At 70.1% G+C, this 54832-nt stretch carries 54 protein-coding genes and 1 pseudogene (2 of these 55 running past the window's edge); 34 read left to right on the plus strand and 21 right to left on the minus strand.

Going from position 1 to position 54832, the window contains the following annotated elements:
* The 4 genes from AC2D80_RS11860 to AC2D80_RS11875 form a co-directional block, all read left to right on the plus strand.
* Positions 1–7: the 3' end of an MFS transporter gene (locus AC2D80_RS11860; protein WP_484633220.1), read on the plus strand. The gene continues 1169 nt to the left of window position 1, outside the view; 7 of the gene's 1176 nt are visible here — the last part of the coding sequence; its start codon lies off the left edge, out of view; its stop codon occupies positions 5–7.
* A gap of 100 nt (positions 8–107) precedes the next feature.
* Entirely contained in the window at positions 108–605 is a 498-nt protein-coding gene (gene ssb / locus AC2D80_RS11865) for a single-stranded DNA-binding protein (protein ID WP_484633221.1), read from the plus strand.
* A gap of 121 nt (positions 606–726) precedes the next feature.
* A complete protein-coding gene (locus AC2D80_RS11870; RefSeq protein WP_484633222.1) occupies positions 727–1389 on the plus strand; it encodes a response regulator in 663 nt (220 codons plus the stop codon).
* A 154-nt stretch (positions 1390–1543) separates the two neighbouring features.
* Positions 1544–1957 (plus strand): hypothetical protein, encoded by a 414-nt coding sequence (locus AC2D80_RS11875; protein WP_484633223.1) that lies wholly within the window; start codon positions 1544–1546, stop codon positions 1955–1957.
* A 311-nt stretch (positions 1958–2268) separates the two neighbouring features.
* Here AC2D80_RS11875 and AC2D80_RS11880 read toward each other — a convergent pair whose 3' ends face one another.
* A complete protein-coding gene (locus AC2D80_RS11880; RefSeq protein WP_484633224.1) occupies positions 2269–3021 on the minus strand; it encodes a hypothetical protein in 753 nt (250 codons plus the stop codon).
* A 145-nt stretch (positions 3022–3166) separates the two neighbouring features.
* Between AC2D80_RS11880 and AC2D80_RS11885 the strand changes: the two genes are divergently transcribed.
* Genes AC2D80_RS11885 through AC2D80_RS11895 form a run of 3 tightly spaced genes read left to right on the plus strand, consistent with a single transcriptional unit; the run spans position 3167 to position 8283 of the window.
* Positions 3167–5413: a hybrid sensor histidine kinase/response regulator gene (locus AC2D80_RS11885; RefSeq protein ID WP_484633225.1), complete on the plus strand. Its 2247-nt coding sequence runs from the start codon at positions 3167–3169 to the stop codon at positions 5411–5413.
* Positions 5410–7623: a hybrid sensor histidine kinase/response regulator gene (locus tag AC2D80_RS11890; RefSeq protein WP_484633226.1), complete on the plus strand. Its 2214-nt coding sequence runs from the start codon at positions 5410–5412 to the stop codon at positions 7621–7623. Before AC2D80_RS11885 ends, AC2D80_RS11890 begins: the two co-directional genes overlap by 4 nt.
* 39 nt (positions 7624–7662) lie before the next feature.
* A complete protein-coding gene (locus AC2D80_RS11895; protein ID WP_484633227.1) occupies positions 7663–8283 on the plus strand; it encodes a ProQ/FinO family protein in 621 nt (206 codons plus the stop codon).
* Positions 8284–8299: 16 nt separating this feature from the next.
* Here the strand turns inward: AC2D80_RS11895 and AC2D80_RS11900 are convergent, their stop codons facing one another.
* The 3 genes from AC2D80_RS11900 to AC2D80_RS11910 are packed head-to-tail and all read right to left on the minus strand — an operon-like array spanning position 8300 to position 11214.
* A complete protein-coding gene (locus AC2D80_RS11900) occupies positions 8300–9589 on the minus strand; it encodes an FIST signal transduction protein (RefSeq protein ID WP_484633228.1) in 1290 nt (429 codons plus the stop codon).
* Positions 9586–10341 (minus strand): PhaM family polyhydroxyalkanoate granule multifunctional regulatory protein, encoded by a 756-nt coding sequence (locus tag AC2D80_RS11905; RefSeq protein WP_484633229.1) that lies wholly within the window; start codon positions 10339–10341, stop codon positions 9586–9588. Before AC2D80_RS11905 ends, AC2D80_RS11900 begins: the two co-directional genes overlap by 4 nt.
* Positions 10342–10371: 30 nt before the next feature.
* Positions 10372–11214, minus strand: a complete 843-nt coding sequence (locus AC2D80_RS11910) for an enoyl-CoA hydratase/isomerase family protein (protein ID WP_484633230.1) — start codon at positions 11212–11214, stop codon at positions 10372–10374.
* Positions 11215–11344: 130 nt separating this feature from the next.
* On the opposite strand from AC2D80_RS11910, the gene AC2D80_RS11915 reads away from it, so the two are divergent.
* Together AC2D80_RS11915 and AC2D80_RS11920 are read left to right on the plus strand one after the other, a co-directional pair.
* Entirely contained in the window at positions 11345–11698 is a 354-nt protein-coding gene (locus AC2D80_RS11915) for a TraR/DksA family transcriptional regulator (protein WP_484633231.1), read from the plus strand.
* A gap of 31 nt (positions 11699–11729) precedes the next feature.
* The gene (locus tag AC2D80_RS11920) at positions 11730–12191 is read left to right on the plus strand and encodes a VOC family protein (RefSeq protein WP_484633232.1); all 462 of its coding nucleotides are present in this window, start codon (positions 11730–11732) and stop codon (positions 12189–12191) included.
* A gap of 21 nt (positions 12192–12212) precedes the next feature.
* Here AC2D80_RS11920 and AC2D80_RS11925 read toward each other — a convergent pair whose 3' ends face one another.
* A complete protein-coding gene (locus AC2D80_RS11925) occupies positions 12213–13223 on the minus strand; it encodes a fumarylacetoacetate hydrolase family protein (protein WP_484633233.1) in 1011 nt (336 codons plus the stop codon).
* A 126-nt stretch (positions 13224–13349) separates the two neighbouring features.
* Between AC2D80_RS11925 and AC2D80_RS11930 the strand changes: the two genes are divergently transcribed.
* The 4 genes from AC2D80_RS11930 (at position 13350) to AC2D80_RS11945 (ending at position 16723) form a co-directional block, all read left to right on the plus strand.
* Positions 13350–14231 carry an IclR family transcriptional regulator gene (locus AC2D80_RS11930; RefSeq protein ID WP_484633234.1) on the plus strand — a complete coding sequence of 294 codons (882 nt, stop codon included), beginning with the start codon at positions 13350–13352 and terminating at the stop codon, positions 14229–14231.
* Positions 14228–15298: a DUF3108 domain-containing protein gene (locus AC2D80_RS11935; RefSeq protein WP_484633235.1), complete on the plus strand. Its 1071-nt coding sequence runs from the start codon at positions 14228–14230 to the stop codon at positions 15296–15298. The genes AC2D80_RS11930 and AC2D80_RS11935 overlap by 4 nt, the downstream gene beginning before the upstream one ends.
* A 138-nt stretch (positions 15299–15436) precedes the next feature.
* Positions 15437–15721, plus strand: coding sequence for a BTH_I0359 family protein (locus AC2D80_RS11940; protein ID WP_484633236.1), 285 nt, complete (start codon positions 15437–15439; stop codon positions 15719–15721).
* A gap of 174 nt (positions 15722–15895) precedes the next feature.
* Positions 15896–16723, plus strand: a complete 828-nt coding sequence (locus AC2D80_RS11945) for a ChaN family lipoprotein (RefSeq protein ID WP_484633237.1) — start codon at positions 15896–15898, stop codon at positions 16721–16723.
* Between the two features lie 24 nt (positions 16724–16747).
* On the opposite strand, the gene aptA is transcribed toward AC2D80_RS11945, so the two are convergent.
* Positions 16748–18091, minus strand: a complete 1344-nt coding sequence (gene aptA / locus AC2D80_RS11950) for an omega-aminotransferase AptA (RefSeq protein WP_484633238.1) — start codon at positions 18089–18091, stop codon at positions 16748–16750.
* A gap of 124 nt (positions 18092–18215) precedes the next feature.
* Between aptA and purU the strand changes: the two genes are divergently transcribed.
* Positions 18216–19064, plus strand: a complete 849-nt coding sequence (purU, locus tag AC2D80_RS11955; RefSeq protein ID WP_484633239.1) for a formyltetrahydrofolate deformylase — start codon at positions 18216–18218, stop codon at positions 19062–19064.
* Positions 19065–19142: 78 nt separating this feature from the next.
* On the plus strand, positions 19143–20012 hold the full coding sequence (locus AC2D80_RS11960) for a LysR substrate-binding domain-containing protein (RefSeq protein ID WP_484633240.1): 870 nt from the start codon (positions 19143–19145) through the stop codon (positions 20010–20012).
* A gap of 15 nt (positions 20013–20027) precedes the next feature.
* On the opposite strand, the gene AC2D80_RS11965 is transcribed toward AC2D80_RS11960, so the two are convergent.
* On the minus strand, positions 20028–20450 hold the full coding sequence (locus tag AC2D80_RS11965) for an Hsp20/alpha crystallin family protein (protein ID WP_484633241.1): 423 nt from the start codon (positions 20448–20450) through the stop codon (positions 20028–20030).
* Between the two features lie 199 nt (positions 20451–20649).
* On the opposite strand from AC2D80_RS11965, the gene AC2D80_RS11970 reads away from it, so the two are divergent.
* Genes AC2D80_RS11970 through AC2D80_RS11980 form a run of 3 tightly spaced genes read left to right on the plus strand, consistent with a single transcriptional unit; the run spans position 20650 to position 26165 of the window.
* Positions 20650–22152, plus strand: a complete 1503-nt coding sequence (locus AC2D80_RS11970; protein WP_484633242.1) for an FAD-linked oxidase C-terminal domain-containing protein — start codon at positions 20650–20652, stop codon at positions 22150–22152.
* 48 nt (positions 22153–22200) lie between these two features.
* Positions 22201–25683: a PAS domain S-box protein gene (locus AC2D80_RS11975; RefSeq protein ID WP_484633243.1), complete on the plus strand. Its 3483-nt coding sequence runs from the start codon at positions 22201–22203 to the stop codon at positions 25681–25683.
* Positions 25680–26165: a response regulator gene (locus tag AC2D80_RS11980; RefSeq protein WP_484633244.1), complete on the plus strand. Its 486-nt coding sequence runs from the start codon at positions 25680–25682 to the stop codon at positions 26163–26165. Before AC2D80_RS11975 ends, AC2D80_RS11980 begins: the two co-directional genes overlap by 4 nt.
* A 33-nt stretch (positions 26166–26198) precedes the next feature.
* Here the strand turns inward: AC2D80_RS11980 and AC2D80_RS11985 are convergent.
* Both AC2D80_RS11985 and AC2D80_RS11990 read right to left on the minus strand, forming a co-directional pair.
* Positions 26199–28076 (minus strand): annotated as a pseudogene (locus AC2D80_RS11985) (carboxyl transferase domain-containing protein); the annotation flags it as partial.
* Positions 28063–28368 (minus strand): RNA recognition motif domain-containing protein, encoded by a 306-nt coding sequence (locus tag AC2D80_RS11990; protein WP_484633245.1) that lies wholly within the window; start codon positions 28366–28368, stop codon positions 28063–28065. The pseudogene AC2D80_RS11985 and the gene AC2D80_RS11990, both read right to left, overlap by 14 nt.
* Positions 28369–28653: 285 nt before the next feature.
* Between AC2D80_RS11990 and AC2D80_RS11995 the strand changes: the two genes are divergently transcribed.
* Positions 28654–31470 (plus strand): sensor domain-containing protein, encoded by a 2817-nt coding sequence (locus AC2D80_RS11995; RefSeq protein WP_484633246.1) that lies wholly within the window; start codon positions 28654–28656, stop codon positions 31468–31470.
* 15 nt (positions 31471–31485) lie between these two features.
* Here the strand turns inward: AC2D80_RS11995 and AC2D80_RS12000 are convergent, their stop codons facing one another.
* Positions 31486–34455 carry an L-glutamate gamma-semialdehyde dehydrogenase gene (locus AC2D80_RS12000; protein WP_484633247.1) on the minus strand — a complete coding sequence of 990 codons (2970 nt, stop codon included), beginning with the start codon at positions 34453–34455 and terminating at the stop codon, positions 31486–31488.
* A gap of 107 nt (positions 34456–34562) precedes the next feature.
* Between AC2D80_RS12000 and AC2D80_RS12005 the strand changes: the two genes are divergently transcribed.
* Positions 34563–35024, plus strand: a complete 462-nt coding sequence (locus tag AC2D80_RS12005) for an Lrp/AsnC ligand binding domain-containing protein (RefSeq protein WP_484633248.1) — start codon at positions 34563–34565, stop codon at positions 35022–35024.
* 142 nt (positions 35025–35166) lie between these two features.
* Here AC2D80_RS12005 and AC2D80_RS12010 read toward each other — a convergent pair whose 3' ends face one another.
* Positions 35167–35904 carry a YggS family pyridoxal phosphate-dependent enzyme gene (locus AC2D80_RS12010; RefSeq protein WP_484633249.1) on the minus strand — a complete coding sequence of 246 codons (738 nt, stop codon included), beginning with the start codon at positions 35902–35904 and terminating at the stop codon, positions 35167–35169.
* Between the two features lie 40 nt (positions 35905–35944).
* Here AC2D80_RS12010 and AC2D80_RS12015 point away from each other — a divergent pair, with 40 nt between their 5' ends.
* The 3 genes from AC2D80_RS12015 to AC2D80_RS12025 all read left to right on the plus strand — a co-directional run bounded on the left by AC2D80_RS12015 (position 35945) and on the right by AC2D80_RS12025 (position 39357).
* Positions 35945–36988, plus strand: a complete 1044-nt coding sequence (locus AC2D80_RS12015; protein ID WP_484633250.1) for a type IV pilus twitching motility protein PilT — start codon at positions 35945–35947, stop codon at positions 36986–36988.
* Positions 36989–37111: 123 nt separating this feature from the next.
* Positions 37112–38248 carry a PilT/PilU family type 4a pilus ATPase gene (locus AC2D80_RS12020; RefSeq protein ID WP_484633251.1) on the plus strand — a complete coding sequence of 379 codons (1137 nt, stop codon included), beginning with the start codon at positions 37112–37114 and terminating at the stop codon, positions 38246–38248.
* A 215-nt stretch (positions 38249–38463) separates the two neighbouring features.
* Positions 38464–39357, plus strand: coding sequence for an NAD(P)-dependent oxidoreductase (locus tag AC2D80_RS12025; protein WP_484633252.1), 894 nt, complete (start codon positions 38464–38466; stop codon positions 39355–39357).
* A gap of 56 nt (positions 39358–39413) precedes the next feature.
* Here the strand turns inward: AC2D80_RS12025 and AC2D80_RS12030 are convergent, their stop codons facing one another.
* Both AC2D80_RS12030 and AC2D80_RS12035 read right to left on the minus strand, forming a co-directional pair.
* A complete protein-coding gene (locus AC2D80_RS12030) occupies positions 39414–40091 on the minus strand; it encodes a BON domain-containing protein (protein WP_484633253.1) in 678 nt (225 codons plus the stop codon).
* Positions 40088–40708, minus strand: a complete 621-nt coding sequence (locus tag AC2D80_RS12035; protein ID WP_484633254.1) for an SIS domain-containing protein — start codon at positions 40706–40708, stop codon at positions 40088–40090. The genes AC2D80_RS12030 and AC2D80_RS12035 overlap by 4 nt, the downstream gene beginning before the upstream one ends.
* 300 nt (positions 40709–41008) lie before the next feature.
* On the opposite strand from AC2D80_RS12035, the gene AC2D80_RS12040 reads away from it, so the two are divergent.
* From AC2D80_RS12040 to AC2D80_RS12070, 7 genes are all read left to right on the plus strand, one after another.
* Positions 41009–41728, plus strand: coding sequence for a Crp/Fnr family transcriptional regulator (locus AC2D80_RS12040; protein WP_484633255.1), 720 nt, complete (start codon positions 41009–41011; stop codon positions 41726–41728).
* Between the two features lie 173 nt (positions 41729–41901).
* Positions 41902–42606, plus strand: coding sequence for a Crp/Fnr family transcriptional regulator (locus tag AC2D80_RS12045; RefSeq protein WP_484633256.1), 705 nt, complete (start codon positions 41902–41904; stop codon positions 42604–42606).
* A 142-nt stretch (positions 42607–42748) separates the two neighbouring features.
* The gene (locus AC2D80_RS12050) at positions 42749–43078 is read left to right on the plus strand and encodes a DUF1840 family protein (protein ID WP_484633257.1); all 330 of its coding nucleotides are present in this window, start codon (positions 42749–42751) and stop codon (positions 43076–43078) included.
* Between the two features lie 165 nt (positions 43079–43243).
* Positions 43244–43567, plus strand: coding sequence for a BON domain-containing protein (locus tag AC2D80_RS12055; protein WP_484633258.1), 324 nt, complete (start codon positions 43244–43246; stop codon positions 43565–43567).
* 48 nt (positions 43568–43615) lie between these two features.
* Positions 43616–43984 (plus strand): hypothetical protein, encoded by a 369-nt coding sequence (locus tag AC2D80_RS12060; protein ID WP_484633259.1) that lies wholly within the window; start codon positions 43616–43618, stop codon positions 43982–43984.
* Positions 43981–44388, plus strand: a complete 408-nt coding sequence (locus AC2D80_RS12065) for a hypothetical protein (protein WP_484633260.1) — start codon at positions 43981–43983, stop codon at positions 44386–44388. Before AC2D80_RS12060 ends, AC2D80_RS12065 begins: the two co-directional genes overlap by 4 nt.
* The gene (locus AC2D80_RS12070; protein ID WP_484633261.1) at positions 44388–44765 is read left to right on the plus strand and encodes a hypothetical protein; all 378 of its coding nucleotides are present in this window, start codon (positions 44388–44390) and stop codon (positions 44763–44765) included. Before AC2D80_RS12065 ends, AC2D80_RS12070 begins: the two co-directional genes overlap by 1 nt.
* Positions 44766–44785: 20 nt before the next feature.
* On the opposite strand, the gene AC2D80_RS12075 is transcribed toward AC2D80_RS12070, so the two are convergent.
* The 3 genes from AC2D80_RS12075 to AC2D80_RS12085 form a co-directional block, all read right to left on the minus strand.
* Positions 44786–45379, minus strand: a complete 594-nt coding sequence (locus AC2D80_RS12075; protein WP_484633262.1) for a PAS domain-containing protein — start codon at positions 45377–45379, stop codon at positions 44786–44788.
* A 30-nt stretch (positions 45380–45409) separates the two neighbouring features.
* Positions 45410–48013 (minus strand): chemotaxis protein CheB, encoded by a 2604-nt coding sequence (locus AC2D80_RS12080; protein ID WP_484633263.1) that lies wholly within the window; start codon positions 48011–48013, stop codon positions 45410–45412.
* Between the two features lie 112 nt (positions 48014–48125).
* The gene (locus AC2D80_RS12085; RefSeq protein WP_484633264.1) at positions 48126–48491 is read right to left on the minus strand and encodes a YraN family protein; all 366 of its coding nucleotides are present in this window, start codon (positions 48489–48491) and stop codon (positions 48126–48128) included.
* Positions 48492–48524: 33 nt separating this feature from the next.
* Between AC2D80_RS12085 and rsmI the strand changes: the two genes are divergently transcribed.
* On the plus strand, positions 48525–49451 hold the full coding sequence (gene rsmI, locus AC2D80_RS12090) for a 16S rRNA (cytidine(1402)-2'-O)-methyltransferase (RefSeq protein ID WP_484633265.1): 927 nt from the start codon (positions 48525–48527) through the stop codon (positions 49449–49451).
* A 4-nt stretch (positions 49452–49455) separates the two neighbouring features.
* Here the strand turns inward: rsmI and AC2D80_RS12095 are convergent, their stop codons facing one another.
* Positions 49456–49779, minus strand: a complete 324-nt coding sequence (locus AC2D80_RS12095) for a hypothetical protein (RefSeq protein ID WP_484633266.1) — start codon at positions 49777–49779, stop codon at positions 49456–49458.
* Between the two features lie 145 nt (positions 49780–49924).
* On the opposite strand from AC2D80_RS12095, the gene AC2D80_RS12100 reads away from it, so the two are divergent.
* The 3 genes from AC2D80_RS12100 to AC2D80_RS12110 all read left to right on the plus strand — a co-directional run bounded on the left by AC2D80_RS12100 (position 49925) and on the right by AC2D80_RS12110 (position 52248).
* Entirely contained in the window at positions 49925–50515 is a 591-nt protein-coding gene (locus AC2D80_RS12100; RefSeq protein ID WP_484633267.1) for a DUF502 domain-containing protein, read from the plus strand.
* Positions 50516–50576: 61 nt separating this feature from the next.
* Positions 50577–51218, plus strand: a complete 642-nt coding sequence (locus AC2D80_RS12105; protein WP_484633268.1) for a dioxygenase family protein — start codon at positions 50577–50579, stop codon at positions 51216–51218.
* A 13-nt stretch (positions 51219–51231) separates the two neighbouring features.
* Positions 51232–52248 (plus strand): metal-dependent hydrolase, encoded by a 1017-nt coding sequence (locus AC2D80_RS12110; RefSeq protein ID WP_484633269.1) that lies wholly within the window; start codon positions 51232–51234, stop codon positions 52246–52248.
* On the opposite strand, the gene gloA is transcribed toward AC2D80_RS12110, so the two are convergent.
* The 4 genes in view from gloA to AC2D80_RS12130 are tightly spaced (at most 36 nt apart) and all read right to left on the minus strand, a layout consistent with a single transcriptional unit that may run on beyond the window.
* Entirely contained in the window at positions 52229–52762 is a 534-nt protein-coding gene (gloA, locus tag AC2D80_RS12115) for a lactoylglutathione lyase (RefSeq protein ID WP_484633270.1), read from the minus strand. The genes AC2D80_RS12110 and gloA overlap by 20 nt on opposite strands.
* A 20-nt stretch (positions 52763–52782) precedes the next feature.
* Positions 52783–53166, minus strand: a complete 384-nt coding sequence (locus tag AC2D80_RS12120) for a ribbon-helix-helix domain-containing protein (protein ID WP_484633271.1) — start codon at positions 53164–53166, stop codon at positions 52783–52785.
* 21 nt (positions 53167–53187) lie between these two features.
* Entirely contained in the window at positions 53188–54756 is a 1569-nt protein-coding gene (locus AC2D80_RS12125; protein WP_484633272.1) for a GMC family oxidoreductase, read from the minus strand.
* A gap of 36 nt (positions 54757–54792) precedes the next feature.
* On the minus strand, positions 54793–54832 hold the 3' end of the coding sequence (locus tag AC2D80_RS12130; protein ID WP_484633273.1) for a twin-arginine translocation signal domain-containing protein. It continues 590 nt past the right edge of the window; the window shows 40 of its 630 coding nt (coding positions 591–630); its start codon lies off the right edge, out of view — the gene reads right to left on this strand; its stop codon occupies positions 54793–54795.

Consider the following 54832-nt stretch of genomic DNA (forward strand, 5'->3'; position numbering starts at 1 on the left):
CCCCTGAGGCGTCGAACGGCGCGGTCCCGACGGTCGGATGCGGCACAATGCCGCACCGCTTTACGGCGCTGCGGCGCCCCGTCTCCGGACCACCAGGATCCCTCACCATGGCCTCCGTCAACAAAGTCATCCTCGTCGGCAACTGCGGCCGCGACCCCGAAATCCGTTACCTGCCCTCCGGTCAGGCGGTGGCCAACGTGAGCGTGGCCACCTCAACCCGCCGCAAGGACAAGAACAGCGGCGAGATGGTGGAAGACACCCAGTGGCACCGCGTCACGTTCTACGACCGCCTGGCCGAGATCGCCGGCGAGTACGTCAAGAAGGGGCGGCCGGTCTACGTGGAAGGCCGCCTGAAGTACGGCAAGTACACCGACCAGGCCGGCGTCGAGCGCAACACGGTGGACATCATCGCCACCGAACTCCAACTGCTCGGCGGCCGTGAGGGCATGGGCGGGCCGTCGGAAGACGGTGGCGGCGGTGGCGGCGGCTACAGCCGTGCCCCGGCCGCCCCCCGCGCAGCCGCCCCCCGGCCGGCCCCGGCCGCGCCGGCACCCTCGCGCGCGCCGAGCGGCTTCGACGACATGGACGACGACATCCCGTTCTGAGCCAGGCGGCTGCACAGCACCCGACCGCGCCCCGGCGCGGTTTTTTTATGCCTTTCGCGGCCCCAGGCGCGCTACACTGGCCCGACTGAACACTTTTCGGTGACAACTGTCTGGGGGTGTCATGGTCCGTGTCATCGTGGCGGAAGACCACGCCCTGGTGCGCCAGGGTTTGAGCCTGTTGCTGGCGAGCGCCGGCGGTTTCAGCGTGGTAGCCGAAACCGGGCTGGGCAGTGAAGCGATTGACCTGGCGCGCACACTTCAACCGGACCTGCTGCTGCTGGACCTCGCCCTGCAAGACCGGTCGGGCATCGAAGTGGCGCAGTCGGTGCGACGCCATTCCCCCGCCACCCACATCATGGTGGTGACGGGCAACGTGTATCCCGGATCGGTGACGCAGGCGTTCGCGGCCGGCGTCAACGGGTTCGTCCTCAAGCACGGCGATGGCGCCGAACTTCTTCACGGGATTCACGCCGTGCTGGCCGGTCGGCGCTTCATGAGCAAGCAAGTGACCGAGGCCATCGCGGGCGCCGGGCAGCGGCAGCCCGACCACGGCACAGGGCTCGCGCCGTTGCTCACGCACCGCGAGCAGCAGATCGTTCGCTTGATCGCGGCCGGACGGACCAACCCCGAGATCGCCGCCGAGTTGCACATCAGTGTGCTGACCGCACGCAAACACCGCCAGAACGTGATGCTCAAGCTCGGCCTGCACAACGCAGCGGACGTGACAAATTACGCCGTCCAGAGCGGTCTGGCCACCGCGCCAAACACGGGCCTGCTGCGCTAAATGGGCCCACGGTGCGCCGTTCGGCGGACGCTACTACGCATGCATTATGGGCGCGCCGCGAGCGGCCATCGAGAATTCCTCGTCAGCCAAGCACCGCGGCCGAAACCGCCTGCTGGCTTGCCCTCTCCGCCAACGACCACGCGCCGGCCTACCCATGAAAATCGACACTCTGAGACAAGGCGTGATCAAGAAACTGGGTCGCAAAGACGACGAAACCATGCCCACCCAGGATCACATCGACTCCGAAATGATCCCGAGCTCGATCTCGGAGGACTACGAGACGCTCATCATGGAGTGCTTCGTGATCATGGGCGTGGCCAACGACCAGATCCGGGTCAGCGTGCGGCCGGTCGGCGTGAACCCGGCCGGGCTGGACGTGTACGCCGGTTTCGTGAAAGTGGTCCGCTGGGATCCCCTGGTCATCGAGATGCTGTCCCGCATGCCGATGATCGAAAAACGGATCGACCGTCGCGTGCGCCAGAGCAACCTGCTGCGATACAGCGGCTTCAGCGGTCTGTGGTTCCGGTCTCCGGCCGGCATCGACGAATTTCAGAACACCGTTCACTGAACGGGGGCTCAGGCAGGCGCGGGCAAGGCGCCCTCGCCACGGCCCGATTCATCATGGCCTGCACGGCCAAACCATGTCGGTCGTTGACCGACGCCCCCGAGCACACCCCCGACCCAAGAACACGGCCGGCCGCGGAACGCAACGGGGCCAAAGCGCACAGGCGCGTGACAAGCGATCACGATCCCAAGGGACAGAAATACGCGCGCACACGGCCACGGCGGTCGGCGTTGCGCGCCCATGGCGCAAAGGTCAACTCACCGGGCGAACCCGCGACGCAGGGTGCGTGGTCTTTGCGCTGGTTTGGGCAGCGCTCAATGCATGCCCGGGTCACCACCGAAGGCGGCCAGCAACCAGGCGCGCTCGGCCTCGATCAACCGGCAGCCGGTCTGGTAAGCATCGAGTCGGGTTTCAGCGCGCGCCTGCAGCGAACGCGGCCGCACCACCGACGCCAGGCCGACGCCCCGGGCAACCTCGAGCGCAGCGCGGTGAATCTCGCGGGCCTGTTGCCATTGCGCATGCAGTCGCCGGCAGGCGGTCGCATCGCTCCCCGGGTGGCTCTGGGGCTGGGGGACGGGCAAGGCCGACGACAACTGGGTGGGCAGCAGCCGAGCGGCGCGCGAAAAGGCCTGCCCGGCCCGGCGCCAGGCCAAGACCGCGGCGTTCACCTCCTGCGCAAAGCCCGCTCGACACGTGTCCAGCGGCGTGATGGCATCGGGTTCGCCGGTGTCGCGCGGCGCCGGCCCCTGGGACCGCCCGATCATCAGGCTGCGGATTTCGTCGATCGCCTGCTGGGTGTCGAGTGCCAGCGCGAGACGGTGGCGGGCGGCATGCACGTCGATCGCTGCGCGCACGGCCGCCTGGCCCAAGTCTTGCGCCCGGTGCTGTGGCTGAGACGCCGCCCAGCGCCCCACATGCGCGCGCACCTCGTCGAGATCAAGGCCCACCATGCGGGGGGCCTCGGCCGTGAGACGGTTCGTTGCCGGCGACAACGGCGCAGGGGCCGTGCTGACGAGCGTCCAACGCCCTTCATGAGGGCTGCGGTCCACGGCCTGCGACGCTTGCATCATTTCGATCCCCGGTGCTGCTTGAAACAGGGTGAAGTGTTGTGGCAGCCCGGTCGGCTCTCAATAATGCAAGCGCATTATTTCGCGAGGTCTGGGTGGTGGGTGGCGCCCAAGCACCGGTCGTTCACCCTCGGGCCGAGACGCCATGAACCCACCAAAGTCTGAGGCCACGACGGACTTGCCGGGGTGGGCGCTGTGTGTCGATGAAGCGCACAGTGGCGGCGTGGCCAGCGAAATGTTGCGCGAGCGCATGGGTTGGACAGGTGGCCGCATGCCAGGGGTGACGCAGCGCCTGCCGGGTTGGTTGCGGGGCCTGCGCGCGGGCGAGGATGCGCAAGGGCGGATCACCTTGACCGATCGCTGGGGAGTCGACGTCCACTGGACCGGGAACGCCTGGTGGAGCGATGTCGAGCGCGGCTGGGTGATTGACCTGGCGGAAATCGACGCGGCAGACACCAGCCCACCCGATGCGGCAACCCTGCTGGCACAGCTGCCGGCGCCGGTGGCCTGGTTCGACGTATCGCCCGAGGGTCGCTGTATCGTCGCCAACCGGGCTTTCGTGGCCTTCGTTGGGGGCGATGTGGCGGGCGGCGCGGCGGTCGTGGGTCGCCCGGTGGAAGAGTTTCTGCCGGCCGCCCTGCTGGCGCTGTGGGAGCGGACACGTCACGGCGGGTCGGCTGTGGTCACGGCGGTGCACGAATCCGCCAACCCCGACGGCCGGCCGCGCAGCTTCGACGCCACCCTGCTGCCCGGTAGGGACGCGGGCGTTGGTGGGCAAGACGTGCGGTTGCTGATGACCGACATCACCGAGCGCCGTCTGGCAGATGCCGCCCTGCGTGCCTCCGAAGAGCGGCTGCTGACGTTTCTGCAGGCCAGCGCGGAGGGGGTGGTGTTTCACCGCGAAGGGGTCATCACCGACGCCAACCCGGCGGCCTGCGCGCTGCTGGGCGTGGAACTCGACGCGCTGCGCGGGTTGTCCGTGCTGGACTTCACCCCGAGCGAACTGCGCGACACCGCCCGCCAGCTCATCGCCTCCCACGCCGACGCCATGCTGCGCGGCACCGTGCTCAACGCCCACGGCCAGCGCATCCCCGTGGAGATCAGCTCGCGCAGCCTGCTGCGCCACGGCCAGCGCCTGCGCATGGCCGTCATCCGCGACGTGCGCGACCGCCAGGCCGCCCAGCAACGCATCGACGAACTCATCGAGAGCCTGCGCCGCCAGAAAGACCGCGCCGAAGCCGCCGACCACGCCAAGTCCGTCTTCCTCGCCGCCGCCAGCCACGACCTGCGCCAACCCATCCACGCCCTGGGCCTGTTCCTCTCCGCCCTGCGCACCATGGCCCAGGGCCCCAGCGTGCCCCGCACCGAACTGGCCGAGATCGTCCTGCGCATGCAGTCCTCCCTGGACGGCCTGGGTCAGCTGCTCAACATGCTGCTGGACGTCTCTCGCCTGGACGCCAACGCCGTGGACATCCACCCCCAGCCCACCGCCGTGGCCCCGCTGCTCGACGACCTCGCCCGCGACTTCGCCGCCCTGGCCCGCGAGAAGGGCCTGCGCCTGCGCATCGCCCCCACCACCCACTGGGTCCACACCGACCCCACCGTGCTGCGCCGCATCCTGGCCAACCTCCTGGCCAACGCCATCCGCTACACCCCCCGCGGCGCCGTCATGATCGCCCCGCGCGTGCGCGGCAACCGGCTGTGCATCCAGGTCCGCGACAGCGGCATCGGCATCGAGCCCGCCCAGCAGCAGGCCATCTTCAACGAGTTCTATCAGGTCGAGTCCCAGCCAGCCCAGCACCACGACACCCACGGCCTGGGCCTGGGCCTGTCCATCGTGCAGCGCTCCGCGCAGCTGCTCGGCGCGCCGCTGCACCTGCGATCGGCTCCCGGGCGCGGTTCGGTCTTTGCCATCAGCGTGCCGCTGCTGCCGCCCCACGAACAACCCCAGCAACCCCCGCCTGCTGCGCCCGTGGCCGCCCCGCCCCCACAGGACACCGCCGACCCGCCGGCCACCACCGCCCCGCGCCGCCTGGGCGTGCTCGTCATCGACGACGAGGACGCCGTGCTCTACGCCATGCAGCGCCTGCTCTCCACCTGGGGCCACCGCGTCTGGTGCGCCGCCAGCGCCGATGAGGCCGTCGTGCACGCCATCGCCCACGCCCACGAGATCGACCTGCTCATCTCCGACTACCGCCTGGGCGCCAACACCACCGCCGTGCAGGCCATCGAGGCCGTGCACGCCTGCCTGCAGCGCCCCGTGCCCACCTACATCCTCACCGGCGACACCTCCCCACAGCGCATCGCACACACCGCCGCCCTCGGCTGGCCCCTCCTGCACAAACCCGTCTCCCCCAACGACATCCTGCGCATCCTCCAGGAGGTGCCTTGAGCGCGCTGGCATGGCCCCGGGTCGATGATCACCCCGGCCGGGTGGCGGTGTGGCACGACGCGCGCTGGGTCGGCGTCAGCCCGCGGCTGGCCCGGGAGATGCCCACACCGTGGACGGACGGGCTCGACGAAGCGTCGAACCGGGCGCTGGACGCGGCCCTGCGCACGCCGCGCGCAGGCCACCTGAGCCTGCGAGGCCGGGACGGCGCGCGCTGGCGCCTCGCGCTGCACTGGCTCGACCACGCGCAGGCGCATTTCTGCCAGTTGGTCGCGCTGGACGGCGCGTCGGCCGAAGGCGAAGCCGCGCGCCTGCTCGACCGGCTGCCGTTGATGGTCGCGCTCTTTGATCAATCGCTGCGCTGCGTGTACGCCAACGGCCCGTACGCGGAACTCTTCGGGCTGACGCCGGCGCGCATGGCGGGGCAGTCTGCCGACGACATCGTCGGTCGGGGCGACCCGCTGCTGACGGCTCTGCGCGAGCACGCCTTGCGCCAGGGTCGCACCACCACGCTGGACCGCAGCCATCCTGGCGCAGAAGGCACGCGATGGATCCGCAGCGTGGTGTTTCCGGTGTTCGATGAACAGGGCAACACGGTGGGTGCGGCCTCGATGAACCAGGACCTCACGGCGCGCTATCGGATCGAACAGGCCCTGGAGGCCTCCGAAGAGCGGCTGCTGACGTTTCTGCAGGCCAGCGCGGAGGGGGTGGTGTTTCACCGCGAAGGGGTCATCACCGACGCCAACCCGGCGGCCTGCGCGCTGCTGGGCGTGGAACTCGACGCGCTGCGCGGGTTGTCCGTGCTGGACTTCACCCCGAGCGAACTGCGCGACACCGCCCGCCAGCTCATCGCCTCCCACGCCGACGCCATGCTGCGCGGCACCGTGCTCAACGCCCACGGCCAGCGCATCCCCGTGGAGATCAGCTCGCGCAGCCTGCTGCGCCACGGCCAGCGCCTGCGCATGGCCGTCATCCGCGACGTGCGCGACCGCCAGGCCGCCCAGCAACGCATCGACGAACTCATCGAGAGCCTGCGCCGCCAGAAAGACCGCGCCGAAGCCGCCGACCACGCCAAGTCCGTCTTCCTCGCCGCCGCCAGCCACGACCTGCGCCAACCCATCCACGCCCTGGGCCTGTTCCTCTCCGCCCTGCGCACCATGGCCCAGGGCCCCAGCGTGCCCCGCACCGAACTGGCCGAGATCGTCCTGCGCATGCAGTCCTCCCTGGACGGCCTGGGTCAGCTGCTCAACATGCTGCTGGACGTCTCTCGCCTGGACGCCAACGCCGTGGACATCCACCCCCAGCCCACCGCCGTGGCCCCGCTGCTCGACGACCTCGCCCGCGACTTCGCCGCCCTGGCCCGCGAGAAGGGCCTGCGCCTGCGCATCGCCCCCACCACCCACTGGGTCCACACCGACCCCACCGTGCTGCGCCGCATCCTGGCCAACCTCCTGGCCAACGCCATCCGCTACACCCCCCGCGGCGCCGTCATGATCGCCCCGCGCGTGCGCGGCAACCGGCTGTGCATCCAGGTCCGCGACAGCGGCATCGGCATCGAGCCCGCCCAGCAGCAGGCCATCTTCAACGAGTTCTATCAGGTCGAGTCCCAGCCAGCCCAGCACCACGACACCCACGGCCTGGGCCTGGGCCTGTCCATCGTGCAGCGCTCCGCGCAGCTGCTCGGCGCGCCGCTGCACCTGCGATCGGCTCCCGGGCGCGGTTCGGTCTTTGCCATCAGCGTGCCGCTGCTGCCGCCCCACGAACAACCCCAGCAACCCCCGCCTGCTGCGCCCGTGGCCGCCCCGCCCCCACAGGACACCGCCGACCCGCCGGCCACCACCGCCCCGCGCCGCCTGGGCGTGCTCGTCATCGACGACGAGGACGCCGTGCTCTACGCCATGCAGCGCCTGCTCTCCACCTGGGGCCACCGCGTCTGGTGCGCCGCCAGCGCCGATGAGGCCGTCGTGCACGCCATCGCCCACGCCCACGAGATCGACCTGCTCATCTCCGACTACCGCCTGGGCGCCAACACCACCGCCGTGCAGGCCATCGAGGCCGTGCACGCCTGCCTGCAGCGCCCCGTGCCCACCTACATCCTCACCGGCGACACCTCCCCACAGCGCATCGCACACACCGCCGCCCTCGGCTGGCCCCTCCTGCACAAACCCGTCTCCCCCAACGACATCCTGCGCATCCTCCAGGAGGTGCCTTGAGCGCGCTGGCATGATGACGGCCCCAATCCCCTGCTCACCATGACCGAACCCGCCACCTCTGCCCCGGCGCGCGCCGCCAAGCCCGCCCGCCACCACCCCTTGCTCGACACGCTGGCGGGCCTGTACCCGGGCCTTTTCGGTGAAACGCCCAAGCCCCTGAAGCGCGGGGTGTTTGAGGATCTCGTGGCCGCCCATCCCGAGGCCCTGCCGCCCGAGGCGCTGAAGGCGGCGATGGCGCTGCACACGCGCTCCAGCCGCTATCTCGCGGCGGTGGCGTCCGGCCAGCCCCGCCACGGCCTGGACGGCACGCCGGTCGAGCCGGTGGCGCCCGAGCAGCGGCACCACGCGCTGGTGGAAGTGCATCGCCGCCGCCAGGGACGCGATCCGCGCCACAGCCCGCAGCGCCTGCGCGAGCGCATCGCACGCGCCTTTGAAGACAGTGGGCTGGGGCCGGAGAGCTACCTCGCGCTGGTCGCTGGTCGGGACGAAGGCATCAACGCGTTGACGCGCGACGCGGTGGAATGGGCGGTGGCACAGCGCGCGCGGGACGCGGCGCTGCGGCGTGCGTTCGAGGCCAGCGGGCTGAGCGTGGCCGCGTTTGCCGACGCCCACGGACTCACGCCCGAACAGGCGCGGCGCCTGCGGCCGGCGGGCGGCTGACGCACCCGCTCCGCGGTCAGGCCGCGGCGGTGAACACCGTCAGCACGCCGGTGTAGCCATACAGCCGGTGGTGGCCGATTTCGCCGGCGGCAAAAAACCCCACCAGCGGCACATCGCCCAGCGCGCGGCGCACGATCTGCAGCTCTGCGCCCGGGTGTCCAAAGTGCGGGCCGCCGCGGCCGGCGCAGCTGACGTAGATGGCGCCCACCGCCCGGCGCGCGCCAAGCCCGTCCTCGGCGGCGTCGGCGTCGGTCGCGCCGCCCACCAGATCAACGCCGGCGGCCTCCAGTTCTTCGCGCAGCTCGGTGCACACACGCACCAGATCGGCCCGCGCGGCATTCACGTGGCGCTCGCAGAACGCCAGCCGCGATCCTTCGGGCGCGAGGTCGGCGATCGCCACGCCCCGGCGCACCGGATCGAGACCGATCAGGTGACGCACGAGCACCTCGTCGCCGAACTGCGCGCGCGGGCGCGGACCGCGCGCGGAGGCGCGCGCGTCGGCGTCGCGGGTGATGCCCACCAGCGTGCTGCGCAGCCGCGGCATGGCCTGCTCCGGCTGGTCCAGCGAGATCACGCGCTCCCGGAGCAAGACATCCAGCGCCGGCTCGCCATCCAGGCTGAGCACGAGGTTGCCGTCGGCGGCGGTCACCGTGCGAAGCGCGCCCACGGGCTGCGCGCCCTGCGTCACGCGCGACAACACCCCCGCGCTCTCGGCAAAGGCCACGCCGCTGAGGCCGCCGTGGAACACACCGGGATGACTGGCCTGGCCGCTCACGCGGACATGGCTGGTGAGAGCGAACTGGACCGACGTGCCGCGGCTGCTGCACAGGCCCCCAAACAGGTAGCCGCTGTGCGTGCGATCGGCCATTTCGGCGATCAGGTCGGCCAGCTCCGGCGTCTGCGGGTCGGCGTGGACCAGGGCGGTGTGGGCAGCAAACCCGTCGCCGCTGTCGGCCCGGCCGCTGGCGGACAACGGCGCCACACCACTGAACACGCGGTACTGGGACGGCGACAGGTCGCACAACATGACCGCCATGGCGGGTTCGTCGATGTACTCGGCGCCGGTGGCCGCAATGCCCACTCCCACGGTACCGGCCCAGTCGGTCACGCCCGGCAGTTCCGCGGCGAGGTGGTCCAGGATGTCGCGCGCCTCGTCGGCGAAATGGTCGGTCAGGTAGAGCAGGCCCAGCGACGGCTGGGTCGCGTGATCGGGCAGGGCCATGTGGGCGCGCAACTGCGCCAGCACCAACGCGGCCGCCATGCGCCACTGCGGGTGGGTGGCGTGGGCGTGGGGGAAGGTTTTCATCGGCGCGGTGAACGGGGGGACTTCGCCGCGGACTTGCGCGGTGCCGAAGCGGTCTTGGTGGCGGACGCGGTCTTGGGCGTCACGGCGCGGCCCACCGCGCGGCCCGCGCCGCGCGCCGTGCGCGCCGCGGCTTTCACGGCCTGATCGGTGAGACCCGCCGCGACCTGCCGCGTGGTCTCCAGCGTGGTTTGCTTGGCGACGTCCTTGACCGCCTGGCTGGCGATCTGCTGGAACTGCTGCGTCAGCGCGCCCCACCACTGCATCGGGTCCACCACGCCAGAGGCCGGCGCCGCGGCTTTCTTCGCCGGCGACGCGCGACGCCGGGGTGCGGGTTCCGGGGCCGCCACGGGCGTGGCCGCAGCGGGTTCGGGCGCCGGCGGCGACGGTGGGGTGAAGGCGGACAGGCTGTCGGCGGCCTTGAGCTTGAGCGCGTTGGCCACATCGCCCATGCTGAAGTTCATGGTCTTGAGCGTGGCCAGGGTCATCTTCTGGACCTCCAGCGCCTGGATCGTGGCGCTCAGGGCCTTGGTGTTCTGGTCGAGCCAGAAATGCACCGCCTTGAGCTCCTCGATGCGTTTCTCGAGCTCCTCCACATTGAAGGTCGGCGCGACCCAGTGGCTCAGGTTGGGCAGCTGCGGGATGTTCTGGCCGAGGCCTTGCGCGATGCCGCCGGCGGCCTGCGTGGCCAGGTTCTGCAGGAAATCAAAGCCCGGCACAAATTTGCCGAAACCGCCCGTGGATGTGTCGCTCATGGCCGCTGTCTCCCGGGCGCACGGCCGGGATCAGCCGTCGACCCCGTAACGCGGCGCGCGCCGCTCGCGCAAGGATGCCACACCTTCGCGCACATCGGGCCCGGCAAAGCCCATGAATTCGAGGGCCAGCGAGGTGTCAAACGCGGGGCCGGCCTGGCGCAGCCAGTTGTTGAGCGAGTACTTCGTCCAGCGGATGGCGGTGGCGCTGCCGCTGGCCAGGCGGTCGGCCACTTCGTAGGCTTTGGACAGGAGCTGCTCATCGTCCACCACCAGTGACACCAGCCCGATGCGCTCGGCTTCCTCGCCGCTGACGGCGTCGCACAGCATCAGGTAGTACTTGGCCTTGGCCATGCCACACAACAAAGGCCAGACGATCGCCGCGTGGTCACCGGCGGCCACGCCCAGCCGGGTGTGCCCGTCCACGATCTTGGCGCTGCGCGCGGCGATCGAGATGTCGGCCAGCAGCCCCGCCACGAGGCCAGCGCCCACCGCCGGGCCGTGCAAGGCGCTGACGATGGGTTTGTCGCAGTTGATCACGTTGTAGACGAGGTCGCGGGCCTCCTTCCACACGCGGGTGCGCACCTCGAAGTCCGTGGCCATGTCCTGCACCAGCGCGAGGTCGCCGCCGCCAGAAAAACCCATGCCGCTGCCACGCAGCACGGCCGCGCGCACGCTGTCGTCGCGGCCGACATCGCGCCAGATCTCGCTGAGTTCCCAGTGCCCCTCGTGGCCGGCGGTGGGCAGCTTGCCGTTGCCGCCCGGGCCATCGGCGCGCATGCGGATGTCCAGCACACTGGGCACACCGCCCACCAGCGGTCCGCGGCGGGTGATCTCCAGGGTCTGATAGCGGCTGTAGTCGACGGGGGCGGTCATGCGGGTCTCCTGGTGGGAATCGAGGTATCCGGGCTGGGGTGTTACCGGTTGTCGCCGAGGATTGTGCTTGACCTGCATCAAGCCGCAGGCCGGGCGTGAGGTCCAGCATCCAGGCATTGCAGGAGACCCCATGAACGCCACCATTTCCGACACCTTCAGCGCCCAGCTCCACACCCAGCGCCGTGAGCTCATCGAGCGGATTCGTCAGCAGCGCGGCGGCACCCGCGGGCGCGCCGAAGCCGCGGCCGACGCCCGCGCGACGGCCAGCGACGACTGGGCCAAAGCCGACGAGGAGTTCGACCTCGGCGTGGCCCTGGAGGAACGGGAAGCCGCCGAGCTCAACGCGATCGGCGCCGCCCTGCAGCGCATCGCGGACGGCAGCTATGGCCTGTGCGTGCAGTGCGGTGCGTCGATACCGACCGCGCGGCTGCACGCCCAGCCCACAGCGCTGCGCTGCGTGACTTGCCAGGCCGCGACCGAGTGAGCTTCGGGCCGCGCGGGGCTATGCTCCGGGGATGACCCCTGCCGCCACGCCCGCTGCGGCTGCCGACGCCCCCCTGCGCGCGCGCAGCCTGTTCCATTTCGCGTTCCACGTCACCGATCTCGACGAGGCCCGCCGCTTTTACGGCGGCGTGCTGGGCTGCGCCGAAGGGCGCAGCACCGAGACCTGGGTGGATTTCGACTTCTTCAGCCACCAGATTTCGCTGCATCTCGGCCAGCCATGGGTGACCACGCGCACCGGCCGGGTGGGGGATCACCTCGTGCCCATGCCGCACTTCGGGCTGGTGCTTCTGCTGCCGGCCTGGCAGGCGCTGGCTGGGCGGCTGCAGTCCGCGGGGGTGGAGTTCATCCTCCCGCCGCAAGTGCGCTTCGCCGGGCAGCCCGGCGAGCAATGGACCATGTTCTTCTGCGACCCCTTCGGCAACCCGATCGAGGTCAAGGGCTTCGCGTCGCTGGACGCGGTCTACGCCTCCTGAGCGCCGGCCCGGCCTGCCCGGTCAGGCCGCCAGCGGCGCGATCTTCTGGTCGATGGCGCCGAAGACGCTCTGGCCGTCGCGGCCCTTCATCTCGATGCGGATGGTGTCGCCGAACTTCATGAAGTCGGTGGACGGCTGACCGTCGAGGATGGTCTCGATCGCCCGCTTTTCGGCGATGCAGCTGTAGCCCTTGGGCCATTCCTTGCGGCCGTTGACCTCCACCGCCTTGTTGCTGACCGTGCCGCTGCCGACGATGGAGCCGGCGCGCACGTTGCGGGTCTTGGCGATGTGGGCGATCAACTGGCCGAAGTGGAAGGTCATTTCGGGCCCGGCATCGCACAGACCCACCTTGCGGCCGTTCCAGGTGCTCTGCAGCGTGAGATGCACGCGGCCGCCCTGCCACGCATCACCGAGCTCGTCGGGCGTGACGGCGACCGGGCTGAACGCGGTGGCGGGCTTGCTCTGGAAAAAGCCGAAACCCTTGGCCAGTTCGGCCGGGATCAGGTGCCGCAGGGACACGTCATTGGCCAGCATCAGCAGGCGGATGCCGTCCAGCGCCTGGTCGGGCGTGGCGCCCATGGGCACGTCGCCGGTGACCACGGCGATTTCGGCCTCGAAGTCGATGCCGAAGGCTTCACTGGGGCAGACCACGTCGTCGCACGGCCCGATGAAGTCGTCGCTGCCCCCCTGGTACATCAGCGGGTCGGTGTAGAAGCTGGCCGGAACCTCGCTCTGGCGCGCCGCGCGCACCAGCTCCACGTGGTTGATGTAGGCCGAGCCGTCGGCCCACTGGTAGGCGCGCGGCAGGGGCGCCATGCACAGCGCGGGGTCGAAGGGAAAAGCGTGGCGCGCCTTGCCGTGGTTCAGGGTCTGGTAGAGGTCCTGCAACTGCGGGGCGATGAAGTTCCAGTCGTCCAGCGCCTGCTGCATCTTGTGGGCGATGCCGGTCGCATAATGGGCCGTGCTCAGGTCGCGCGAGACGACCACCAGCTGGCCGTCGCGCGATCCGTCCTTGTAGGTCGCCAGTTTCATGTCGCTGCTCTCCTGGGGCGGGGAATGGATGCCGGGACGCACCGGCACCGCCGGCGGCGCCCGTGACCGCGAGAAATCACGCGGATAATGACGCGGAAAATTACGGATAGTGAAATCCGTTAACCAATGCGAAAGTCCGAGATTCTAGACCAAGGCCCCGACCTTGCCCAGCCCGGCGACGACGAGGGCGACGGCGCCGGCCCGCAGCGCGCCGGCATCCAGTCGGTGGAAGTGGGTTTCGAACTGCTGGCGGCCCTGTCGCAGGCCAGCGGTGCGCTGATGCTGCGCGACCTCGCGGCCGCCGCCGGCATGAGCGCGGCCAAGGCCCATCGCTATCTCGTGAGCTTCCAGCGGCTGGGCCTGGTGGTGCAGGACCCGGTCAGCACCCGGTACGACCTCGGCCCCGCGGCGCTGCGCCTCGGCCTGGCGAGCCTGTCGCGGCTGGACGCGGTCAGGCTCGCGCGCGAGCGGATCGACGCCCTGTTGCCCACCACCGGCCACACGGTGGCAATCGCGGTGTGGGGCAACCACGGCCCCACCATGGTGCACTGGGCCGAAGCGCCGCAGACCGTGCCGGTCACGCTGCGGCTGGGTGACGTGATGCCGCTGCTGACTTCGGCCACGGGCCGCTGTTTTGCCGCCTTCCTGCACCCGGACAGCCGCGACGGTCAGCGGGTGCCGGCGATGGTGGGCGAGGAACTGGCGCGGCTGCAGGCCTTGCCGCCCAGCGAACTCGCCCGCCCCGACGTGCCCCAGAGCCGCGAAGCGGTCGACGCCGTGATGGCGGAGACCCGCCGGCGCGGTCTGGCCCGCGTGGTGCACAGCTTGCTGCCCGGCGTGGGCGGCTTCTGCGCACCGGTGTTCGACGCGCAGGGCCGGCTGGTGCTCGGGCTGGTGGTGCTGGGCTCGGTGGTCACGCTGGACACGCGCTGGGACAGCCCGGCGGCGAAACACCTGCTCGCCACCGCCCGCCAGCTCAGCGCCGACCTCGGTCACACCGGTCCATGACCCGCCCCGCGCGACCGCCCTGGCGCACCCTGGCCACGGTGGCCGCCGCGGTGGCTGTGGCGCACGCGCTGGCGCTGGGCTGGCTGGACGACCGCCTCGCGCCCGACGCCCCCACGCCGCCCGGGCCGCCCGGCGCCACGCCGGTGGCGGTCCGGTGGCTGGCGCCGCTGGCCCCCAAGGCCACCGAAACGCCCGAACGCCCCGCCAGGTCACCCGCCCCCGCCCCCGCCGCGCGCGCCCCAGCGCCCCCGCCGGCCGCGGCCCTGACAGCGGCCGCGGTGCCGGCCGTCCCCGCGCCAGCCGATTCGAACCCGGCCAGCGACCCGCCCCCCGCGGTGCCGGACCCGCCGGTCACGGCGCTGGCCGCGGCGGGTCCGACGGCCGCCAATGACGAAGCCGACCCGCCGCCCACCCAAGCCCCGGCCCCGGCACTGCCGCCGGCCGACGTGCCCGGCTCCGCGGAGCTGCGCTATGAAATCACCGGCCGCGCGCGCGGGCTGCCCTACCGCGCCGAGGGCGTTTTGCAATGGCAGGTCAACGGCGCGCAGTACGAGGCGCGCATGACGGTGCGCATCCCGCTGCTGGGCAGCCGGGAACAGACCAGCGTGGGCGAGATCGGGCCGGACGGCCTGCGTCCGGCGCGGTTTGGCGACCGCGCCCGCAGCGAGCGCGCGGCGCATTTCGATCGCACGGCGCAGCGCATCCGCTTCAGCAACAACGCGCCCGACGCGCCGCTGCTGCCCGGCGCGCAGGACCGGCTGAGCCTGTTTCTGCAGCTCGGCGCGCTGCTGCGCGCACAACCCCGGGCCGCCGGCGATACCGTGGCCCTGCCGGTGGCCGGCACCAGCGACAGCGAGGTCTGGACGTTTGAGGTCGGAGCGCCGGAAACGCTGACCCTGCCCGACGGACCGATCGCCGCGCAGCGCCTGCTGCGCCAGCCGCGCGGCCCCCACGACAGCACGGTGGAGGTCTGGATCGCGGCCGAGGCGGGGCACCTGCCGGTGCGGCTGCGGGTCACCCAGGCCAGCGGCGACCTCGCCGACCAGTGGCTCCAGCGCCGGCCCTGAGCGGCCGCGCCTGCGGCGCGCGCACCACAGGCCTTGAAAAAGCCCCCGGGATGCACCAGTTCATGCACACTGGGCTGCAGCCCGGCGCCGTTTTGCCGATATAAAGACCAGCAGCCCCACCCAACAAGGACGAAGACCATGAACATGCTCTACGACTCCGACGCGTTTGCCGTGGTGCACATCCAGGCCGACGTGCCCGCCGAGGGCGAAGTCGCCGTGGCCGACGGCCCGCAGATTCCCCGCCACGGGTTCGAGATCGTCGACAAGCGCTCCGGCAAGGAGCTGTACCTCGACGGCTCCTGGGCCGAGCTGTTCCAGCAGCAGATCACCGACTGGCAGCGCCGCACCCCTTCGCAGGAGGAGGTGGAGAGCACGCTGGAGGGCTACGCAGTGCTGGCGCAAATGCCCGTCGTGATGCACTGACACCTGCCCGGCGCAAGAAGAACCCATCCGCGGCGCGGGTGAGCGCCGCGGCAGCATCCCTCCCCCAACCCGGCCGCGCGCCGGGTTTTTTGTGCCCGTCCCATGCCCGTCCGGGGGCCTCGGCTTTCCCGTGGCGGCGCCCCGCGAGTCCGCCGGCGCCGTAGCATCCGCCGCATGCGCTCCGTCCTGCCCCGCCACCCCCGAGCCCTCCTGACCGGCTTTGCGCTGGCCCTCGCCCTCACCGGCCTGCTGGGCGCGTGCGCCGCCCGGCCGACCGGCGTCACAGCGCTGCTGGACCGGCTGGGCCCGACGCCGCTGCTGCTGGTGGGAGAGCAACACGACGCCCCCGCCCACCAGGCGCTGCAGCGCGACCTGGTGCAGGCGCTGGCCGCCGAGGGGCGGCTGGCGGCGGTGGTGATGGAAATGGTGGAGGCCGGTCATCAGACGGACGGGCTGCCGCGCGACGCCGATGAAGCCCGCGTGCGCCAGGCGCTGGGCTGGAGCGGCGACGAGGGCTGGCCCTGGGCGACCTACCGGCCGGTCGTGATGGCCGCGGTGGCCGCCGGCGTGCCGGTGGTGGGCGGCAACCTGCCGCGCCAGGACATGCGCGCGGCGATGGGCGACGCCGGACTCGATGCGACGGTGCCCGCCGCCGCGCTGGCGGCGCAGCGCGAAGCGATCCGCACCGGCCACTGCGACCTGCTGCCCGCCAGCCAGCTCGGGCCGATGGCGCGCATCCAGCTCGCGCGCGACCGCTCGCTGGCGCGGGTGGCCGAGCAGCGGCTGGCCGGCGGGCGCACGGTGCTGCTGATCGCCGGCAACGGGCACGTGCGGGCCGACGTCGGCGTGCCCTTGCACCTGCCAGCGGGCCAGCCGCACCGGGTGATCGTGGCGCGGGCGGGCGAAGCCGGCAGCGGGGTGCCGGCGGATGCGTTCTGGGACACGCCAGCGCTGCCGCCGCAGGACCACTGCACGGCGCTGCGTGAACGGTTCAAGCGCTGACGCCGCGCGCCGGGCGCCGAGACCTCAGGCGGGCAGGCGCTTGATCGCGTCTGCCAGGGTCGAGACCATGGTCTCGATGTGCTCGCGCTCCACGATGTAGGGCGGCGCAAACACCAGGTTGTCGCCCGCGTTGCGCACCAGCACGCCGCGGTGGAAGCAATCCATGAACACATCAAAGGCCCGCTTGCCCGGCATGCCGGGCTGCGGCGCGAGCTCGACCGCGCAGGCCAGGCCCAGGCTGCGGATGCTGACCACGTGGGGCAGGCCCTTGATGGCGTCGAACATCGCATCGCTCAGCACGCGCCCCATCTCGCCCGCGCGGGCGAAGAGGTTCTCGCGCTGGAACAGCTCCAGCGTGGCGATGGCCGCGGCGCAGGCCACCGGGTGGCCGGAGTAGGTGTACCCGTGGAAGAACTCGATGGCGTGGGCCGGCGCGCTGCCGTGGGCGCCCATCATGGCGTCGTAGATGCGCTGGCTGCAGATGACGCCGCCGAGCGGGATCACGCCGTTGGTGACGCACTTGGCGAAATTCAGCATGTCCGGCTGCACGCCGTACCAGTCGGAGGCAAAGCCGGTGCCCAGGCGGCCGAAACCGGTGATGACCTCGTCAAAGATCAGCAGGATGCCGTGCTTGTCGCAGATCTCGCGCAGGCGCTTGAGGTAGCCCTGCGGCGGGATGTACCAGCCCGCGCTGCCGGCCACCGGCTCCACGATCACCGCGGCCACGTTGCTCGGGTCGTGCAGCGGCAGGAGCCGGTTTTCCAGCTCCAGCAGCGGGTCCTCGCTCCACACCGGCTCTTCGTGGCGCACGTACGCGTGGTTGACCGGATCGTGGATGAAGCGCAGGTGGTCCACGCGCGGCAGCAGGGCCGTGCCGTAGACCTTGCGGTTGGCCGGGATGCCGCCGACCGACATGCCGCCGAAACCCACGCCGTGGTACCCGCGCTCGCGGCCGATGAACAGGTTGCGCTGGCCCTCACCGCGGGCGCGGTGGTAGGCCAGGGCGACTTTCATGGAGGTGTCGGCGGCTTCGGAGCCGGAGTTGCAGAACAGCACCTTGTTCAGGTCGCCAGGGGCCATCGCGGCGATCATCTCGGCGGCGCGGAAGGCCTGGTCGTTGGAGGCGTTGAAGGCGGTGCTGTAGTCCAGCGTGTCGAGCTGCTTCTTGATCGCCTCGTTGATGGGCTTGCGGTTGTGGCCGGCGCCCACGCACCACAGGCTGGAGATACCGTCGATGACCTGGCGTCCGTCGTGGGTGGTGAAGTGCATGCCGTCGGCGGCCACGAACACGCGCGGGTCCTGGGCGAAACTGCGGTTGGGGGTGAAGGGCAACCACTGGTTGTCCATGCGGAATTCGTTGTAAGCCATGGGGCGTCTCCTGCGTCGGTGCGGTCCAGCGGGCATTCTGGCACCGGGCGCGGCGCCGCGGGGGTTCCAGGGCGACAGCGCGGCAGCGGTCCACCGCCGTCCGGGCTGCGACAATCGGAGGGCCATGGAAAACACCTATGTCCTGACCCTCTCCTGCCCTGACCGCCCGGGGATCGTGCACGCCGTCTCGGGCTTTCTGCTCGACAACGGCGGCAACATCGAAGAAGCCGCGCAGTACAACGACCACGCCACCGGCCTGTTTTTCATGCGGGTGCAGTTCGCCTGCGCCGACCTCGGCCCGGCGGCCCTGCGCGAGCGGCTCGGCGCGTTCGCGCCGGGGTTCAGCATGCGCTGGAGCCTGCACCCGCTGGCCCAACCCATGCGCACCGTGATCTTCGTGAGCAAAGAGGGCCATTGCCTCAACGACCTGCTGTTCCGCTGGAAGAGCGGCCTGCTGCCGCTGGACATCCGCGCCATCGTCAGCAACCACCGCGACTTCTACCAACTGGCCGCGGGCTACAACGTGCCGTTTCATCACATCCCGGTCAGCGCCGCGACCAAGGCCGCCGCCGAAGCGCGCCAGCTGGAGATCATCCGGGCGGAGGAAGCCGAACTGGTGGTGCTGGCCCGCTACATGCAGATCCTCTCCAACGACCTGTGCCGCGAACTGGCCGGGCGGGCGATCAACATCCACCACAGCTTCCTGCCCAGCTTCAAGGGCGCCCGGCCCTACTACCAGGCGCACGACCGCGGCGTGAAGCTGATCGGCGCCACCGCCCACTACGTGACGGCCGATCTGGACGAGGGCCCGATCATTGAGCAGGACGTGGCCCGCGTCGATCACACCGACACGGTCGAAGACCTCACGGCCCTGGGCCGCGACACCGAAAGCCAGGTGCTGGCGCGCGCGGTGAAGTGGCACAGCGAACACCGCGTGCTGCTCAACGGCCACAAGACCGTGGTCTTCAAGTGAACAGGACGCCCCCCGAGGGAGCCAAGCAGCCGCGCGCTGCGCGCCTCGGTTGATGCACCTCGCCTGGAGCGTATTCACATGACCACACGCATTCCACCGATCCAGTGTCTGTTGACCTTCGAGGCCCTGGCCCGCCTGCGCAGCGTCACCCAGGCCAGCGAGGAGCTGTGCGTCACCCCCAGCGCGGTCAGCCACCGCATCAAGCAGCTCGAACAGATTCTGGGCACCAAGCTGTTCGGCCGCGCCGACTTTTCCCTCACCACCGAAGGCAGCGAATACCTCGCCCACGTGCGCGACGGGCTGGCCTCGCTGCAGAAATTCCCCAGCCAGGGCGGCGCGCCCGGACGGCGCAAATTGCGCCTGGCCGTCACGCCCACCTTCGCCCGCTCGGTGCTTCTGCCGCGCCTCAAGGGCTTCAGCGAGGCCTACCCGGAGATCGACCTGACGCTGCAGGTGAGCATCCCGCTGCTCGACGTGGTGGCCGAAGACGCGGACCTGACGGTGCGCTTCGGCACCGGGCGCTACGCCGACGTGGAACACCTGTGCCTGTCCAAGGACGAGGTCTCGCCGATGGCGTCGCCGGCGTTCCTCGCCGAGCACGGGCCGTTCGTCGCGGTCGACGACCTGCAGCGCGTGCCGCTGCTGCGCAGCCCGCTGGAGCCCTGGCGGACCTGGTTCGCTGCCCACCAGCTCGACTGGCCCGAGCCGCTGGAAGGCTCGCAGTTCAACGACATCGGCCTGTTGTGCGAGGCCGCCGCCGCCGGCATGGGCGTGGGCCTGCTGCGCTACAAACTGGCCGCGCCCTGGCTGGCCAGCGGCACGCTGGTGCCGCTGTTTCCGCGCCGCGTGCCCAGCCCGCACGCGCACTACCTCTGCTGGCGCACGGGCGTCATGGACCGCTGGGAATGCGCGGCCTTCGCCGACTGGATCCGCCACGCGCTCGATTGAGCGCGGCGATCACCCTCACTCGATGTTCAGCCGCTGGCCAGCCTGCGCGAGCTTGCGCGGCAGGGTGAGTTGCAGCACGCCGTTGTCGTAGCGGGCGCGCGCCGCGCCGCTGTCGATCTCATGCGGGAGCTGGAAGGTGCGGGCCACGCTGCCGTGGAACCGCTCGCTGCGCAGCACACGCTCGCCCTCGGCGGTCCGCGCCAGCGGCTTGATCTCGGCCTGCAGCGTCACGACCGGCCCCTCGATGGTGACGTGGATGTCCTCCCGCGCCACGCCGGGGATTTCGGCGTCCACGACATAACCGGCCGGGGTCTCGCGCACGTCGATGCGGATGGGCGCTGGCGCGGCGTCGGTGGCCGCGGGTTTGACGAACAGCGCGGGGCTGACATCGCGGAAAAAGTCGTCGAAGAAGCCGCTGCGGGCGATCAGGCTGGTCATGACACATCCTCCGGGGTTCGGGTGGCGCAAGCCGGCGGACGCCGGCGCTGGTGGTCGGAAACTGATGGCCGCCTGGCCGGATTTCAAGGCCCCGGCCGGCGCTGCCCCGGCACGGCCGCCTTCACAACGGATTGCAAGGAAATTCAATCCGCCGCCGCGGCCTTCTCCTACACTGGCCCGATACCCCGGACTGCCCACCATGAACGCCCCCGCCACCCCCCTGCAGACCACCCAGTTGCAACGCGCTGAACGCCAGGCGGCGGTCGTGCAGGCCCTGAAAAGCGCCGTGCCGGCCCATGCGCTGCTTTGGCAAGCCGAGGACACCACGCCGTACGAATGCGATGGCCTGACGGCCTACCGCGAGCGCCCGCTGGCGGTGGTGCTGCCGGAGACCGAAGCGCAGGTCGCGGCGGTGCTCAAAGCCTGCCACGCGCTGGGTGTGCCGGTGGTGGCGCGCGGCGCCGGCACCGGCCTGTCCGGCGGCGCCATGCCACACGCCATGGGCGTGGTGCTGTCCCTGGCGAAGTTCAACCGCATCCTGGCCATCGACCCGCGCGCGCGCACGGCGGTGGTGCAGGCGGGCGTGCGCAACCTGGCGATCAGCGAGGCGGCCGCGCCCCATGGGCTGTATTACGCGCCCGACCCGTCGAGCCAGATCGCCTGCACCATCGGCGGCAACGTGGCCGAAAACTCCGGCGGGGTGCACTGCCTCAAGTACGGGTTGACGGTGCACAACGTGCTGCAGGTGCGCGGCTTCACCATCGAAGGCGAAGCGGTGACCTTCGGCAGCGCGGCCCTCGACACGCCCGGCCTGGACCTGCTGCCGCTGATCATCGGCAGCGAAGGCATGCTCGCCGTGACGACCGAGGTGACCGTCAAGCTGGTGCCCAAGCCGCAACTGGCGCGCTGCATCATGGCCAGCTTCGACGATGTGCGCAAAGCCGGCGATGCGGTGGCCGCGGTGATCGCCGCCGGCATCATCCCGGCCGGGCTGGAGATGATGGACGGGCCGATGACGGCCGCCGTGGAGGACTTCGTCCACGCCGGCTACGACCTGGGCGCCGCCGCCATCCTGCTGTGCGAGAGCGACGGCACGCCCGAGGAAGTGGAAGAGGAGATCGGTCGCATGAGCGCGGTGCTGCGCGGCTGCGGCGCCACCGCGATCACGGTGAGCGAGTCCGAGGCACAGCGCCTGAAGTTCTGGAGCGGCCGCAAAAACGCCTTCCCGGCCAGCGGCCGCATCAGCCCGGACTACATGTGCATGGACTCGACCATCCCGCGCAAGCGGCTGGCCGACATCCTGCAGGCGATCGCGGGCATGGAGACCACCTATGGCCTGCGCTGCCTCAACGTGTTCCACGCCGGCGACGGCAACCTGCATCCGCTGATCCTGTTCGACGCCAACGACCCCGACCAGCTCGCCCGCTGCGAACGCTTCGGTGCCGATATCCTGGAGACCAGCGTGGCGATGGGCGGCACGGTCACCGGCGAACACGGCGTGGGTGTCGAAAAGCTCAACAGCATGTGTGTGCAGTTCTCGCCGGAGGAGTCGGCGCAGATGTTCGCCATCAAGCGCGCTTTTGATACCAAGGAATTACTCAATCCGGGCAAAGTGATCCCGACGCTGCAACGTTGCGCGGAGTACGGAAAGATGCTGGTGCGCGGCGGGCGGCTGGCGCACCCGGACCTGCCCCGGTTCTGACGGGGCCTTTGGCGCACGGATTCATACACCCTCGGGTACAGTGGGCGCATGAGTGCGCTCTTTCCACCCCCGGACAGCCGCATCGATCCCCACCGACCGGAAGCCAGCACGGCGCGTGAGCGCGCGCAGCAGCTGGAAATCGAGACCCTGCGCGCGGAAAACGAGCACTTGCGGGCCCAGTGTGCCGCGCTGCTCGCGCAGCAACCGGGCCCTGCCGCCGCCGAGCAGCCGGCGAGCGCCGTGTCGTTGCCGCTGGCGATCGAAGACAGCTGGCATGCCGATCCCCACGGGGCGGGATCGGGCCAAAGCGAGTACGAGGCGCTCTTCTCGGCGCTGTCGAGCGTGTTCCCGATCGGCGTGTTCCGCACCGACGCCACCGGCCTGCTCACGCACGTGGACGCACAACTCCAGCAGATCTTCGGCCTGGAGAAAAGCGACTTCCCCAACTTCGGCTGGCTCGACCGGGTACACCCGGACGACCTGGAGCGCGTGCGGGCGGCCTGGGTGCGCGGCATCGGTGAAGCGGCGGGCCTGAGCGTGGAGTTCCGCATCGTGCGGCCCGACCACTCGGTGTGTCATGTGCTCGTGCGCAACAGCCCGATGCACGACGAGCAGGGCCGCGTGACCGCGCACCTGGGGTTTGTGCAGGACATCTCGGCGCTGCGGGTGCTCGAAGCGGAGGCGCGCATCAAGGACGAGCTCAACCGGCAGATCATCGCCAGCAGCCCCGACTGCACCAAGGTGCTCGACTTGCAGGGCCACGTGGTGCAGATGACGGCGCAGGGCTGCCGGCTGGTGGAGGTGGACGACTTCGAAACCGTGCGCGGCAGCGACTGGGCCACGTGGTGGCCCGACGAAGGGCAGACCCTGGCCCGGGAGGCGCTGGCCGCCGCCCGCCACGGGCAGAGTGCGCGTTTCGTCGCCTACGGCGTCACGTTCAAGGGCACGCCCAAGTGGTGGGACACGATGATCTCGCCGATCCGCGACGACCAGGGCACACCGGTGATGCTGCTCGCCGTGTCCCGCGACATCACGGAACAACACCACCAACAAGAAGAGATCCGTCGCCTCAACACCGATCTGGAAGCCCGGGTCCAGCAACGCACCGAGGAATTGGCCGAAGCCAAGGAGCGCGTGACCGCCGCGCTGCGCGATGCCCAAGCCATCTACAACCAGGCCCCGTGCGGCTATCACTCGGTCGATGGCGAGGGCCGGTACGTGCTGATCAACCGGACCGAGCTGGACTGGCTGGGTTATGAGCGCAACGAGGTGGTGGGCAAGCTGCACTTCCGCGACGTTGTGGCGCCCGAGTACGTGCCGCTGGCGCGGGAGCGGCTGAGCCGGGTCCTGCGCGGCGAGCGCCTGGAGCCGGCGGTGTTCGAGATGTGCCGCCGCGATGGCAGCCGCTTTTTCGCGCTGCTCAACACGACAGCCGTGATGGACGAACAGGGCCGGTTCGTGCGCACCAACAACACCCTGGTCGACATCACGGACCGCCAGGCGGCGGAAGACCGGCTGGCCCAGACCAACGCGCAGCTGGAGCTGGCGCTGGCGCAGGCGCGCGCGCTCTACAACGAGGCCCCCTGCGGCTACCACTCCCTCAGCGCCGAGGGCGTGGTCGTGTCGATCAACGACACGGAGCTGGCCTGGCTGGGCTGGTCCCGGGAGGACGTGGTCGGCAAGCTGCATTTCAGCGCGCTCATCCACCCCCGGCAGGCAGGTCTGCTCGAGGCGCGGCTGAGGCGGCTCACGGCCGAAGACACGCTGGAAGGCGTCGAATACGAGATGCGGCGCCGCGACGGCAGCACCTTCCCCGCACTGCTCTCATCGTCCGCGGTGCGGGACAACGAGGGCCGCTTGCTGCGGACCAACACGACCGTGGTGGACATCACCCGGCGCAAGGCCGCCGAGCTCGCCTTGCGCGAGAGCCAGCGTTTCATCCAGAACATCACCGACCACATCCCGGCGCTGATCGCCTACCTGGACACCGACCTGCGCTACCGCTTCGCGAACGCCGAGCACAGCCGCATGGCCGGCAGCGAACCCGAAGGCCTGATTGGCCAGTGCATCCGCGACCATGTGCCGCCCGCGCTGTGGGACGAGATCGGCCCGCGGCTTCGCCTCGCGCTGGACGGACAGCCGCAGCACTTCGAGAGCTGGCGCGTGCTGCGCGACGGCCGCAAGATCTTCGTCAACGTGCACTACGTGCCCGACGTCGTGGACGGACGCGTGCAGGGGCTGTTTGCCCAGGTGATCGACATCACCGAGCGCAAGCGCATCGAAGAGCGCGTCAGCCACCTCAACGAGGAACTGGAGCAGCGCATCCGCGAGCGGTCGGCCGAGCTGCTGGAGAGCGAGCAGCGTTTCCGGCTCATGGTGGACGCGCTGCGCGACTATTGCATCTTCTTCCTGGACGCCCAGGGCCGCATCACCGACTGGACCGACAGCGCCCAGCGCATGGACGGCTACCCGCCCACGCAAATGCTGGGCCGGCATTACGGCGTCCTGTTCGATTCAGTGGATCTGGCGGCCGGCGAAGAGGCCGCCAACCGGATGTTGCGCCTGGCGGCTTCGCGCGGGCAGCACGATGTGCAAGGCTGGCATGTGCGCAAGGACGGCAGCCGCTACTGGTCGCACTCCGTGCTGATCGCGCTGCGCGACAACCAGGGTGAACTGCAAGGCTTCGCCAAGATCAACCGCGACATGACCGACGCCAAGCGGCTGGACGACCTCATGCGCAACATCAACGACGAGCTGGAACAGCGCGTGGTGGAACGCACCGAGCAGCTGGTGGCCGCCAACCGCGATCTCGAGTCGTTCTCGTATTCCGTCTCGCACGACCTGCGCTCGCCGCTGCGCCACATCGCCAGCTTCGTCACGCTGCTGGAAGAGCATCTGGCCGGCCAGGCCGATGACACCGCCCAGCGCTACCTGAGCACGATCGGCAACTCCGCGCGCCACATGAGCCAGCTGATCGACGGCCTGCTCGCCTTCTCGCGGCTGGGCCGCGCGGCCATGAACCCGGCCCCGGTGGACATGCAGGCGCTGGTGAACACGGTGGTGGGTCAGATCGCGCACGACAGCGGCGACCGCGTGGTCGACTGGCTGGTGGCGCCCGACCTGCCGACGGTCATTGGCGACGCGCTGCTGTTGCGTGAGGTGTGGGCCAACCTGCTGGGCAACGCCTTCAAATACACGCGGCCGCGCGAGCGGGCCGTGATTGAGGTGGGCTGGGACAGCGACCCGGTCCTGGGCTACCGGTTTCACGTTCGTGACAACGGCGTCGGTTTCGATACAAAATACTCCCAGAAACTCTTCGGGGTATTTCAGCGACTGCACCGTGCCACGGAATTCGAGGGCACGGGCATCGGTCTGGCACTGACGCGGCGCATCGTGGAGCGCCACGGCGGGAGCATCTGGGCCGACAGCCGCCTTGGAGAGGGCAGCGTGTTCCATTTTTCGCTTCCGACCGAAGGCGCCCGTTTCCTGGAATCCCCCACCGATTCCCGGCCGGCGCCGCTGGAACCATGAACAAGCACACCGACGCCATCCTGCTCGTCGAGGACAACCCCGACGACGCGGAGCTGACCAAGCTCGCGCTGTCCCGCCATGGCCTGCAAGGACGTGTGACGCACGTGTCGGACGGCATGCAGGCGCTGGACTACCTGCACCGCCGTAACGACTTTGCCGGCCGCGTGGCGGCGCAGCCGGTGCTGGTGCTGCTGGACCTGAAGATGCCACTGCTCGATGGCATCGGCGTGCTGCGTGAAATCAAGGGCGATGACGCGCTGCGGCACATCCCGGTCGTCGTGCTGACGTCGTCGACCGAACCCAGCGACCTGCTGCGCGCCTACGACGCCGGCACCAACGCCTACATCGCCAAGCCGACCGAGTTTTCCCAGTTCCTGGCGGCGATGAAGCATGTCTGCGAGTTCTGGGTGAACATCAACCAGACCGCCCCCACAGTCGGCATCCCGGTGGCCCGCCAGACCGGCTTCGGCGACCTCATCTGACGCTTCAAGGCGCCTGACGCATCGTCAGGCCCGTCACCAGGCGTCCAGCACCCCCGGCCGGGCCGCACCCGCGGACCGCGGGGCCGCCTGCAAGGCGCGCAGCAGCCAGTCGCGGGTCTCGGCCGGATCGATGACCGCGTCGATTTCCAGCGTGGTGGCCATTTCCACGGCGGAGCCGGCGTCGATCTGCTGCTGCAGCAAGCGCTGGAACAGCGCCTCACGCGCCGCGTCGTCCCCCGCGGCCGCGAGTTCTTTGCGATAACCCAGCCGCACCGCCCCCTCCAGCCCCATCGCACCAAACTCGGCCTGGGGCCAGGCCAGCGTGAGCCGCGGCGCGTGAAAGCCGCCGGCGGTCAGCCCCATCGCGCCCAGGCCGTAGCCCTTGCGCATCACCACGCTGAACACCGGCACCTGCAGCTGCGCGGCGGCCAGAAACAGGCGGCTGGCGTGGCGAACCTGCGCCTGCGCCTCGACCGCCGGACCGACCATGAAACCCGGGGTGTCAACGAGCGTGATCACCGGCAGGCCGCGCACATCGCACAGGCGCAGAAAACGGGCGGCCTTGTCGGCCGCGTCCGGGTCGATGGCGCCGGCCAGGTGCTGCGGGTTGCTGGCCAGCACACCCACCGAACGCCCGCCCAAGCGGCCCAGGGCGGTGTGGACCGCGCGCCCGAAGCCGTCGCGCAGCCAGACCACGCTGCCGAGATCGAGCAGGCCAGTGACGGCCGCCCGCGCGTCGTAGGCGCGGGCCCGCTGCGGCGGCACCACCGCGCGCAGGGCCAGCGGGTCCGGGGCCGCGGCGTCGGTGGCGGGCAGGTCGCCCTGCCACAGCGCCAGCAACTGGCGGACCACGGCGACCGCTTCGGCCTCGTCCGCCACCAGCGCGTCGATGACGCCATTGGCGGCGTGCACCGTGGCCGGGCCCACGGCCTCCGGCGCCACCACGCCCAGGCCGGCGCCTTCGATCATGGCGGGGCCCCCCATGCCGATGCTGCTGTCGCGCGTGGCCACGATGAGATCGCAGCACCCGAGCAGGGCCGCGTTGCCGGCGAAGCAGCGGCCGGCCGCCACCCCAATGAGCGGCACCCGGCCAGCGAGCCGCGCCATCGCGGCGAAGGTGCCCACGTGCAGGCCGGCGACGATGGGCATGTCGGTGTCACCGGGCCGGCCCCCGCCGCCTTCGGCAAACAGGACGACTGGCAACCGGTCGGCATGGGCCAGTTGCAGCAGCCGGTCGGTTTTCTGGTGGCTGCGCATGCCCTGGGTGCCTGCCAGCACGGTGGCGTCGTAGGCGAGCACGGCGGTGCGGCTGCGCTCGGGCCCGAAAACGGCGCCGTTGACCGAGCCGACGCCGGTCACGATGCCGTCGGCCGGCGTCTGGGCGATGAGTTCATCGACAGGACGGCGCTGGCGCTGCGCGGCAATCGCCAGGGCCCCGTACTCGTTGAAGCTGCCGGGATCGCACAGGTCGGCGACGTTTTCGCGGGCAGTGCGCAGGCCACGGGCGTGGCGGCGCGCCACGGCGTCGGGTCGGGCTGCGTCCAGGGTGAACGCGAGCCGCGCGTGGAGGCGGCGCAGCGGTTCGCTGTACGGCGCGGTGGCAGTGGCGGCGGGCAACGGACCGGGGCTCGATGGGAAAGCCGTCGCGGGTTGGGCCGGCCCGGCGGTGTCCCAATCCAGCAGCGCATCGTCGGCTTCGACCATCTCGCCGACCTCGCGCAGGCGCTGGCCCACCACGCCCGCCCGATCGGCACGCAGTTCGTGCTCCATCTTCATGGCTTCGACGATCAGCAGCGTTTGCCCGGCGGACACGGCGTCGCCCGGTGCGACGCACCACTCAACGATCCGGGCCTGCAGGGGGGAGCGCAAGGCGCGCGCGGCGGACCCGCGGGCCGCGTCAGTAGATGTCGGAGTCGGCCCAGGCCGACGACGGCATGAAGTCGTCGTGCTTGGCCGGCGAGTTGAGGTTGAGCACGAACACGACCTCGCCGCCGAATCGGCCCACGCCCAGGCTCTTCATCAGCTGCTGTTCCTGCTCGGGACGCTCCATGCGCAGGAAGCAGATCGCCTGCTTCGTGCCCTCGTGCATCGCGGTCAGGATGTCGAGTCGGGTGATGCGGCCGAACTCGCTGCAGAGCTGGTGCAGCGCGGACTTCAAGCTGTTCACATCGCTGTGCTGCCTGAGTTCTGCCAACGTGCTCATGGTGCGCTTCCCTGCGTGTTCTGACCGGATGGATGGGTGCCTGGCCGCGTCGGCTCGGTGGCCGCGGGTTGAGTGAATGGTAGTCCAAGCGCTACAAAATCTAACACATCCGTTACACATGAACCCGGGAAGCGCCCAAGTCGTGCGGAATGTCACAACACACCCCGGCGCGGCCGCCTTCGGACGCCCCGAATTCCCCGCCGCCAGGGGGCGGCGCCCCGCTGCCGCGGACGCCCGGTATGCTTGCGCGGCCGGGTCCCCGGCCATTGAGCCCCCGTCCGCCCCATGACGCCCGCCCCGATCCCCGACTCCATCCCCCCGGGTTCCACGCCGTTCGAGCGCCTGGCGCAGGTCGCGCGGCAGGGCGCGGGCGCGCGGGCGATCGTGCTGGTGGACGGCGCGACCGCCCCGCCGATGGTGCTGGCCACCGCGGGGGCCAGCGTGGCCGAGGCCGAAGCCCTGACCGGCACCGACACCGGCGACCTGCCGGTCGGCTGGTGGATCTCGCCGGGGGCCGATGGGGTGCACCTGATGGCGCTGGACGTGGCGCCGGCGTCGCACGCCTGGCTGACGTCGGTGGCGGCCCTGGCCGGCGAGGTCCGGGGGCTGGCCCATCGCATGGACCAGACCGCCCAGCGCAACGAGCGGCTGCTGCGGGACAGCCAGTCCCGGCAGAACCTGACCGAACAAACCGCCGGTCTGGGCAGCTGGACATGGACCGTGGCCGACGACCGCCTGGAGCACTCGCGGGAGTTCGCCACCATCCTCGGTCTGGGCCCGAACGACCGGATCGACACCCTGGCCGCGCTGGTGCACCGCTACACGCCCGAGTGGCGCGACGGCATGCGCCAGTGGGTCACCCGCTGCGCGCGGGCGGGCGAGGGGTTTGACGAAGAAATGCAGGTCGGAAGCGACTCGGGCGCGAAGTGGGTGCGTACGGTGGGATCGCCGGTGCGCGACGCCCAAGGGCGGGTGGTGCAGGTGCAGGGCGTGCTGCAGGACATTTCCACGCAAAAGCAGGCCCAGCAGGAGACGCTGCGCCTGGCGATGCGGCTGACCACGACGCTGGCCAGCATCACGGAAGCGTTTGTCACGCTGGACCGCCAGTGCTGCTACACCTACCTGAACCAGGAGAGCGAGCGCCTGTTGCAGAAGTCCACCGGCGAGCTGCTCGGCCTGCCGGTGTGGGACGGGCTGGCCGAGCCGCTGGCGCGCCGGATGCAGCAACACATGGAGCGCTCGCTGACGTCCAACCGGCGGGTGGAATTTGAGGAGTACTTCGGTGCGCTGGGCAAGTGGATCGAGGTGCGCGCCTACCCGTTCGCCGAGGGGCTGGCGGTGTACTTCCGCGATGTGACGCAGCGCCGCCGCGCGCAGGAACAGCTTATGCTGCTGGAGACCAGCGTCGCGCGGCTCAACGACATTGTGCTGATCGCCGAGACCGGCGTGGCCGGCGGCGAGGGCGCGCGCATCGTGTTCGTGAACGACGCGTTCGAACACCACACGGGCCTGCTGCGCGCGGACGTGCTGGGCCAGCCGCCGTCGATCCTCAAATCGCTCGATCCGAGCGGCGGCGCCACGCTGCAAAGCCTCAACAACAAGCTGCGCCACCAGTTCAAGGCCCGCACGGAGATGCGGGTGCAGCGGCCTGCCGGTCCCATCATCTGGGTGGAGCTGGAGGTGGTGATGGTGCAGGCGCAGGCCGATCAGATGACGCACTGGGTCGCGGTGGGCCGCGACATCACGCAGCGCAAGAACGCCGAGGACATGATTCGTCACCTCGCCTTCTACGACGCGCTCACCGATCTGCCGAACCGCCAGCTGCTGATGGACCGGCTGCAGCGCGCCGTGTCGGCCAGCGCGCGGACCGGGCAGTTTGGCGCGCTGATGTTCATCGACCTCGACAACTTCAAGATCCTCAACGACACGCTGGGCCACCACATGGGCGACCAGCTGCTGCAGAAAGTGGGGGCGCGGCTGGTCAACAGCGTGCGCAAGACCGACGTCGTGGCACGCCTGGGCGGCGACGAGTTCGTGGTGATGGCGGACGACCTCAGCACCGATCCGCAAGCCGCCGCGCAGAAGTCGCGGGTGCTGGCCGACAAGGTGCTGCGCACGCTGCGCGAGCCCTTCCTGCTCAACGGCCACCAGCATTTCGCCACCCCCAGCATCGGCGTGGCCACCTTCCAGGGCGAGGCCAGCGACGTGGGCGAACTGCTCAAGCAGGCCGACCTGGCGATGTACCAGGCCAAGTCGCTGGGCCGCAACACGGTGTGTTTCTTCGACCCTGGGCTGCAGGCGGCGGTGAGCGCCAACGCGACCATCAGCCGGGAACTGCGCGAAGCGATCAACGCCGAGCAGTTCGTGCTGCATTACCAGCCGCAGGTGGACCGGGCCGGCGTGATCGCCGGGGTGGAGGCGCTGATCCGGTGGCGCCACCCGCAGCGCGGGCTGGTGCAGCCGGCGGACTTCATCCCGGTGGCCGAGGACACCGGCCTGATCCTGCCGATGGGGCAGTGGGCGATCGAAGAGGCCTGCCGCCAGCTCGCGGCCTGGGCCAAGCGCCCGGACACGGCCCACCTGAGCGTGGCGGTGAACGTCAGCGTGCGGCAGTTCCGCCACCCGGACTTTGTCGACATGGTGATGGCGGCGATCGCCCGCACCGGCATCGGCCCGCAGCGCCTGAAGCTCGAGCTCACCGAAAGCCTGCTGGCCGACCGCATGGAGATCACCATCCAGAAGATGGGCAAGCTCAAGGCGCTGGGCGTCACGCTCGCGCTGGACGATTTCGGCGTCGGCTACTCCTCGCTGTCGGTGCTCAAGCGGCTGCCGCTGGACCAGCTGAAGATCGACAAGGGCTTCGTCGCCGACGTGCTGACCGACCCCAACGACGCCGCCATTTCGCGCGCCATCATCGCGCTGGCGCAGTCGCTGAGCCTGCAGGTGGTGGCCGAGGGCGTGGAGACGATGGAACAGCGCGACTTCCTGGCCTACCAGGGCTGCGACCAGTTCCAGGGCTACCTGTTCTCACGCCCGCTGCCGCTGGCCGAGCTGGAGGCGCTGCTCCAGCGCACGGCCCGCAGTCCGATGATGTGGGTGTGACGCGCGGCCCGCGACTCAGCCGGCCATGAGCGCCACGTTGCCGCCGGCGGCGGTGGTGTTCACCGTCAGCGTGTGCTCCGCGCAGAAACGCGGCAGGTAGTGCGGCCCGCCGGCCTTCGGGCCGGTGCCACTCAGCCCCTCGCCGCCGAACGGCTGCACCCCCACCACCGCGCCGATCATGTTGCGGTTCACGTACACGTTGCCCACGCGGGCCTGCGCGGCCAGCGACAGGGCGCGGCGGTCGATGCGCGTCTGGATGCCCAGGGTCAGGCCGTAACCCAGCGCGTTGATGCGCTCGATCACGGCCGCCGGATCACCGCTCCAGCGCACGACCTGCAGCACCGGGGCAAACAGCTCGGCGCGCACGTCTTCGATCGCGCCCACCTCGAACACCTGCGGCCGCACCCAGGCGCCCTGCGGCGCCTCGCCGCCCAGGCGTTGCAGATGCGGCGCCACAGCCCGCGCAGCGTCTTCGTCGATCAGCGGGCCCACGTCGGTGGCCCAGTCGGCCGGATCGCCCACCACCAGCGTCGCCACCGCGCCGCGGATCATGGCCAGCACGCTGTCGGCGATGGCCTCGTGCAGGCACAGCAGGCGCAGGGCCGAGCAGCGCTGGCCGGCGCTGCGGAAGGCGCTCTGGACCACCGCGTCCGTGACCTGCTCGGGCAGGGCGCTGCTGTCGACCAGCATGGCGTTGATGCCGCCAGTCTCGGCAATCAGCGGCACGATCGGGCCGTCCTTGGCAGCCAGCGCGCGCTGGATGAGCTTGGCCACGGGCGTGGAGCCGGTGAACACCACGCCCGCCACCGCGGGGTGGGCCACCAGCGCGGCCCCCACGGTCTCCCCGGGGCCATGGAGGCATTGCAGTGCATCCACCGGCACGCCCGCGGCGTGCAGCAAGCGCACCGCCTCCACCGCGATGGCGGGGGTCTGTTCCGCCGGCTTGGCCAGGACCGTGTTGCCGGTGACGAGGGCGGCCGCGACCTGTCCGGTGAAGATGGCCAGCGGGAAATTCCACGGGCTGATCGCCACCCAGGCGCCGCGCCCGCCCAGCCGCAGCGTGTTGCGCTCGCCGGTGATGCCCCAGACGCCGGCGGCGTCGCCACCGGGCAGGTCCTGCGGCGCCATCAGGGGCTCGGCCTGCGCGGCGTAGTAGCGCAGAAAGTCGATCGCTTCGCGGACTTCGGCCACCGCGTCACCCCAGGTCTTGTGGGCCTCGGCCACCAGCAGCGCGCACAAGGCCGGCAGGCGGTCCTGCATCGCGTCGGCCGCGCGGCGCAGGCACGCGGCCCGCTCGGCCACGGGCGTGGCGTTCCACGCGCCAAAGGCCGCCAGCGCACGGTCCACGGCCGCGGGTACGTCGCTGGCCGGGGTGTCCGGCACCGTGGGCACGCGCACCGCCGTCCACGCCGCGCCCAGCCGCTGCCGGGTGGCCGTCACGGCGAGGTCGAGACCCGCGCTGTTGCGCCGCGACGGCCCCATCAGGGCCTCGGGCAGCGGGAAGGCGGGGCCCGGGTCGGCGTCTTGCGCGCATTGCACCATGGGCGAGGCGAGCAGCGTGTCCAGCCCCACGGATTCGTCGGCCAACTGGTGCACGAAGGACGAATTCGCGCCGTTTTCCAGCAGGCGGCGCACGAGGTAGGCGAGCAAGTCCCGGTGCGCGCCGACGGGGGCGTACACCCGGCAGGTGATGGCCGGGTCGCGCAGCACCTCGCGGTACACCCCCTCGCCCATGCCGTGCAGCCGCTGCAACTCAAACGGCACGCCGCGCGCCCGCGCCATCTGCACGATGGCGGCGATGGTGGCGGCGTTGTGCGTGGCGAATTGCGGGTGGATGGCGTCGGCGGCGTCGAGCAGCGCGCGCGCGCAAGCCAGGTAGCTCACGTCGGTGCGGTGCTTGCGGGTGAACACCGGGTAGCCCGGCAGGCCCAGCTCCTGAGCGCGCTTGATCTCCGCGTCCCAGTACGCGCCCTTGACCAGGCGGCACATGAAGCGCAGCCCGTGGCGTCGCGCCACCGCCGCCACCTCGCCGATCAGCTCGACCGCCCGCGTCTGGTAGGCCTGCAGCGCCAGCCCCAGCCCGGTCCAGCCCGGGTGGCGCGCCGCCACCCGCGCCGCCAACGCCTCGAACACCACCAGCGACAACTCGAGACGGTCGACCTCCTCGGCGTCGATGGTGAGGTTCAGGTTGGCCGAGGCCGCGCGCTCGCACAGGCTCCAGACCCGCGGCACCAGTTCGGCCACCACGCGATCCGCGTGCAGGTCCTCGTAGCGCGGGTGCAGGGCGCTGAGCTTGATGGAGATGCCGTCGTTGCCGGCCGGACCGCGCGCCGGGTCGCTCTGCGCGGCGATCGCCTCCAGCGCCTGCGCGTAGCTGGCGAGGTAGCGCGCGGCGTCGGCCTCGGTGCGTGCGCCCTCGCCGAGCATGTCAAAGCTGTGGCGGCGGTTGGGCTGCTGGCGCCGGCCGCGCTCGGCCTCGCGCAGCGCCTCGCCGATGGTTTCGCCGAGCACGAACTGGCGGCCCAGCAGCTGCACGGCGCGCAGCGTGGCGGCCACGACCGTGCGCGCGCCCAGCCGCGCCATCAGGCCCGGCGGCGCGGCCTCGTCGGGCAGAAAGCGTTTGCTCATCGCAATCGCCGCCGACGACAGACGGGCCAGCGCCGCATCGGCCGCGCCGTCGAAGTCCGCCCGGCCGAGCTGGTCGGCGGTCAGCGCGATCGCTGTCTCCGCGTCCGGCACGCGCAACAGCGCCTCGGCCAGCCGCATCAGCGCCAGCCCCTCGGCGCTGCTGATCGGGTACTCCTTGAGCAGGCTCTCCATCGCCCAGAACGGCGGTGGGTTGTCGCGCACGGCGCGCACCCAGGGGGCGGCCATGGCCGCAGCGGCGGGCCCATCAAACGCCTCGCGCAGCGCGTCGAGGCGGGCCGCCAGCACCTCGGCTTCGGGGCGGTACGGGTCGGGCAGTCGGTCGGTGGATCGGGTCATGGTGATCGCCTGGCAAAGGGTCGGTGGATGACGAATACGCGTAGTTTTTCCGTTTGCAGACCGAATTTCTCACCAATAATCTTCTTGTTGATAGCCAAATATTCACCATGCAGGACCTTGACCGCATCGACCTCCGCATCCTCGACCTGCTGCAGCGCGACGGCCGCCTGAGCAACCTCAAGCTCGCGGAAGGCGTCGGCCTGTCGCCCACGGCCGTGCTGGCGCGCACGCAGCGGCTGCAGCGCGAGGGCTACATCGTGGGGTTCGAAGCGCGGCTGGACCCGCTCAAGCTCGGGCGCGGGATGATGGTGTTCGTCGAGGTGCTGCTGGACCGAACCACGCCCAACGTGTTCGACCAGTTCAAGGCCGCGGTGCAGGTGCGCGACGAGATCATGGAATGCCACATGGTCGCCGGCGGCTTCGACTACCTGCTCAAGACCCGCATGGCCGACATGGCGGCTTACCGGGCGTTTGCCGGACAGGTGCTGTGGCAGCTGCCGGGCGTGCGCGAGACCCGCACCTACGCGGTGATGGAAGAGGTGAAGAACCTCACCCGGCTGCCGCTGTAGTGTGCTGTCCCACTGATACGTGCACACACAAAACCGATGGATTTCGGGTCAGGGCCAGGCGCAAACCGGAGCGATACCCGCAGGTATCGCGAGGATTTGCAACGCCGCCCTGGCTCGAAAGACGCGGTTTTGTGTGCAGGTATCAACGGGACAGCGCACCAGGCGCGTCGCCGGGCGCCGGCTTGCGCGGCCGGTGCCCAAACACCGCACGCCCCACACGGACGATGGTCGCGCCCTCGGCGACGGCGGCCTCCAGGTCATCGCTCATGCCCATGGACAGCGTGTCCAGCGGCAGGCCGCGCGCCTGCAGGTCGGCCAGACACTGCGCCGCGCGGCGGAACAGCGCGCGCTGGATGGCCACGTCGGGCGACGGCTCCGGAATGCACATCAGCCCACGCAGGCGCAGACGCGGCAGCGCCGCCACCGCCTCGGCCAACGCCCCAAGCTCGGCCGGCGCCACGCCCGCCTTGTTCGGTCCGTCGTCCACGTTGACCTGCAGGCACACCTGCAGCGGCGGCAGGTCCTCCGGACGCTGCTCGCTCAGGCGCTGCGCGATTTTCAGGCGGTCCACGCTGTGCACCCAATCGAAATGCCCGGCCACCAGCCGGGTCTTGTTGCTTTGAAGCGGTCCGATGCAGTGCCACTCGATCGGTGCAGACGACCGTTCGGCGTCGAGCGCGAGGATCTTCTCGACGCCTTCCTGCACGTAGTTTTCGCCGAACGCGCGCTGACCGGCCGCCAAAGCCTGACGAACGGCGTCGGCGTCGAAGGTCTTGGACACCGCGAGCAACCGCACGGCGTCGGCGGACCGTCCGGCCGCGTCGCACGCCCGCCGCAACCGGGCCTGCACGTCTTGGAGATTGGTTTCAATCGTCGTCATAATCGGTCGCAACACCCCACCAGGCATACCCTTCCCCGGCATGGATATCACCCAACTGCTGGCCTTCAGCGTCAAGAACAAGGCATCGGATCTTCACCTGTCGGCCGGGCTGCCGCCCATGATACGGGTGCACGGCGACGTGCGACGGATCAACGTCGAACCGCTGGACCACAAGGCGGTACACGCCATGGTCTACGACATCATGAACGACAGTCAGCGCAAGCAATACGAGGAATTCCTCGAGTGCGACTTCTCGTTCGAGATCGAAGGTCTGGCGCGCTTCCGGGTCAATGCCTTCAACCACAACCGTGGCGCGGGCGCGGTGTTCCGCACCATCCCCAGCAAGATCCTCACGCTGGAGCAGCTCAACGCGCCGAAGATCTTCGCCGAGCTCGCCCTCAAGCCGCGCGGCCTGGTGCTCGTCACCGGACCCACCGGCTCGGGCAAGTCGACCACGCTGGCCGGCATGATCAACCACCTCAACGAGACCGAGTACGGCCACATCCTGACCGTGGAAGACCCGGTCGAGTTTGTGCACGAGTCCAAGAAGTGCCTGGTCAACCAGCGCGAGGTCGGCCCCCACACGCTGAGCTTCAACAACGCGCTGCGCTCCGCGCTGCGCGAAGACCCCGACGCCATCCTCGTGGGTGAGATGCGCGACCTGGAAACCATCCGCCTGGCGATGACCGCCGCAGAAACCGGCCACCTGGTGTTCGGCACGCTGCACACGTCGAGTGCCGCCAAGACCATCGACCGCATCATCGACGTCTTCCCGGCCGAGGAAAAAGACATGGTGCGTGCGATGCTGTCCGAATCGCTGGTGGCCGTGATCTCGCAGACGCTGTGCAAAACCAAGGACGGCGCCGGCCGCGTGGCGGCGCACGAAATCATGCTGGGCACCAGCGCCATCCGCAACCTGATCCGCGAGGCCAAGGTCGCGCAGATGTATTCCGCCATCCAGACCGGCAACGGCGTGGGCATGCAAACGCTCGACCAGTGCCTGACCGACCTGGTCCGGCGCAACGTGATCAGCCCGGCCGAGGCCCGCAGCAAGGCCAAGATCCCCGAGAACTTCCCAGGCTAACCGGCCAAGGCATGGCTGCCCCCACGCTCCACCACCGCGCGGGTCGCTGCCCGTCCCGGGGGCTGGCCGTGCCAGGGGCGGGCCAGCGCCGCGGCCCTCGCACCTGATCTAAAGGACACATTCATGGAACGCGATCAGGCTTCCAAGTTCATCAACGACCTGCTCAAGCTGATGCTCAGCCGGGGTGGCAGTGACCTGTTCATCACCGCCGAGTTTCCGCCGGCCATCAAGGTGGACGGCTCGGTCGTGAAGGTGTCGCCGCAACCGCTGACCGCCAACCACACGCTGGCGCTGGCGCGGGCCATCATGAACGACAAGCAGGCCGCGGAGTTCGAGCGCACCAAGGAATGCAACTTCGCCATCGCGCCGCCGGGCATTGGCCGTTTCCGCGCCAGCGCGTTCATCCAGCAGGGCAAGGTCGGCATGGTGCTGCGCACGATTCCCTCGGTGCTGCCCACGATCGACAAGCTCGGCCTGCCCCAGGTGCTCAAGGATGTGGTGATGAGCAAGCGCGGCCTGTGCGTCCTGGTGGGCGCCACCGGCTCGGGCAAGTCGACCTCGCTGGCCGCCATGGTCGACTGGCGCAACGAAAACAGCCACGGCCACATCATCACCATCGAAGACCCGGTGGAGTTTGTGCACCCGCACAAGAACTGCGTGGTCACGCAGCGCGAGGTCGGGCTGGACACCGACAGCTGGGAAGCCGCGCTGAAGAACACCCTGCGCCAGGCGCCCGATGTGATCCTGATGGGCGAAATCCGCGACCGCGAGACCATGGAACACGCCATCCAGTTCGCGGAAACGGGCCACCTGTGTCTGGCCACGCTGCACGCCAACAGCGCCAACCAGGCACTTGACCGCGTGATCAACTTCTTCCCGGAAGAGCGCCGCGCCCAGCTGCTGATGGATCTGTCGCTCAACCTGCGCGCCATGATCTCGCAACGCCTGATCCCGCGCCAGGACAACAAGGGCCGACACGCCGCGGTGGAGGTGATGCTCAACACCCCGCTGATCGCCGACCTGATCTTCAAGGGCGATGTCACCGAGATCAAGGAGATCATGAAGAAGAGCACCAACCTGGGCATGCAGACCTTCGACCAGGCCCTCTTCAACGCCTTCGAGGCCAACCTCATCACGCTCGAAGACGCGCTGCGCAACGCCGACTCGCTCAACGACCTGCGGCTGCAGATCAAGCTCAACAGCCAGCGCGCCAAGACGCAGGACCTGGCCGCGGGCACCGAACACCTCACGATCGTTTGACCCCCCCGCGCCGCGCCAGGGGCGCGTCACCCCCCGGGGGGCGATGCCGGTAAACGGGCGGAGCCCGATCCACGGCATCGCGGGGTGAAAGCACGCGGGACGGGTTACGACCGCGCGGCTGGGTTGCCCCCTGACCCTTTACCCCCGCAATCCATCCGCCGGATCGCCTTGGGTACCATGACGGTTGGCATGCCAACATCCAAAGGAGACCCCGCTTGAACCCGAAAACCTACGAACCCACCCCGTCGCGCCGCGTCGCTTTTCTTGGCCTGGGCGTGATGGGCAGCCCGATGGCGGGGCACCTGGCCGCCGCGGGGCACCAGGTCACGGTCTACAACCGCACCGCCGCGAAGGCCGAGGCCTGGGCGCAGCGCCACGGCGGCGCCTTTCGCACCACGCCGCGCGAGGCCGCGGCCGGGGCGGACATCGTGTTCGCCTGCGTGGGCAACGACGATGACCTGCGCGCGGTCACCCTGGGGGCCGACGGCGCTTTCGCCGGCATGAAGCCGGGTGCCGTGTTCGTGGACCACACCACCGCGTCGGCCGACGTGGCGCGCGAGCTGTACGGCGCGGCCAAGGCATTGGGGATCGCCTTTGTCGACGCGCCGGTGTCCGGTGGTCAGGCCGGCGCGGAAAACGGCCTGCTGACGGTCATGTGCGGTGGCGACGCCGCGGCCTTCGACACGGTCAAGCCGGTGGCCATGGCCTTCTCGCGCGCCTTCACGCTCATGGGTGCCAGCGGTGCGGGTCAGCTCACCAAGATGGTCAACCAGATCGCCATCGCCGGGCTGGTGCAAGGCCTGTCCGAGGCCATCGCCTTCGGCCAGAAAGCCGGCCTCGACATGAATCTGGTGCTGGACGTGATCGGCAAGGGCGCCGCCCAGAGCTGGCAGATGGACAACCGCGGCAAGACGATGGTGGCCGACCAGTTCAACTTCGGCTTCGCGGTGGACTGGATGCGCAAGGACCTGGGCCTGGTGCTGGACGAGGCCAAGCGCAACGGCGCGCGTCTGCCGGTGACGGCGCTGGTGGACCAGTTCTACGCCGATGTGCAGGCCATGGGCGGCCAGCGCTTCGACACCTCCAGCCTGATCAAGCGCCTGCGCTGACCCGCCGCCGCGGCGCCACGGCGCCACGGCACCCCGCCGTGGTGCCGCGGGCCCGCTCAGTTCGCCGGACGGGGCGGCTGGGGCTGCTGGGCCTTCTGCTCCTCGGCTTTCACCGGCGACGCCAGGCGCGCCAGCTCTTCCTCGGTCAGGATTTCGAACACCCGCACCACGCGCTGCACACCCGAGGTGTTGCGGGCGATGTCGGTGGCGCGCGCGGCTTCGCGCTGCGTGACACGGCCCATCAGATACACCGTGCCGCGGCGTGTGGTGACCTTGAAGGCCACGGCCGAGAGGTCCTTGGCATCGACAAAACCGGCCTTCACCTTGCCGGTGATGAGCGAGTCGTTGGTGCGCTCGCTCAGGGGCGGCGTGTTGACCACACCGATTTCGTTGACGATGCTGCGCACGTTGTCCACGCCGGCCACCACGCGCTCGATGTCGGCCTTCGTCGCCTCGCTGGCGGCTTCGCCGGTCAGGAGCACCTGGCGGTTGTAGCTGGTCACGCTGATGTTCGCGCGCTCGCCGAACTGCTCCTTGATGCGGTTGGCCGCGCGCAGTTCGATGCCCTGGTCGTCGAGCTGCGCGCCGGAGGTGCGGCGGTCCACCGCCACGAGGGCGGTGCCGACGGCACCACCGACCACGAGCGGCGCACAGGCAGACAATGCACCGCCGAGGCTGGCGGCGGCCAGGGCCAGGGCAGCGAGGCGGGCGGGAAAGCGGTTGAGGGTGGTCATGCGGGGTTCTCCGGTTCGGCTGCTGGGTCTTCGGGAAGACCAAGCAGCTGGGCATCCACGCCGTCGCACAGGCAATGCAGCACGAGTTGGTGGACCTCAAGAATGCGTGCCGGCGAATCGGACGGCACGCAGATGTGAACATCGGTGTCGCGCAGACGCCCGGCCAGGGCGCCCCCGCGCGCACCGGTGAGGGCGATCACGGTCATGTCGCGCTCGTGCGCGGCCTCGGCCGCGGCAAGCAGGTTGCCGGCCTGCCCGGTGTCGGCCACCAGCAGCAGCACGTCGCCGGCCTGACCGAGGGCACGCACGGGCCGTGCGTAAACGGAGCGGGGCTCAAAGGACTGCGCGATGGCGGTGAGCGCGGTCGCGTCGGCCGAAAGCACGAGCGCGGCCAGCTCAGGCCGATCGCGTTCGAAGCGCCCCACGAAATGGGCCACGAACTGCTGCGCGGCCGCAGCGGACGGGCCGTTGCCGCAGGCCAGCACCTTGCCGCCGCCCGTGACGCTGGCCAGCAGAGCGCCGGTGGCGGCCTCCACGGCGGGCGCCAACGACTGGGCACACTGGTACTTGAGGTCGGCGCTGTCGATGAATTGCTGCTGGATCCGTTGCAAAAGCATGGGCTTGATGATAGCGGCCGGGTGTGAAGCGCCCGCCGGCGTGGCGACGGCGTGCGGGCGGGGAGCGCGTGGCCTGTGCTCTGACTCCGCGATCGCCCGACGGTTCACCCGTCCCTCGACCGAAGGTCAGCCCATGTGATCGATGCGCCGCTGGGGGCGGGCAGGCCGGCGAGGACCCTCTACCCGAACCGCACCGTCACGTATGTTCGATATCGAACATACGAAAACGTCGGGCAGACATAGACTCGGGGGCGACCCACCCGATAGGACCCCGCCCCGATGAATCCGAGGGAAACACCGATGGATTTCAGGCTTGACCAGTCCGCAAACGCGCTGCTGGCTTCGATTCCACCAACCGAATGGGCACGGATCGCGCCCCACCTCGAGCCGGTGGAGCTGCCGCTGGGGAAGGTCCTGTATGAGTCGGGCGCACCGATGAGCCACGTGTATCTGCCGACCACGGCGATCGTGTCGCTGCTGTATGTCATGGCGGATGGCGCGTCGGCCGAGATTGCCGTGGTGGGGAACGAAGGCATCGTCGGGGTTGCGGTTTTCATGGGGGGGGACACCACCCCCAGCCGTGCGGTGGTCCAGAGCGCAGGCCAGGGTTACCGGATCAGCGCCCATTGGATCAAGGACGAGTTCAACCAGTCGGGTCCGGTGATGCACCTGCTGTTGCGCTACACCCAGGCGCTGATCACCCAGATGGCGCAGACCGCGGTGTGCAACCGGCACCACACCCTGGACCAGCAACTCTGCCGCTGGCTGCTGCTGAGCCTGGACCGGTTGAGCGGCCCGGAATTGGTCATGACGCAGGAACTGATCGCCAACATGCTCGGCGTGCGGCGTGAAGGGGTCACCGAGGCGGCACTCAAGTTGCAGCGGCAGGGCATCATCCGCTATGCCCGGGGACACATCACGGTGCTGGACCGCGGGGCGCTTGAGAAACGCGTGTGCGAGTGCTACGGGGTCGTGAAGCAGGAATACGACCGCCTGCTGCCGCACCGCCTGGCCGTCTGACCATCAGGACACGGCCGCGCCGCGACCGACCGCTGGCCGCCAGCGGCTGTGTGCGCTGACGAACAGTCGAACCGGACGCGGGTCTTCACACTGGGGTTCCCGGGACGGGCGTGACAAAGGTTCTGCGACCGTCGTCTTTCGTACCGGGGTCCCCACCGTGTCCGAGGATGCCCATGCGCCGCACTGAAAACCTGCTGATCGGGCGACTGCCGTCGATGGAACGCCACCGGCTGCTGGCGCGGTGCGAGCCTTACGAGCTCACGCCCCCGGGCTGTTCCCCAGAGCCGGCAAAACCGGCCGCCCATGCCTACTTTCCCGCCAGCGGCTGCTTCTCGCTGGTGATCGACTGGGATCGCTACCCGCGCATGGAGGTCGCGATGATCGGGCGGGAGAGTGTGCTGGGGGGTGAGATTCTGCTGGGCGACCACGCACCGCCTTGGCAGGCCGTGGCGCACGGGCAGTGCCAGGGATGGCGCATCGGCGCCACCGCGCTGGCGGACACCTGCGCCAGCAGTCCGTCGCTGCGGATCCTGCTGCACACGGCGTTGCTGGTTCGCTGGCACCAGCAGGCGCTGGCGCTGGCCTGCCAGCGCTTGCACGCCGTGGGTCCGCGGCTGGCGCGCTGGCTCCTGATGTGCCACGACCGCACCCCGACGGAACCGGTGCACATGACACAGGAAGCGCTGGCCGGCCTGCTGGGGGTCCGTCGCGTGGGTGTGACCCTCGCGGCCAGCGAGCTGCAGCAAAGCGGCCTGATCCATTACCACCGCGGCGCGGTCACCGTGATCGACCGGGCCGCGCTGGCGCTCCGGGCCTGTCGCTGCTACCGGGCGGATCTCGCCTTGCACCGCAAGCTGCTGCCCGGGCCTGTGCCATGAGGCAGCGAGACAAGTCCGAGCGCGCGGCGGGGTGGTGGCTGCCCCGGAGCCATGCGCCGTGCAGCGCGCCACGCTCAGCCATCGCCACAGACCAACCCAGCCCGGGACCTTCCCCCGTCATATCCCCAACGAGGAGCCGTTCATGCTGTACCGATTCAAGTCACAAGCCACTGGCGATCTTGTCATGCTCCGCGGCGATGCCGAGGCAGCGCTTCGGCTGACAGGCAAGTCAGTGTCGTCGCAGGGCATTTTCAGCACGGACCAGCTGCCGGCGGCCATCGCCGTGCTGCGGGCAGCCGCCACGGAAGACCGGGCGCTGCGCAAGCTGGAGACGGAGGCCTACCGGGGGGATCAGGCCGGAGAGCTCTACCTCGATCCGGACATCCGCCTGTCGCAGCGCATCGTCCCGCTGATCGCGCTGTTGGAGGAAGCGAGCCACGCCGACCGATCGGTCATCTGGTCGACCACCTGAGCGGGCGATCAGCCACCGCCGGGGCCAGGAGGCCGCGTGTCGGCAAACGCGATTCCGTTCGCTGACGCACAGACGCCGCGGGCACAGACGCTCACAGTGGGCTCGTCGCTCCCGCGGCCCAGCTGCCGACGGGTCGACCCCCCACCCCACCGCCGAAGGAACACCATGCAAGCAAGACAACTTCCCGCCGCTCTGGCCCTGTCCGTGGTTGTCCTGGCCGGACTGACCGGGCTGACGGCCTGCCAGTCCACGCCCACGCAGGAAAGCACGGGCCAGTATCTGGACGACACCGCCATCACCGCGAAGGTGAAGGCCGCCATCCTCAACGAAGCCACCCTGAAGTCGGCCGAAATCAATGTCGAGACCTTCAAAGGCGTGGTGCAACTCAGCGGCTTCGTCAGCACCCAGGCCGACATCGCCACCGCCGTGCGGGTCGCCCAAGGCGTCGCCGGTGTGCGATCGGTGCGCAACGACATGCGCCTGAAGTGACGCCGTGCGCGCGCTCAACACCACCCTTCCCCACCCAGGAGACACCTCATGAACCGCACCACCCTGTCCCACACCGCCGACGCCTCCACGACCACGCCGGCCTCCGGGCCCTATGCCGAACGCGGCGCCCTGGTCGACCGGACACCCGCCCACCAGGTCGCAGGCCACACCGAGCCCTCGTCGGATGCCTTGCGCACGACGGGCAGCGATGCCCTGCGACACCTCCTGCACGACACAGAAGAAGCCGCGCAACAGCGATGGGATGCGGTGAAGCACCGCTCCGAACGCGCCCGCGACGCCACCACGCACTACGTGCAGCAGCATCCGCTGGCCTCGGTCCTGGTGGCCGCGGCCGCGGGCGCGGTCGTGGCGGGGCTGGTGTCGCTGGTGGGCCGCCACGCCGGAGGCGGGCGTTGATCCATCCGCTGCTGCGCCTGGCCCTGTCGCGACCGGATCTGCTGTCCGACTGGGGTGGCGCCTATGCCGGGCTGCTGGCGGCGGGGCTGGACCGAGACGCCCACCGGCTGCGCCGCCAGCTGTTGTGCCAGTTCGGCGCTCTCACGCTGGTCGCGGTGGGACTGACCCTGGCAGGGGTCGCTGTGCTGCTGTGGGCCGCACTGCCGCCGGACTGGGTGACGGCATCGGCCGGCCGCGGGCCGGGCCTGTACTCCACGGCGCTGGTGGTGTGCGGGGTGCCCATCGTCTGCGGCGGTGCGCTGGCTTGGCTCGGTGCACGCGCGGGCCCGGGTGGCGACACATGGTCGCTGCTGCGGGAACAGTGGGCGCGCGACGCCGACTGGCTGCGCCACGCCCGCGGGTGATGAACACGGTCGCCGATGCCCTGGAGCGGTTGCAGCGCAGCCGGGAGCGCTGCCTGCTCGCGCTGGCGGCGCACAGCCGCTCAGAAGACGCCGGCTGGTGGGCCTCGCTGGTGCGGGGGGCTGGGCGCACCGCGTGGTGGCCCGTGGCGGCAGCGGTCTGGCGGGCGTATCGAAGACCAGGCGCCCAGCCGGCACCGTCAACAACACCACCGAACAACGGAGCATCAGCGGCCGAGAACCCGCGCCACGCGCCGGGCCGTGTCCTTGGCGTGGTGGCATTGGCCTGCCTGGCGGTCGGCGCCTATGCCCTGATGAAGGCCGTCTGGCATGAACGCCGCGGCCGGCCCGGAACCGACCAAGACGCCGCCCGGCATTGACCGTCGCGCCGGCCCGAGGCTCAGGCCGACGGCGGCGCCATCAGGGCCAGCAGGCACCCCGTGGCCTGCGCGTTGCGACCCACCGTGGCGTGAAATTCGCCAGCGCCCCGGGTGCCCGGCAGCGCATGAAGCACACGGGTCTCGGACGGCGTGCCGACCACCACGCGGGCAACCATCGCCAGCAAGGTGGCATGACTCTGCGGGGTCAGCAACACCGACAGCGGTACACCGCACAGCGTCAAGCGTTCAACGCCGAGCAGGTCGGCTGCGGCCTGGTTTGCCTTGCGGATCACACCGTGGTCGTCGATCAGCAGGTACCCCATCGGAGCCCGGTCGAACAGAAAGGCCTGCTGCCTCGCGGCTTCCTCTGCGGCGAGGCGGGACGCCACGAGTTCCTCGTTCTGCAGTTCCAGCTCGACCTGGTGCACCTGCAGTTCGTGCAACAGCGCCAGGGCGTCCGAAGCGGTGCTTTGTTCAAGCGCGAGGCGACACAGGACCCGAAGCGCCTCGGACGAGTTGTAGCGACCGGGGTTCGGAATGCAGCCCTGCGCCAGGCTGTCCACCGCCCGCTGGCGGAGCTGGGGGAGGATTTCGGCGAAGTCGTTGGGACTCATCGGGGGTCTTCAGATGATGGGTGAGCGGCGTTATGCATGACGCAGCTTTGACTCGAGCACCTTCGCCGCGGTGATGTCGATGAAGGTGATGACCACTCCCTGGATCTGATCGGACAAGGTCCGGTACGGCTTGATCCTCACCATATACCAATGCCCGTCGGTCGTGGTGATTTCTTTTTCCGTGAACGTGAGCGTGCGCAGGGTCTGCCGGGCATCGGCTGTGAGCTCGGGGTAATTGAGCGTGCTGGCCAGGTCGCTCAGCGGCCGCCCAACGTCACTTTCGCGGAGGTGGATCAGCCGGGTGATCTGCTCGGTGAAGCGCCGGACTTGCAACTCGTTGTCCAGAAACAGCGTCGCGATGTCGGTGCTGTTGAGCAGGTTCTGCATGTCGCTGTGCGCCAGCGCAAGATCGTCCAGCTTGGCCTGCAGTTCCTGGTTGAGGGTCTGCAGCTCCTCATTCATGGACTGAGACTCCTCTTTCGAGGTGGTGAGCTCCTCGTTGGCCGACTGCAGCTCTTCGTTGATCGACTGCAAAGCCTCGTTGGCGGCCTGCAGCTCCTCTGCCGAAGCCGTCATCTCCAGGCGCAGCGCCTGAATCTCCGCCTTGCAGCGCTCGAGTTCATCGCACAGCGCCCCGGGCAGCGCGTCCGCGCTGGCGCCGTCCGGACTGGGGCGGACAGGCGCCAGTGGGACCGGGCGGAACGCCACCATCAACACCCCCGGAGCGCCGGGGGCCTCGGGCGATCCGCCCACGACGGGCGTGATCGTGAGGCTGACGCCAGGCTGCTCACCACCGTCGTCCAGCCGCAGGTCGGGCACATCGACCGCCTTGGCCGTGCGCATTGCCTCGCGCAGGGCCACCGCAATGTGGCTGCGCAGGCGCGGTCGGGCCATCGCGTGGATGTTCCAGTTGGCCCGGCCGGCAGCCGGCTCCAGGTACGCCCCGACGCTGCCATGGACGTACAACAAATCGCCCTGCTCGTTCACCAGAACCGCCGCGGGCGCAAAGGCCTGCAAGAGCGTCTGTTCGGCAAGCATCTGAAGGCTGGCGGAGGAGGGCGTCTGTGTAGGCACGCTGGTGTCCTTGGAAATGGTGCGGGCCGTGTTCTTCGGGCGGACGGGGAAATCCACGTCACCCACCAGCACGGCATCGTCGCTGCGCCAGTACAGGCGCGATTTCGGATTCACGGGCTGGAAGAAGCTCTGCGCGTTGCCCACCGTCTCGGAACCGCCCAGCAAGAGCGCGCCGCCGGGGCGAAGGCAGTAGCCGAAGAGCGGCAGCAGCCGCCGCTGCAAACTCGCGTTGAAATAAATGAGCAGGTTACGGCAGGACAAAAAGTCCAGCTGGGTGAAGGGCGGGTCGATGATCACATCGTGTTGGGCAAACAGCACCATGTCGCGGATGCGCTTGTCGACAATCCAGTCGCCGCCCTGACGGCGAAAGAAGCGCTGCAGCCGCTCGGGCCCGACCTCGGCAGCCACCTGCGGACCGTAACGTCCCCGGCGGGCGACCGAAATCGCCTCGGGGCTGAGGTCGCTCGCAAAGATCTGGAGCCGCGGCGCCACGCCGGCGTCGGGCCCGCGCGCGGCCACGAACTCCGCGTACACCATCGCCAGCGTGTAGGCCTCCTCACCCGTCGAGCAACCCACGACCCAGGCCCGCAGCGGCAGGTTTGGTCGCGCTCGGGCCACCAGCGAAGGCAGGACCCTCAAGCGCAATTCCTCCCACGCTTCCGGGTCGCGGAAGAACCGGGTCACGCCAATCAGCAACTCCTTGAACAGGATGTCGAGTTCGGTGGGGTTGTCGCGCGCAAACCGCCCGTAGGCCTGCAGGCTGTCCAGACCGTGCGCGGCGAGGCGCCGCTCGATGCGGCGGCGCACGGTGCTGGGCTTGTATTCCGACAGGTCATGCCCGATGCGTTCGCTGAGCAGGCGCAGCAGCGCCAGCAGGCTGGCCTCGTCGTCCTGCAGCGCGAGCGCGTCAGGCGGGTGCGGCGCTGTGGCCGCCACCGCGGTGGGCGCAGCGGCGGCCGCGATGGCTTGCATCAGTCGGATGGGCAGATCGGCGGCAGGCGCCTGGATGTCGATGCACCCGCTGTCCAGCGCACTCGCGGGCATGGCGGGGTACTGGGCAGACGCAGGCGCCTGCGCCAGCGTCAAACCTCCCGCCGCGCGAATGGCCTCGACACCCCGCGTGCCGTCGGCGCCCATGCCCGACAGCACGACGCCGATGGCCTGACGGCCATATTCCGCCGCCAGCGACTCAAACAGACGATCCACGGGACGCCGCAGGCCACGCGGCTCGGATGGCGACAGCAGCGCGAGCGTGCGGCCCTGGACGACCAGTTCCCGGTCGGGCGGAATGACATAGACACGGTCGGCCTGCATGACCGCACCATCCACCGCCTCCTCCACCGTCATGGACGTCACCCGCTGCAGCAGCACGGCCAGCAGCGCCTTGTGCGTGGGGTCCAGGTGCTGGACCACCACACACGCCCAACCGCTGGCGACCGGCACGCTCCTGAGAAAGGCCTGCAGCGCAGCGAGACCGCCTGCAGAAGCCCCGATCCCCACCACCCGGGGGCCGGGATGCGGCGCAGGCGTCGAGGGGGGCGCGGTTCGCGGGGTGGCCATCACGGACAGTCTACGCCCCGGCAGACCCGGGCCGTGGCTTCGGCGGTCCTGCGCCGGTGGCGGCGCATCGCCCGGCGGGGTCGCGCGGCGCCCCGGGCCGGACGCCGCGGTCTCAAACGGCGTCGCCGGCGTCGAAGGCGGCGCGCACCCAGCGCAGATCACCGCCTTCGATCAGCACCGCGTCAAAGCGGCATGGCGGTGTGGCTCCCAGACGCATCAGGAAGTGGCGCGCCGCCAGCACGACCCGGCGCTGCTTGAGGGCGGTGATGCTGGCGCCGGCCCCGCCAGCCGCGGCGCTTGCGCGCTGACGCACTTCCACGAACACCAATGTGCCGTCGCGCTCGCGCAGGATCAGGTCCACCTCGCCGCCGCCGCGCCCGGGGGTGCGAAAATTGCGCGCCACCAGCCGCAGGCCCTGCGCCTGCAGGTGCGCCAGCGCCCGGTCTTCGCCGGCGTTGCCGCGCGCGGTGGTGGTCATGCCGCTGCCTGAGTGCTGCCGAGAACCCGCCACGTGTCACTCCCCTCGTTGTCCAGCGCCGCGGCCCAGGCGGCCGCCCACCAAGACTATCCGGCCGGTGCGCTCTATACCGTGGCCACGCCGATCGGCAACCTCGCCGACATCGGTCTGCGGGCGTTGCATGTGCTGTCGCTCGTGGATGCCGTGGCCTGCGAGGACACGCGCCACACCGCCGCGCTGTTGCAGCACCTGGGCCTGCATCGGCCGCTGATCGCGGTGCACGAGCACAACGAGGCCGAAGCGGCGGTGGCGGTGGTGGCGCGGCTGCAGCGGGGCGAGCGCGTGGCGTACGTGAGCGACGCCGGCACGCCGGGGCTGAGCGACCCGGGCGCGCGGCTGGTCGCGGCGGCGCAGACGGCAGGGCTGCGCTGCGTGCCGGTGCCCGGGCCGAGCGCGCTGACGGCGCTGATCAGCGTGGCCGGCGCGGCGGGCTGGGACGGGCGCTTCGTTTTCCACGGCTTTCTGCCAGCCAAGGCCGCCGAGCGCGCCCGCGCCGTGCAGGCGCTGGCTGGCGACCCGCGCGCCCACGCGCTGCTGGAGGCACCGCACCGCATCGAAGCGCTGGCGGCCGACCTGGCCTCGCTGGGAGAGCGCGGCGTGACGGTCGGCCGCGAGCTGACCAAGCAGTTTGAAGAGGTGGCCACGCTGGCGGCCCAGGCACTGCCAGCCTGGCTGACCGCCCACCCGCACCGCACGCGCGGCGAATTTGCGCTGCTGGTGCACCCGGCCGCGGTGGCCGTCGCGGCGACCGGGCTGGACGACAGCACGCGTCGGCTGCTGGCCCGGCTGCTGCAGGAACTGCCGGTGAAAGCGGCGGTGAAGGTGGTGGCGGACGTGACCGGACAGCCGCGCAACGCACTCTATGACGAGGCACTGCGCCTGCGTGGCGACGCGGCCGGGGACGACGGCGACGCGACCTGAGGACTCAGCGGCCGAGCCGTGGGCCGCTGTCGACCACCTCGGTCGCCTGCACATCCACGATGTCGGCCGAAGCACCCGGCGCGCGCGAAGCACCGGAGGACGGGCGGAACGCGCCCGCGGCGTAGCGGCGCTGCGCCTCGCGCATGCGCTGGAACACCACCACCGGCGCCGGCTTGCGCCCGGTCACCAGCGACCACAGCGACACCCCCAGCACCGCGATCAGCGAAGCCGCGATCAGGCTGAGGACGAACACCGCCGCCGCCAGGGCCAGGCCCAGCCGCAGCACGCCGCGCAGCAGGCGGCCCAGCGCATCGGAAAACACGGTCATGGTCGACAGAGCCCAGGCGAGCCCGCAAGTTCCGGCCCGGTGGGCCGTGTGGGTGCTCAAGTGGGGCCATTGTGCGCTGTCACAAGCCCCGCCGATGGCGCTGCTATGCTCCCCGGCCTCCCTGCGTCCCGCCCTGGGTCACCCCATGAAACACCTCACCCAATATTTCCTGCGCGGCCTCATCACCTTCCTGCCGGTGGCGTTGACGATCTACGTGCTCTACCTGTTCGTGGTGTGGACCGAGACGCTGGCGATGCGGGCCATCCGCCCGATCATTGGCGACTTCTACCTGCCCGGGCTGGGCATCCTGCTGGGCACGCTGGCGATCTTTGGGCTGGGCGTGCTGGTGTCGCAGCCGGTGGTGGCGCGGCTGCTGTCGTGGGTGGAGCTGCCGTTCACCAACCTGCCGGTCGTCAAAAGCATCTACTCGTCGCTGAAGAACTTCGCCGACTACTTCGCGCCCCACGAAAAGGACGCGCAACAGGTGGTGCTGCTGAAGTCGCCCGACCAGCCGATGTCCATCGTCGGTCTGGTCACGCGGCAGTCCTTCGATGGCCTGCCCGGCGCGCTGGGCCAGCTCGACCAGATCGCGGTCTACCTGCCGATGGGCTACATGATCGGCGGCTACACCGTGTTCGTGCCGCGCGAGTGGGTCACGCCGATCGACATGTCGGTGGAGGAGGCGATGCGCTCGTCCCTGATCGCCTGGATGTCGTCGAGCCGGCCGAACGCGTGACACGCCACGCCTGACCGCGCAGCGCCCGGAACTCCGCCCCCGCGAGGCTTTCCAAGCGCCCATGCCGTCCGCACCCCACCCCTACCTGCCCCAGCCCGGCCGTCGGCTGCTGATCGGCGCCGCCGCCGCACTCGCCCTGCCCGGCTGGCTCACGCCCGCCCGCGCCGCCGGTCGGCTGGCGCTGACCCCGTCGCAAGCCGAGGGGCCCTTCTACCCCGACGCGCTGCCGGCCGACCACGACAGCGACCTGCTCGCCGTCGGCGCGCGGCGCACGCGCGGCGGGGAGGTGCTGGCGCTGCGCGGCACCCTGCTCGACCCCGACGGCCGGCCCGTCGACGGCGCGCTGGTCGATCTCTGGCAATGCGACGCGGCGGGTCATTACCATCACCCGCGCGACGGCGGCCGCGCCGACCCGGACTTCCAGGGCTTCGGCCGCGCCCGCACCGCCCGCGACGGCGGCTTTGCCTTCCGCACCCTGCGCCCCGCGCCCTACCCCGGACGCACGCCCCACCTGCACGTGAAGGTCTGGCGCGGGCCGCGCGCGCTGCTCACCACGCAGCTCTACGTCGCCGGTGAGCCGTCCAACGAGCGCGACTTCCTGTTCCGCCGCCTGGACGAAGCCGGCCGCGCCGCACTGACCCTCTCCCTGCAACCCGGCTCCGACGGCTGGCGCGGTGAAGCGCGCCTGATCGTGGCCGCCTGAGCGCTCTTACCGCATGGATTCCCTGACGCAGATCGCGCTCGGCTCGGCCGTGACCGTGGCCGTGATGGGCCGGCGCACGGCCGCGTGGAAAGCCGCCCTGTGGGGCGGCATCGCCGGCACGCTCCCCGATCTCGACGCCCTCATCGACCACGGCGACGCGGTGCTCAACATGGTGCTGCACCGCGCCGAGAGCCACGCCTTGTTCTTCCTCACGCTGGCCGCGCCGGTGCTCGCCTGGATCGCCGCGCGCTGCCACGGCGAACGCGACCGGCTGGGCCGCTGGTGGCTGGCCCTGTGGCTGGCGCTCATCACCCACCCGCTGCTCGACACCATGACGGTCTACGGCACGCAGCTGCTGCAGCCCTTCAGCGACCACCCCTACGGCGTGGGCAGCGTGTTCATCATCGACCCGGCGTACACCGTCCCGCTGATCGTGGGCGTGGTGGCGGCGCTGCGCGCACCCAGCGGCCTGCGCTGGAACCTCGCCGGCCTGGCGCTGAGCACCGCCTACCTGGGCTGGAGCGTGGTGGCGCAACAGCAGGTCGAGCGCGTGGCGCGCGCCTCACTGGCGGCGCAGGGCATCACCGCCGAGCGGCTGCTGGTCACGCCGGCGCCCTTCAACACGGTGCTCTGGCGCGTGGTGGCGACCACGCCGACCCACTATTACGAGGGCCACCGCAGCCTGCTCGACGCCGAGCCGCGCATCGACTGGACCCGCCACGACCGCGGCATGGCGCTGTGGCCCGCGCTGCAGGACAACGACCGGGCGCGGCGCATCGCCGCCTTCAGCCACGGCTTCTACGCGCTCGACCGCGAGGACGGGCGTTACTTCATCACCGACCTGCGCATGGGACAGGAGCCGAACTACGTGTTCCGCTTCGACCTCGGCGACGGCCGCGCGCCGGTGCCCGCGCAAGGCGCCGGCGGACGCGGCGATGACCTGGACGCCGCGCTGGACTGGCTGTGGCGGCGCGCCGGGGGCGAGCGGCTGCTGCCGCCGGGCGTGCCGATCAGCGCCCGAGTGCCTTGAGCCGGCCGGGCTCGACGATCTCGATCCAGTAGCCGTCGGGGTCCTTGATGAAAGCCACGTCCTTCATCTTGCCCTGATCGGGCCGTTTGACGTAGGTCACGCTGTTCTGATCAAACCAGGCGACGGCCGCGTCGAGGTCGGGTACCGAGAAGCAAATGTGGCCGAAGCCTTGCGGCTGGGCGTTGCCGTCGTGGTACTTGAAGTCGGGCTGCGCTTCCGTGCCCCAGTTGTGGGTGAGTTCGAGCACGCCGCGCTGGCTGAAGGTCCAGGCCGTGCGATCGCCGACGTCCTCGGGCGCGGCGCCGTCCTCGGGCCGCGCGAGAAAGAAGAGCGAGAACTTCATCTCGGGGAAGTCAAGCTTGCGCAGCAGGCGCATGCCCATCACGCGGGTGTAGAAGTCCAGCGAGACCGCCGGGTCCTTCACGCGCAGCATGCTGTGGTTGAACACAAAGCCGCGCGTGGCGGCGTCAGGGGCGTTGCAAACGCCCGGCTGGGATTCGGTGTGAAAAGCCATCGTGCTGAAGGGGGTCAAGGTCAAGGTCGGGGACGCAGCGGCGAGACCCGCGCCGGCGCGGGTCGACCGTGCGTGCCGGTGGCGGCCGGCGCGACCGCGGTCACCGCCAGCGCGCCGCCGGTCTGCGCCCGCTCGGCATCGAGCAGGCGGCGACGCAGGTAGCGCATGCAAGTGACCCGCAGGAAGGACGCAAAGTTCGGCACCTCGCCGCGGTGCGCGAGGATTTCGTCGTGGAACTGCGCGATCAGGGCGTTGGTCGTGCAGCCCTCGTCCTCGGCCATCTCGGCCAGGGTGTCCCACACCATGTTCTCCAGCCGGATGCTGGTGAGCACGCCGTGCATGCGTACGGTGCGCGAACGCTGCTCGTACTGGATGGGATCGGCCTTGACGAAGAATTCGCACATGGTGGTCTCCGGTGGATGGCGTCAGAGGGCCCGCGCCGTCATCTGCTGGGCAATGTAATCCGCCTGACGGATCGCGAGTGTCACGATCGTGAGGGTCGGGTTCTCGGCACCGCCGGTGGTGAACTGGCTGCCGTCGCTGATGAACAGGTTGGGGATGTCGTGGGTCTGGCCCCATTTGTTGCACACCCCGTCCTGCGGCCGGGCGCTCATCCGGCAGGTGCCCAGGTTGTGGGTGCTGGGGTAGGGCGGCGTGCGGAAGGTGCGGATGGCGCCGGCGGCCTGGTAGATGCGCTCGCCCTGGCGGAACGCGTGCTCGCGCATCGCGATGTCGTTCTCGTGGTCGTCAAAGTGCACGTTCGGCGCGGCCAGGCCCCACTGGTCCTTGACCTTGTCGTTGAGGGTGATGCGGTTGGTTTCGCGCGGCATGTCCTCGCCCACCAGCCACATGCCGGCGAGCTGGGTGTAGCGCTCCATCCACCAGGCGAAGTCCGCGCCCCACGCGCCGGGGTTCAGGAAGGCAGCCATGAAGGGCAGGCCCAGGGCCAGCGTCTCCATTTCGTAGCCCCCGGCGAAGCCGCGCTTGGTGTTGTGGCCGGCCTCGTCACGCACGATGCCGGCCATCGTGGTGCCGCGGTACATGTGCACCGGGTTCTTGAACGCGGCGTACACCGAGCCGGTCATGTGGCGCATGTAGTTGCGGCCGACCTGACCGGAGCTGTTGGCCAGACCGTCCTTGAACAGGCTGCTGGCCGACAGCAGCAGCAGGCGCGGCGTCTCGATGGAGTTGCCGGCCACGCAAACGATGCGTGCTTTCTGGCGTTGCTCCTTCTTGTTCTTGTCGAAGTACACCACCGCGTTGACGCGGCCCTGCGCGTTGTGTTCGATGCGCGCCACGTGACTCTCACTGCGCAATTCGAAGTTGCCGGTGGCCTCGGCGCGGGGAATCTCGGTGTAGAGCGTGCTCCACTTGGCGCCACTCTTGCAGCCCTGGAAACAGAAGCCCAGTTGCATGCAGCGGCCGCGCCCATCACGCGGCTGGCTGTTGATGGCCATGTTGCCGGTGTGCACGTCCTTGTAGCCCAGCTTCGTGGCGCCGGCGTGCATCACCTTGAAGTTGTTGTTGCCGGGCAGCCCCGGGATGCCGTGGGTGCGGGTGACACCCATCTTGTCCTCGGCCTTGCTGTAGTAGGGCTCCAGCTCCTTGAGCGTGATCGGCCAGTCGAGCAGGTTGGCGCCCTTGATCTCGCCATAAACAGTGCGGGTGCGGAACTCGTGCTCCTGAAACCGCAGCGAGGCACCGGCCCAGTGGGTGGTCGTGCCGCCCACGGTCTTGCAGATCCAGGCCGGCAGGCCCGCAAAGTCCTTGGCCACGCGCCAGCTGCCCGACGTGGTGCGGGCGTCCAGCCAGGCCAGCTGACTGAAGGATTTCCACTCGTCGTTGATGAAGCTCGCGTTGGACTGCTGGGCGCCCGCCTCCAGGCAGACCACCTTGATGCCCTTCTGGGCCAGTTCGTTGGCCAGGGTGCCGCCGCCGGCGCCCGAGCCGATGATGACGACCACGCTGTCGTCGTTGAGATCGAATTTCGCCATGTTGTCTGTCTCCGGGGGGTTCTGGGTCGCGGCGGATCAGAGGTCCACCGGCGGGCTGGCTGCCTTGCTGGGCGCC

The organism is Hydrogenophaga sp. T66 (assembly GCF_057219855.1).

Coding starts and splice junctions, on each gene's coding strand:
- AC2D80_RS11905 (WP_484633229.1), bottom strand. CDS start 10,341: ATGAGCGACACATCCACGGGCGGTTTCGGCAAATTTGTGCCGGGCTTT.
- AC2D80_RS12030 (WP_484633253.1), bottom strand. CDS start 40,091: ATGACCACCCTCAACCGCTTTCCCGCCCGCCTCGCTGCCCTGGCCCTG.
- AC2D80_RS12005 (WP_484633248.1), top strand. CDS start 34,563: ATGCAGGACCTTGACCGCATCGACCTCCGCATCCTCGACCTGCTGCAG.
- AC2D80_RS12095 (WP_484633266.1), bottom strand. CDS start 49,779: ATGACCGTGTTTTCCGATGCGCTGGGCCGCCTGCTGCGCGGCGTGCTG.
- AC2D80_RS12070 (WP_484633261.1), top strand. CDS start 44,388: ATGAACACGGTCGCCGATGCCCTGGAGCGGTTGCAGCGCAGCCGGGAG.
- AC2D80_RS11980 (WP_484633244.1), top strand. CDS start 25,680: ATGAACAAGCACACCGACGCCATCCTGCTCGTCGAGGACAACCCCGAC.
- AC2D80_RS11970 (WP_484633242.1), top strand. CDS start 20,650: ATGAACGCCCCCGCCACCCCCCTGCAGACCACCCAGTTGCAACGCGCT.
- AC2D80_RS12045 (WP_484633256.1), top strand. CDS start 41,902: ATGCGCCGCACTGAAAACCTGCTGATCGGGCGACTGCCGTCGATGGAA.
- AC2D80_RS12075 (WP_484633262.1), bottom strand. CDS start 45,379: ATGAGTCCCAACGACTTCGCCGAAATCCTCCCCCAGCTCCGCCAGCGG.
- AC2D80_RS11880 (WP_484633224.1), bottom strand. CDS start 3,021: ATGCAAGCGTCGCAGGCCGTGGACCGCAGCCCTCATGAAGGGCGTTGG.
- AC2D80_RS11875 (WP_484633223.1), top strand. CDS start 1,544: ATGAAAATCGACACTCTGAGACAAGGCGTGATCAAGAAACTGGGTCGC.
- AC2D80_RS12050 (WP_484633257.1), top strand. CDS start 42,749: ATGCTGTACCGATTCAAGTCACAAGCCACTGGCGATCTTGTCATGCTC.
- AC2D80_RS12020 (WP_484633251.1), top strand. CDS start 37,112: ATGGAACGCGATCAGGCTTCCAAGTTCATCAACGACCTGCTCAAGCTG.
- AC2D80_RS11870 (WP_484633222.1), top strand. CDS start 727: ATGGTCCGTGTCATCGTGGCGGAAGACCACGCCCTGGTGCGCCAGGGT.
- AC2D80_RS12080 (WP_484633263.1), bottom strand. CDS start 48,013: ATGGCCACCCCGCGAACCGCGCCCCCCTCGACGCCTGCGCCGCATCCC.
- AC2D80_RS12100 (WP_484633267.1), top strand. CDS start 49,925: ATGAAACACCTCACCCAATATTTCCTGCGCGGCCTCATCACCTTCCTG.
- AC2D80_RS11895 (WP_484633227.1), top strand. CDS start 7,663: ATGACCGAACCCGCCACCTCTGCCCCGGCGCGCGCCGCCAAGCCCGCC.
- AC2D80_RS11935 (WP_484633235.1), top strand. CDS start 14,228: ATGACCCGCCCCGCGCGACCGCCCTGGCGCACCCTGGCCACGGTGGCC.
- AC2D80_RS11975 (WP_484633243.1), top strand. CDS start 22,201: ATGAGTGCGCTCTTTCCACCCCCGGACAGCCGCATCGATCCCCACCGA.
- AC2D80_RS11925 (WP_484633233.1), bottom strand. CDS start 13,223: ATGAAACTGGCGACCTACAAGGACGGATCGCGCGACGGCCAGCTGGTG.
- AC2D80_RS12125 (WP_484633272.1), bottom strand. CDS start 54,756: ATGGCGAAATTCGATCTCAACGACGACAGCGTGGTCGTCATCATCGGC.
- purU (WP_484633239.1), top strand. CDS start 18,216: ATGGAAAACACCTATGTCCTGACCCTCTCCTGCCCTGACCGCCCGGGG.
- AC2D80_RS11915 (WP_484633231.1), top strand. CDS start 11,345: ATGAACGCCACCATTTCCGACACCTTCAGCGCCCAGCTCCACACCCAG.
- AC2D80_RS12060 (WP_484633259.1), top strand. CDS start 43,616: ATGAACCGCACCACCCTGTCCCACACCGCCGACGCCTCCACGACCACG.
- AC2D80_RS11945 (WP_484633237.1), top strand. CDS start 15,896: ATGCGCTCCGTCCTGCCCCGCCACCCCCGAGCCCTCCTGACCGGCTTT.
- AC2D80_RS12010 (WP_484633249.1), bottom strand. CDS start 35,904: ATGACGACGATTGAAACCAATCTCCAAGACGTGCAGGCCCGGTTGCGG.
- AC2D80_RS12120 (WP_484633271.1), bottom strand. CDS start 53,166: ATGTGCGAATTCTTCGTCAAGGCCGATCCCATCCAGTACGAGCAGCGT.
- AC2D80_RS11930 (WP_484633234.1), top strand. CDS start 13,350: ATGCGAAAGTCCGAGATTCTAGACCAAGGCCCCGACCTTGCCCAGCCC.
- AC2D80_RS12055 (WP_484633258.1), top strand. CDS start 43,244: ATGCAAGCAAGACAACTTCCCGCCGCTCTGGCCCTGTCCGTGGTTGTC.
- AC2D80_RS11900 (WP_484633228.1), bottom strand. CDS start 9,589: ATGAAAACCTTCCCCCACGCCCACGCCACCCACCCGCAGTGGCGCATG.
- aptA (WP_484633238.1), bottom strand. CDS start 18,091: ATGGCTTACAACGAATTCCGCATGGACAACCAGTGGTTGCCCTTCACC.
- AC2D80_RS11940 (WP_484633236.1), top strand. CDS start 15,437: ATGAACATGCTCTACGACTCCGACGCGTTTGCCGTGGTGCACATCCAG.
- AC2D80_RS11995 (WP_484633246.1), top strand. CDS start 28,654: ATGACGCCCGCCCCGATCCCCGACTCCATCCCCCCGGGTTCCACGCCG.
- AC2D80_RS12040 (WP_484633255.1), top strand. CDS start 41,009: ATGGATTTCAGGCTTGACCAGTCCGCAAACGCGCTGCTGGCTTCGATT.
- AC2D80_RS11885 (WP_484633225.1), top strand. CDS start 3,167: ATGAACCCACCAAAGTCTGAGGCCACGACGGACTTGCCGGGGTGGGCG.
- AC2D80_RS11920 (WP_484633232.1), top strand. CDS start 11,730: ATGACCCCTGCCGCCACGCCCGCTGCGGCTGCCGACGCCCCCCTGCGC.
- AC2D80_RS12105 (WP_484633268.1), top strand. CDS start 50,577: ATGCCGTCCGCACCCCACCCCTACCTGCCCCAGCCCGGCCGTCGGCTG.
- AC2D80_RS12015 (WP_484633250.1), top strand. CDS start 35,945: ATGGATATCACCCAACTGCTGGCCTTCAGCGTCAAGAACAAGGCATCG.
- AC2D80_RS12035 (WP_484633254.1), bottom strand. CDS start 40,708: ATGCTTTTGCAACGGATCCAGCAGCAATTCATCGACAGCGCCGACCTC.
- AC2D80_RS11965 (WP_484633241.1), bottom strand. CDS start 20,450: ATGACCAGCCTGATCGCCCGCAGCGGCTTCTTCGACGACTTTTTCCGC.
- AC2D80_RS12110 (WP_484633269.1), top strand. CDS start 51,232: ATGGATTCCCTGACGCAGATCGCGCTCGGCTCGGCCGTGACCGTGGCC.
- AC2D80_RS11910 (WP_484633230.1), bottom strand. CDS start 11,214: ATGACCGCCCCCGTCGACTACAGCCGCTATCAGACCCTGGAGATCACC.
- gloA (WP_484633270.1), bottom strand. CDS start 52,762: ATGGCTTTTCACACCGAATCCCAGCCGGGCGTTTGCAACGCCCCTGAC.
- AC2D80_RS11990 (WP_484633245.1), bottom strand. CDS start 28,368: ATGAGCACGTTGGCAGAACTCAGGCAGCACAGCGATGTGAACAGCTTG.
- AC2D80_RS12085 (WP_484633264.1), bottom strand. CDS start 48,491: ATGACCACCACCGCGCGCGGCAACGCCGGCGAAGACCGGGCGCTGGCG.
- ssb (WP_484633221.1), top strand. CDS start 108: ATGGCCTCCGTCAACAAAGTCATCCTCGTCGGCAACTGCGGCCGCGAC.
- AC2D80_RS11960 (WP_484633240.1), top strand. CDS start 19,143: ATGACCACACGCATTCCACCGATCCAGTGTCTGTTGACCTTCGAGGCC.
- AC2D80_RS12000 (WP_484633247.1), bottom strand. CDS start 34,455: ATGACCCGATCCACCGACCGACTGCCCGACCCGTACCGCCCCGAAGCC.